This window comes from Streptomyces sp. NPDC014889 (assembly GCF_043081205.1).
Taxonomy (GTDB): domain Bacteria; phylum Actinomycetota; class Actinomycetes; order Streptomycetales; family Streptomycetaceae; genus Streptomyces.
Map to the genome: position 1 here is coordinate 1 of NZ_JBIBWH010000025.1, position 57,671 is coordinate 57,671.

The 57,671-nt window shown below is 71.5% G+C and carries 46 protein-coding genes, 3 pseudogenes and 1 riboswitch (2 of these 50 only partly in view); of the genes and pseudogenes, 32 read left to right on the forward strand and 17 right to left on the reverse strand.

Annotation, left to right across the window (positions count from 1 at the left end; genetic code table 11):
• Positions 1-230: 230 nt before the first annotated feature.
• On the reverse strand, positions 231-1,010 hold the full coding sequence (gene lexA, locus ACF09J_RS33810) for a transcriptional repressor LexA (RefSeq protein ID WP_392309293.1): 780 nt from the start codon (positions 1,008-1,010) through the stop codon (positions 231-233).
• 561 nt (positions 1,011-1,571) lie between these two features.
• Here lexA and nrdR point away from each other — a divergent pair.
• Together nrdR and ACF09J_RS33820 are read left to right on the forward strand one after the other, a co-directional pair.
• Positions 1,572-2,126, forward strand: coding sequence for a transcriptional regulator NrdR (nrdR, locus tag ACF09J_RS33815; protein WP_100570720.1), 555 nt, complete (start codon positions 1,572-1,574; stop codon positions 2,124-2,126).
• 160 nt (positions 2,127-2,286) lie between these two features.
• Entirely contained in the window at positions 2,287-5,178 is a 2,892-nt protein-coding gene (locus ACF09J_RS33820) for a vitamin B12-dependent ribonucleotide reductase (protein WP_392309294.1), read from the forward strand.
• A gap of 70 nt (positions 5,179-5,248) precedes the next feature.
• Here ACF09J_RS33820 and ACF09J_RS33825 read toward each other — a convergent pair whose 3' ends face one another.
• Positions 5,249-5,782, reverse strand: a complete 534-nt coding sequence (locus ACF09J_RS33825; RefSeq protein WP_392309295.1) for a TerD family protein — start codon at positions 5,780-5,782, stop codon at positions 5,249-5,251.
• A 156-nt stretch (positions 5,783-5,938) separates the two neighbouring features.
• Between ACF09J_RS33825 and ACF09J_RS33830 the strand changes: the two genes are divergently transcribed.
• The 5 genes from ACF09J_RS33830 (at position 5,939) to ACF09J_RS33850 (ending at position 9,968) form a co-directional block, all read left to right on the forward strand.
• Positions 5,939-6,544 (forward strand): YdbC family protein, encoded by a 606-nt coding sequence (locus tag ACF09J_RS33830; RefSeq protein ID WP_392309296.1) that lies wholly within the window; start codon positions 5,939-5,941, stop codon positions 6,542-6,544.
• A 115-nt stretch (positions 6,545-6,659) separates the two neighbouring features.
• Complete coding sequence (locus ACF09J_RS33835) at positions 6,660-7,328, forward strand: histidine phosphatase family protein (RefSeq protein ID WP_392309297.1); 669 nt, start codon at positions 6,660-6,662, stop codon at positions 7,326-7,328.
• 3 nt (positions 7,329-7,331) lie between these two features.
• Entirely contained in the window at positions 7,332-8,240 is a 909-nt protein-coding gene (locus ACF09J_RS33840; RefSeq protein ID WP_392309298.1) for an ADP-ribosylglycohydrolase family protein, read from the forward strand.
• 329 nt (positions 8,241-8,569) lie between these two features.
• Entirely contained in the window at positions 8,570-9,271 is a 702-nt protein-coding gene (locus ACF09J_RS33845; RefSeq protein ID WP_392309299.1) for a ribonuclease HII, read from the forward strand.
• A 67-nt stretch (positions 9,272-9,338) separates the two neighbouring features.
• Positions 9,339-9,968 (forward strand): hypothetical protein, encoded by a 630-nt coding sequence (locus ACF09J_RS33850; protein WP_392309300.1) that lies wholly within the window; start codon positions 9,339-9,341, stop codon positions 9,966-9,968.
• A 238-nt stretch (positions 9,969-10,206) separates the two neighbouring features.
• On the opposite strand, the gene ACF09J_RS33855 is transcribed toward ACF09J_RS33850, so the two are convergent.
• Both ACF09J_RS33855 and ACF09J_RS33860 read right to left on the reverse strand, forming a co-directional pair.
• Positions 10,207-10,821, reverse strand: a complete 615-nt coding sequence (locus ACF09J_RS33855) for a hypothetical protein (protein WP_392309301.1) — start codon at positions 10,819-10,821, stop codon at positions 10,207-10,209.
• Positions 10,822-11,082: 261 nt separating this feature from the next.
• Positions 11,083-13,248: a RecQ family ATP-dependent DNA helicase gene (locus ACF09J_RS33860; protein ID WP_392309302.1), complete on the reverse strand. Its 2,166-nt coding sequence runs from the start codon at positions 13,246-13,248 to the stop codon at positions 11,083-11,085.
• Positions 13,249-13,401: 153 nt separating this feature from the next.
• Between ACF09J_RS33860 and ACF09J_RS33865 the strand changes: the two genes are divergently transcribed.
• The 6 genes from ACF09J_RS33865 (at position 13,402) to ACF09J_RS33890 (ending at position 22,813) form a co-directional block, all read left to right on the forward strand.
• Positions 13,402-14,982 carry a DUF4192 domain-containing protein gene (locus ACF09J_RS33865; protein ID WP_392309303.1) on the forward strand — a complete coding sequence of 527 codons (1,581 nt, stop codon included), beginning with the start codon at positions 13,402-13,404 and terminating at the stop codon, positions 14,980-14,982.
• Between the two features lie 108 nt (positions 14,983-15,090).
• Positions 15,091-15,849, forward strand: a complete 759-nt coding sequence (locus ACF09J_RS33870) for an NUDIX domain-containing protein (RefSeq protein WP_392309304.1) — start codon at positions 15,091-15,093, stop codon at positions 15,847-15,849.
• A gap of 174 nt (positions 15,850-16,023) precedes the next feature.
• A complete protein-coding gene (locus tag ACF09J_RS33875) occupies positions 16,024-18,606 on the forward strand; it encodes an ATP-binding cassette domain-containing protein (RefSeq protein ID WP_392309305.1) in 2,583 nt (860 codons plus the stop codon).
• A 162-nt stretch (positions 18,607-18,768) separates the two neighbouring features.
• Positions 18,769-19,656, forward strand: a complete 888-nt coding sequence (locus ACF09J_RS33880) for a FadR/GntR family transcriptional regulator (protein ID WP_392309306.1) — start codon at positions 18,769-18,771, stop codon at positions 19,654-19,656.
• A gap of 625 nt (positions 19,657-20,281) precedes the next feature.
• Complete coding sequence (locus ACF09J_RS33885) at positions 20,282-21,820, forward strand: RNA polymerase sigma factor (RefSeq protein ID WP_392309307.1); 1,539 nt, start codon at positions 20,282-20,284, stop codon at positions 21,818-21,820.
• Between the two features lie 135 nt (positions 21,821-21,955).
• Positions 21,956-22,813 carry a serine protease gene (locus ACF09J_RS33890; protein WP_392309308.1) on the forward strand — a complete coding sequence of 286 codons (858 nt, stop codon included), beginning with the start codon at positions 21,956-21,958 and terminating at the stop codon, positions 22,811-22,813.
• A 106-nt stretch (positions 22,814-22,919) separates the two neighbouring features.
• On the opposite strand, the gene ACF09J_RS33895 is transcribed toward ACF09J_RS33890, so the two are convergent.
• Complete coding sequence (locus ACF09J_RS33895) at positions 22,920-23,141, reverse strand: hypothetical protein (RefSeq protein WP_392309309.1); 222 nt, start codon at positions 23,139-23,141, stop codon at positions 22,920-22,922.
• 442 nt (positions 23,142-23,583) lie between these two features.
• Between ACF09J_RS33895 and ACF09J_RS33900 the strand changes: the two genes are divergently transcribed.
• The 5 genes and pseudogenes from ACF09J_RS33900 (at position 23,584) to ACF09J_RS33920 (ending at position 28,557) form a co-directional block, all read left to right on the forward strand.
• The gene (locus tag ACF09J_RS33900; protein ID WP_392309310.1) at positions 23,584-25,707 is read left to right on the forward strand and encodes a type IIA DNA topoisomerase subunit B; all 2,124 of its coding nucleotides are present in this window, start codon (positions 23,584-23,586) and stop codon (positions 25,705-25,707) included.
• A 378-nt stretch (positions 25,708-26,085) separates the two neighbouring features.
• Positions 26,086-26,262 (forward strand): annotated as a pseudogene (locus tag ACF09J_RS33905) (DUF1453 domain-containing protein); the annotation flags it as partial.
• Positions 26,252-26,347 (forward strand): annotated as a pseudogene (locus tag ACF09J_RS33910) (DNA-binding response regulator); the annotation flags it as partial. The pseudogenes ACF09J_RS33905 and ACF09J_RS33910, both read left to right, overlap by 11 nt.
• A 69-nt stretch (positions 26,348-26,416) precedes the next feature.
• Complete coding sequence (locus tag ACF09J_RS33915; protein ID WP_392309311.1) at positions 26,417-26,968, forward strand: DUF485 domain-containing protein; 552 nt, start codon at positions 26,417-26,419, stop codon at positions 26,966-26,968.
• Positions 26,965-28,557, forward strand: a complete 1,593-nt coding sequence (locus ACF09J_RS33920; protein ID WP_392309312.1) for a cation acetate symporter — start codon at positions 26,965-26,967, stop codon at positions 28,555-28,557. The genes ACF09J_RS33915 and ACF09J_RS33920 overlap by 4 nt, the downstream gene beginning before the upstream one ends.
• A gap of 29 nt (positions 28,558-28,586) precedes the next feature.
• On the opposite strand, the gene ACF09J_RS33925 is transcribed toward ACF09J_RS33920, so the two are convergent.
• On the reverse strand, positions 28,587-29,276 hold the full coding sequence (locus ACF09J_RS33925) for a response regulator (protein ID WP_392309313.1): 690 nt from the start codon (positions 29,274-29,276) through the stop codon (positions 28,587-28,589).
• 160 nt (positions 29,277-29,436) lie between these two features.
• Between ACF09J_RS33925 and ACF09J_RS33930 the strand changes: the two genes are divergently transcribed.
• The 3 genes from ACF09J_RS33930 (at position 29,437) to ACF09J_RS33940 (ending at position 32,235) form a co-directional block, all read left to right on the forward strand.
• Positions 29,437-30,252, forward strand: coding sequence for an ABC transporter ATP-binding protein (locus ACF09J_RS33930; RefSeq protein ID WP_392309314.1), 816 nt, complete (start codon positions 29,437-29,439; stop codon positions 30,250-30,252).
• A complete protein-coding gene (locus ACF09J_RS33935; protein WP_392309315.1) occupies positions 30,242-31,105 on the forward strand; it encodes an ABC transporter permease in 864 nt (287 codons plus the stop codon). The genes ACF09J_RS33930 and ACF09J_RS33935 overlap by 11 nt, the downstream gene beginning before the upstream one ends.
• An 80-nt stretch (positions 31,106-31,185) precedes the next feature.
• Positions 31,186-32,235, forward strand: a complete 1,050-nt coding sequence (locus ACF09J_RS33940; RefSeq protein ID WP_392309316.1) for an ABC transporter substrate-binding protein — start codon at positions 31,186-31,188, stop codon at positions 32,233-32,235.
• Between the two features lie 50 nt (positions 32,236-32,285).
• Here ACF09J_RS33940 and ACF09J_RS33945 read toward each other — a convergent pair whose 3' ends face one another.
• The 3 genes from ACF09J_RS33945 to ACF09J_RS33955 form a co-directional block, all read right to left on the reverse strand.
• The gene (locus ACF09J_RS33945; protein ID WP_392309317.1) at positions 32,286-32,966 is read right to left on the reverse strand and encodes a response regulator; all 681 of its coding nucleotides are present in this window, start codon (positions 32,964-32,966) and stop codon (positions 32,286-32,288) included.
• Entirely contained in the window at positions 32,963-34,633 is a 1,671-nt protein-coding gene (locus ACF09J_RS33950) for an ATP-binding protein (RefSeq protein WP_392309318.1), read from the reverse strand. Before ACF09J_RS33950 ends, ACF09J_RS33945 begins: the two co-directional genes overlap by 4 nt.
• Positions 34,634-35,170: 537 nt before the next feature.
• Complete coding sequence (locus ACF09J_RS33955) at positions 35,171-36,127, reverse strand: sucrase ferredoxin (RefSeq protein WP_392309319.1); 957 nt, start codon at positions 36,125-36,127, stop codon at positions 35,171-35,173.
• 178 nt (positions 36,128-36,305) lie between these two features.
• Between ACF09J_RS33955 and ACF09J_RS33960 the strand changes: the two genes are divergently transcribed.
• On the forward strand, positions 36,306-37,466 hold the full coding sequence (locus ACF09J_RS33960) for a CobW family GTP-binding protein (RefSeq protein ID WP_392309320.1): 1,161 nt from the start codon (positions 36,306-36,308) through the stop codon (positions 37,464-37,466).
• Here ACF09J_RS33960 and ACF09J_RS33965 read toward each other — a convergent pair.
• On the reverse strand, positions 37,463-39,919 hold the full coding sequence (locus tag ACF09J_RS33965; protein ID WP_392309321.1) for a DNA topoisomerase (ATP-hydrolyzing) subunit A: 2,457 nt from the start codon (positions 39,917-39,919) through the stop codon (positions 37,463-37,465). The two genes, ACF09J_RS33960 and ACF09J_RS33965, sit on opposite strands and share 4 nt — an antisense overlap.
• A gap of 348 nt (positions 39,920-40,267) precedes the next feature.
• Between ACF09J_RS33965 and ACF09J_RS33970 the strand changes: the two genes are divergently transcribed.
• From ACF09J_RS33970 to ACF09J_RS33980, 3 genes are all read left to right on the forward strand, one after another.
• A complete protein-coding gene (locus tag ACF09J_RS33970; protein ID WP_392309322.1) occupies positions 40,268-41,641 on the forward strand; it encodes a M16 family metallopeptidase in 1,374 nt (457 codons plus the stop codon).
• Positions 41,638-43,026 (forward strand): M16 family metallopeptidase, encoded by a 1,389-nt coding sequence (locus ACF09J_RS33975; protein ID WP_392309323.1) that lies wholly within the window; start codon positions 41,638-41,640, stop codon positions 43,024-43,026. The genes ACF09J_RS33970 and ACF09J_RS33975 overlap by 4 nt, the downstream gene beginning before the upstream one ends.
• A 203-nt stretch (positions 43,027-43,229) precedes the next feature.
• A riboswitch (cyclic di-AMP (ydaO/yuaA leader) is annotated at positions 43,230-43,390 on the forward strand.
• A gap of 12 nt (positions 43,391-43,402) precedes the next feature.
• Positions 43,403-44,158, forward strand: a complete 756-nt coding sequence (locus tag ACF09J_RS33980) for a M23 family metallopeptidase (protein ID WP_392309324.1) — start codon at positions 43,403-43,405, stop codon at positions 44,156-44,158.
• Between the two features lie 159 nt (positions 44,159-44,317).
• Here the strand turns inward: ACF09J_RS33980 and ACF09J_RS33985 are convergent, their stop codons facing one another.
• Complete coding sequence (locus ACF09J_RS33985) at positions 44,318-44,599, reverse strand: HPr family phosphocarrier protein (protein WP_100570667.1); 282 nt, start codon at positions 44,597-44,599, stop codon at positions 44,318-44,320.
• 176 nt (positions 44,600-44,775) lie between these two features.
• On the opposite strand from ACF09J_RS33985, the gene ACF09J_RS33990 reads away from it, so the two are divergent.
• From ACF09J_RS33990 to ACF09J_RS34005, 4 genes are all read left to right on the forward strand, one after another.
• Positions 44,776-47,709 (forward strand): GNAT family N-acetyltransferase, encoded by a 2,934-nt coding sequence (locus ACF09J_RS33990; RefSeq protein ID WP_392309325.1) that lies wholly within the window; start codon positions 44,776-44,778, stop codon positions 47,707-47,709.
• Positions 47,710-47,761: 52 nt separating this feature from the next.
• A complete protein-coding gene (locus tag ACF09J_RS33995; RefSeq protein ID WP_100570666.1) occupies positions 47,762-48,358 on the forward strand; it encodes a DUF5998 family protein in 597 nt (198 codons plus the stop codon).
• Positions 48,358-49,566 (forward strand): alkaline phosphatase family protein, encoded by a 1,209-nt coding sequence (locus tag ACF09J_RS34000; RefSeq protein ID WP_392309326.1) that lies wholly within the window; start codon positions 48,358-48,360, stop codon positions 49,564-49,566. Before ACF09J_RS33995 ends, ACF09J_RS34000 begins: the two co-directional genes overlap by 1 nt.
• 68 nt (positions 49,567-49,634) lie before the next feature.
• A complete protein-coding gene (locus tag ACF09J_RS34005; RefSeq protein WP_392309327.1) occupies positions 49,635-50,285 on the forward strand; it encodes a thymidine kinase in 651 nt (216 codons plus the stop codon).
• A 19-nt stretch (positions 50,286-50,304) separates the two neighbouring features.
• Here ACF09J_RS34005 and ACF09J_RS34010 read toward each other — a convergent pair whose 3' ends face one another.
• Positions 50,305-50,514 (reverse strand): DUF397 domain-containing protein, encoded by a 210-nt coding sequence (locus tag ACF09J_RS34010; protein WP_392309328.1) that lies wholly within the window; start codon positions 50,512-50,514, stop codon positions 50,305-50,307.
• Positions 50,511-51,322: pseudogene (locus ACF09J_RS34015) on the reverse strand (helix-turn-helix domain-containing protein). Before ACF09J_RS34015 ends, ACF09J_RS34010 begins: the two are co-directional and overlap by 4 nt.
• A 211-nt stretch (positions 51,323-51,533) precedes the next feature.
• Here ACF09J_RS34015 and ACF09J_RS34020 point away from each other — a divergent pair.
• Positions 51,534-51,953 (forward strand): ATP-binding protein, encoded by a 420-nt coding sequence (locus ACF09J_RS34020; RefSeq protein WP_392309351.1) that lies wholly within the window; start codon positions 51,534-51,536, stop codon positions 51,951-51,953.
• A gap of 128 nt (positions 51,954-52,081) precedes the next feature.
• Here the strand turns inward: ACF09J_RS34020 and ACF09J_RS34025 are convergent, their stop codons facing one another.
• Positions 52,082-53,026: an aminoglycoside phosphotransferase family protein gene (locus tag ACF09J_RS34025; RefSeq protein WP_392309329.1), complete on the reverse strand. Its 945-nt coding sequence runs from the start codon at positions 53,024-53,026 to the stop codon at positions 52,082-52,084.
• 173 nt (positions 53,027-53,199) lie between these two features.
• Positions 53,200-54,006, reverse strand: coding sequence for a VOC family protein (locus ACF09J_RS34030; protein ID WP_392309330.1), 807 nt, complete (start codon positions 54,004-54,006; stop codon positions 53,200-53,202).
• Positions 54,007-54,305: 299 nt separating this feature from the next.
• Here ACF09J_RS34030 and ACF09J_RS34035 point away from each other — a divergent pair, with 299 nt between their 5' ends.
• The gene (locus tag ACF09J_RS34035; RefSeq protein ID WP_392309331.1) at positions 54,306-55,157 is read left to right on the forward strand and encodes a sulfurtransferase; all 852 of its coding nucleotides are present in this window, start codon (positions 54,306-54,308) and stop codon (positions 55,155-55,157) included.
• Positions 55,158-55,353: 196 nt separating this feature from the next.
• On the opposite strand, the gene sepH is transcribed toward ACF09J_RS34035, so the two are convergent.
• Positions 55,354-56,373, reverse strand: coding sequence for a septation protein SepH (gene sepH, locus ACF09J_RS34040; protein ID WP_392309332.1), 1,020 nt, complete (start codon positions 56,371-56,373; stop codon positions 55,354-55,356).
• Between the two features lie 507 nt (positions 56,374-56,880).
• Between sepH and ACF09J_RS34045 the strand changes: the two genes are divergently transcribed.
• A protein-coding gene (locus tag ACF09J_RS34045; RefSeq protein ID WP_392309333.1) for a hypothetical protein crosses the window boundary here: on the forward strand, positions 56,881-57,671 show its 5' portion. It continues 76 nt past the right edge of the window; the window shows 791 of its 867 coding nt (coding positions 1-791); it begins with the start codon at positions 56,881-56,883; its stop codon lies beyond the right edge, outside the window.
• On the reverse strand, position 57,671 holds a 1-nt sliver of the coding sequence (locus ACF09J_RS34050; RefSeq protein WP_392309334.1) for a D-arabinono-1,4-lactone oxidase. 1,319 nt of this gene lie beyond the right edge of the window; a 1-nt sliver of its 1,320-nt coding sequence is all that appears in the window; the start codon falls outside the window, past its right edge — the gene reads right to left on this strand; the stop codon is cut by the window's right edge — 1 of its three bases falls inside, at position 57,671. The two genes, ACF09J_RS34045 and ACF09J_RS34050, sit on opposite strands and share 77 nt — an antisense overlap.

The window sequence follows — 57,671 nt, forward strand, 5'->3', positions numbered from 1 at the left end:
GCCGGGGGGGGGGGGGGGGGGGGGGGGGGGGGGGGGGGCCGGGGCCCCCCCCCCCCCCCCCCCCCCCCCCCCCCCCCCCGCGATTCGAGAGTGCGGTGACGCGGGCCGAGCGTCGTGCCCGGAGTCACCTCGTACGACCGGGCGACGCACAGCACAGAGCCCCGGAACCGGCGCAGGGGTCCCGGGGCCCGATCAAGGGGGCAGGTGGGCGAGTCCGCCCGGCGCGGTTCTCACACGCGCCGCAGCACCGCCACCACCTTGCCGAGGATGGTCGCCTCGTCGCCCGGGATCGGCTCGTACGCCGCGTTGTGCGGGAGGAGCCAGACGTGGCCGTCCTCGCGCTTGAAGCGCTTGACGGTGGCCTCGCCGTCGATCATCGCGGCCACGATGTCGCCGTTCTCGGCGACCTGCTGACGGCGGACGGTGACCCAGTCGCCGTCGCAGATCGCGGCCTCGATCATCGAGTCGCCGACGACCTTCAGGACGAAGAGCTCTCCGTCACCGACCAGCTGCCGGGGGAGGGGGAAGACGTCCTCGACCGACTCCTCCGCGAGGATAGGGCCACCGGCCGCGATCCGGCCGACCAGAGGGACGTACGAGGCGGCCGGCTTGCCGACCGTGTCCGTCGGCTGCAACGCCGTGGCCTGGTCCGAGCCGCGGACCTCGTACGCGCGCGGACGGTGCGGATCACGTCGCAGGAACCCCTTGCGCTCCAGCGCCATCAGCTGGTGTGCGACCGAGGAGGTGCTGGAGAGGCCGACCGCCTGCCCGATCTCCCGCATGGACGGCGGGTAGCCGCGCCGCTGCACGGAGTCCCTGATGACCTCGATCACCCGGCGCTGACGGTCGGTGAGGCCCGAGCTGTCCGCCCGGATGCCCGGAGGTCGGCCCGGCAGGGAGCGCTTGTGCCCCTCGGGATTCATGGCTTCGTTCATCGCATGCACCGGCTCGAGTCGGCCCTGGGAGCGGTCCTGGGCAGTGATGGTGGCACTGTCTGCGGTGGTGGTCACGTCGGCCCCTCTCGATGGTCTCCCTCCGGCACAACGGTAGTTGCTTTCGAAAGGTTGCGCCAAACACACGTTCGAGTGAAAAAACGCCGAGAACCGGACTTGATCACGTATCCAGGTGTATGGGCTGTGCGGTGACCGGCAGGCAAAAGGGCTCATTGTTGTACTCTTCACCGCCGGGACGGCGACCTCGTGAGTGGCCGCCCCAGTCTGCCATCCGGTGTCCCGTCATCCGGGTGCCGCCTCCCGTCTGCCCGGGAGTCCCACGCGGCCTCCGTGCGGCGCTCACGCTATCTCCGTAAGCTCCCCGGCGGACGCGGGCGCCGTCGGTGTGTTGCCGCAGCGCCCCGAGGCGCACCGCGCGGCCGCATCCGCGCGACACGCGCACATCGCCTGCCCCGGTGGAGTCAATCCCCACATCTAGTGGTTGGATGGCTACCGCGGCCCACAGATTGTGTTCCCCCCGGTCTTCGGGCCGCCGTTCATCGCCTATGCTTGTGCCTGCTTCACGGGGCCCATGGGTCTGGTGAGGTCATTGAGTCTGCTGTGAGGAGGGTTGGAGCCATGCACTGCCCCTTCTGCAGGCACCCCGACAGCCGCGTGGTCGACAGTCGTACGACGGACGACGGCACGTCCATTCGCAGGCGCCGCCAGTGCCCTGACTGCTCCCGTCGGTTCACGACGGTGGAGACGTGCTCGCTCATCGTGGTCAAGCGGTCGGGAGTCACCGAGCCCTTCAGCCGGATCAAGGTCATCAACGGTGTGCGCAAGGCATGCCAGGGGCGTCCCGTCACCGAGGACGCGCTGGCCCAGCTCGGCCAGCGGGTCGAGGAGGCGGTGCGCGCCAGCGGCAGCGCCGAGGTGGCCGCTCACGAGGTGGGTCTCGCCATACTCGGCCCCCTGAAGGAGCTGGACCTCGTCGCCTACCTGCGGTTCGCGTCCGTCTACCGGGCGTTCGACTCGCTGGAGGACTTCGAGTCCGCCATCGCGGAACTCAGAGAAGGAACGGTGCACCCCGCCGCGCAGGACGGCGACGGCGCTTGCGCGGGGTGCCAGGAAGACGGCCGCGGGCGCGGTGGGACGGCTGAGGTCCCCCCGCCGGCAGGCGCCGCCGACTGAGCAGCGGGCGGTCCGGACGGTGGGTCCGGGTCCGGCTCGGTGGCGGTAGAGGAAAACCTGTCGCGGGTGGCAGCGAGGGTGCCCGCGACACCAGACAGAACACCGTGCCCCGGAACAACAGGGGCACTTCAGGGCGTTTACGTCCGTACAGGGAGGCGGCATGACAGAGACGGCGAGCGGTCCGGCACGAGGTTCCCGAGCCAAGGGCACCAAGGCCAACAAGGGACTGCGTATCGAGCGCATCCACACCACCCCCGGCGTGCACCCGTACGACGAGGTGGCCTGGGAGCGCCGTGACGTCGTCATGACCAACTGGCGCGACGGCTCGGTCAACTTCGAGCAGCGTGGCGTCGAGTTCCCCGACTTCTGGTCGGTGAACGCGGTCAACATCGTCACCAGCAAGTACTTCCGCGGTGCCGTCGGCACCCCGCAGCGCGAGACCAGCCTCAGGCAGCTGATCGACCGCATCGTGAAGACGTACCGGCAGGCCGGCGAGGACAACAAGTACTTCGCCTCGCCCGCCGACGCCGAGATCTTCGAGCACGAGCTGGCCTACGCCCTCCTGCACCAGATCTTCAGCTTCAACAGCCCCGTCTGGTTCAACGTCGGCACCAAGCAGCCCCAGCAGGTCTCCGCCTGCTTCATCCTGTCCGTCGACGACTCCATGGAGTCGATCCTCGACTGGTACAAGGAAGAGGGCATGATCTTCAAGGGCGGCTCCGGCGCCGGCCTGAACCTCTCCCGCATCCGCTCCTCCAAGGAGCTGCTCTCCTCCGGCGGCAACGCCTCCGGGCCCGTCTCCTTCATGCGCGGCGCCGACGCCTCCGCCGGCACGATCAAGTCCGGCGGCGCCACCCGCCGGGCGGCCAAGATGGTCATCCTCGACGTCGACCACCCCGACATCGAGGACTTCATCCAGACCAAGGTCAAGGAGGAGGAGAAGATCCGCGCCCTGCGCGACGCGGGCTTCGACATGGACCTCGGTGGTGATGACATCACCTCCGTCCAGTACCAGAACGCCAACAACTCGGTCCGCGTGAACGACACGTTCATGAAGGCGGTCGAGCAGAGCGGAACGTTCGGCCTGCGCGCGCGGATGACCGGCGAGGTCATCGAGCAGGTCGACGCCAAGGACCTGTTCCGCAAGATGGCGGAGGCCGCCTGGGCCTGCGCCGACCCGGGCATCCAGTACGACGACACGATCAACCACTGGCACACCTGCCCGGAGTCCGGCCGCATCAACGGCTCGAACCCCTGCAGCGAGTACATGCACCTGGACAACACGTCCTGCAACCTCGCCTCGCTGAACCTGATGAAGTTCCTCAAGGACGACGGCAAGGGCAACCAGTCCTTCGAGGTCGAGCGCTTCGCCCAGGTCGTCGAGCTGGTCATCACGGCGATGGACATCTCCATCTGCTTCGCGGACTTCCCGACCCAGAAGATCGGCGAGAACACGCGCGCGTACCGTCAGCTCGGCATCGGCTACGCCAACCTCGGCGCGCTGCTGATGGCGACGGGCCACGCCTACGACTCCGACGGCGGCCGTGCCCTCGCCGGTGCCATCACCTCCCTGATGACCGGTACCGCCTACCGGCGCTCGGCCGAGCTGGCCGCGGTCGTCGGCCCGTACGACGGCTACGCCCGCAACTCCCAGCCGCACCTGCGGGTGATGAAGCAGCACGCCGACGCCAACGCCACGGCCGTCCGCATGGACGACCTGGACACGCCGGTCTGGGCCGCCGCCACGGAGGCCTGGCAGGACGTGCTGCGGATCGGCGAGAAGAACGGCTTCCGCAACTCCCAGGCGTCCGTCCTCGCGCCCACCGGCACCATCGGCCTGGCCATGTCCTGCGACACCACGGGCGTCGAGCCCGACCTCGCGCTGGTCAAGTTCAAGAAGCTGGTCGGCGGCGGCTCGATGCAGATCGTCAACGGCACCGTCCCGCAGGCCCTGCGCCGCCTGGGCTACCAGGAGGAGCAGATCGAGGCGGTCGTCGCCCACATCGCCGAGCACGGCAACGTGATCGACGCCCCCGGCCTCAAGCACGAGCACTACGAGGTGTTCGACTGCGCCATGGGCGAGCGCGCCATCTCCCCGATGGGCCACGTCCGCATGATGGCCGCGATCCAGCCGTGGATCTCCGGCGCCATCTCCAAGACGGTCAACATGCCGGAGTCGGCGACCGTCGAGGAGGTCGAGGAGATCTACTTCGAGGCGTGGAAGCTGGGCGTCAAGGCACTCGCCATCTACCGCGACAACTGCAAGGTCGGCCAGCCGCTCTCCGCCAAGAAGAAGGATGACAAGGCCGAGATCGCCGAGAAGGCCGAGGACACGATCCGCAGCGCGGTCGAGAAGGTCGTCGAGTACCGCCCGGTCCGCAAGCGCCTGCCCAAGGGCCGGCCCGGCATCACCACCTCCTTCACGGTCGGCGGCGCCGAGGGCTACATGACCGCCAATTCCTACCCTGACGACGGTCTCGGCGAGGTCTTCCTGAAGATGTCCAAGCAGGGCTCCACCCTCGCGGGAATGATGGACGCCTTCTCGATCGCCGTGTCGGTGGGCCTCCAGTACGGCGTGCCGCTGGAGACGTACGTCTCGAAGTTCACCAACATGCGCTTCGAGCCGGCCGGTATGACCGACGACCCGGACGTGCGGATGGCGCAGTCGATCGTCGACTACATCTTCCGCCGCCTGGCGCTGGACTTCCTGCCCTTCGAGACGCGCTCCGCGCTCGGCATCCACTCCGCCGAGGAGCGTCAGCGCCACCTCGAGACCGGCTCCTACGAGCCGTCCGACGACGAGGTCGACGTCGAGGGCCTGGCCCAGTCGGCGCCCCGGCAGACCGACCTGAAGGCGGTCGCCACGCCCAAGGCCGAGGTCGAGTCGGCCAAGCCCGCACCCCAGCAGGCGCACACCAGCGCCGAGCTGGTGGAGATGCAGCTGGGCATCCAGGCCGACGCCCCGCTGTGCTTCTCCTGCGGCACGAAGATGCAGCGGGCCGGCTCCTGCTACATCTGCGAGGGCTGCGGCTCGACCAGCGGTTGCAGCTGATCCGACGGCAACACCGTGAAGTAAGGGGCGTCGGCCACGGCCGACGCCCCTTACGCGTTACCGCCACGCACTACGACGGACGCGCCCGGCCCATGCTGTGGACGAAGGCCTCCGGGTCGTCCTCGAAGCCCTGGACGCCGGGGCGGAACTCCCAGGCGCCCGCCTCGTTCCGTGTGAACTCCGCTACCGTGGCCGCCGTCGCGCCGGGGACGCCGCCGAAGTCGTCCTCGGCGAGGACGGTGTACCCCTCGCGGACGCGCATTCCCGGAGCGAGGACGCCGGCGAAGGTGCGGTGTGCCGGACGCTGCTGGATGACGACGCCGACCACCACGCGCGCGTACCCGTCGCCGAGCCGGTCGAGCTCCAGCGTCATGACCTCGTCCCACCCGAAGCCCTGGCCGTCCCTGCTGTCCCGGTTGAGGTAGATGGTGCCGTCAGGGGCACGGCTGTCGAAATGCACCACATAGGCCGGATCACCATGCGGGTCGCCCGCCCGGTAGGTTGCGGCGACCAGATCCAGATCAGTGGGCGGCTGCCCCGCGGGACTGGGATCCCACTTGACCGCAACCTCGACCTTGCCGATCCCCTTGCTGAGTCCGCTCATTCGACTCCCCCTTGACCGACCGCGTGCGCCTCTCTGCCTCAACTTCCGTCTTACAGGCGCTTGTTGTCCATCGTGCCACGCGCGCGGGGGCGCTTGCGCGGGCGCTGTCCCCACAGGAGTGACCGAGGCCACGTCCCAGGGCCTTACCATGGCGCGGTGCTGGTCAAGTGGATTCGCTGCACCGTCGTGGACCGCCGGGGCTTCGAGCGGGGGCAGCGGAAATGGGCGGGGCTTCTGGGGGAGCCGGGGTTTCGGGGACAGGGGGGCGGGTGGAGCCGGGTACGGCCGGGTGTCGCGCACATCTTCGCCTTCTGGGAGAGCCGCGCCTTCTACGACTCCTTCATGGCCCGCTCCCACGACCGGCTGGCGGCGGCGCAGGTCGGCACCTTCAACGACGCCCGCGTCCGGCTGTTCGACTACCGGTTCGACGTGAAGACCGGCTTCGAGCCCCGCTTCTCGGACGCCGACCTGCTGCGGGTCGCCCTCTGCCGTATCCACGAGGAGCGCACGGAGCACTTCACGCTGATGCAGGAGAAGGTCTGGAACCCCGCGATGGCCGGCTCGCCCGGCATGGTGCGCGGCCTGTTCGGCGAGGCTCCCGGCAACGAGTTCCTCGTACTGTCCATGTGGCAGTCCTCCGCCGAGCACGGCAAGTACCGCACGGAACGCATTGAGCGCCTCGCGCTGCGCGCCCAGACGGAGGCCGACGTAGCGTCGCTCACCGGCGACATCGTGGAACTCGAGAGCACCTGGACGGTGTGACGGCGAACGGTCGCCCACGCGCGCGTGTGGCGCGTGCCGCACGATTTGTGTGATGTGCGCCGTACGAGGCCCGCCGGAGTCCTCGATCGGCGCCGACCCGATCTACTGTTCTGGCATGGCACGACCACGGCGCATCATCCTTGTCCGGCACGGCGAGTCAACGGGCAACGTCGATGACTCCGTGTACGAGCGCGAACCCGACCACGCCCTGGGCCTCACCGAGCGGGGCCGGCGACAGGCCGAGGAGACCGGCAAGGAACTGCGGGAACTGTTCGGGCGCGAACGCGTGAGCGTCTACGTCTCGCCCTATCGCCGCACCCACGAGACCCTCCACGCCTTCCACCTGGACCCCGACCTCATACGCGTGCGCGAGGAGCCGCGGCTGCGCGAGCAGGACTGGGGGAACTGGCAGGACTGCGACGACGTGCGCCTCCAGAAGACCTACCGGGACGCCTACGGGCACTTCTTCTACCGCTTCGCCCAGGGTGAGTCCGGAGCCGACGTCTATGACCGGGTCGGCGGCTTCCTGGAGAGCCTCTTCCGCAGTTTCGAGGACCCCGGCCACCCGCCCAACGTCCTCCTGGTGACCCACGGCCTGGCCATGCGGCTCTTCTGCATGCGCTGGTTCCACTGGACCGTCGCGGAGTTCGAGTGCCTCTCGAACCCGGGGAACGCCGAGATGCGGATGCTCGTTCTCGGGGACGACGGCCGCTACGCGCTCGACCGCCCGTTTGAGCGGTGGCGCGAGCCGGAATCGTACGGGATCACTGGATGGAGCGGCTGAGCGATGACCCCTGACTCCTCTCCGGGCGCGCGCCTGGAACGCGCGCTGGCCAGCGCGCGCGGGCTGGCGGTGGGGGACGCGCTGGGCTCGCAGTTCTTCGCTCCGGTGAACTACCCGCTGCTCAGGCGCCGCGAGCTGCCGCCCGGCCCGTGGCAGTGGACGGACGACACCGAGATGGCCTGCTCCGTCGTCACCGTCCTGGCCGCCTACCACCGTGTCGACCAGGACGCCCTCGCGCAGTCCTTCGCCCGGCGCCACGGCCCCGAGCGCGGATACGGCGCGGGGACGGCCGGGCTGCTGCGGCGGATCAGCGAGGGCGGCGACTGGCGCACCCTGGCGCCTGCCCTGTTCAAGGGGCACGGGTCGTGGGGGAGCGGCGCCGCCATGCGGACCGCGCCCCTGGGCGCCTGGTACGCGGACGACCCGGAGCAGGCCACCCACCAGGCCGAGATCTCCGCCTACCCCACCCACCAGCATCGTGAGGCCGTCGTGGGCGCCATGGCCGTGGCCGCGGCCGCCGCGCTGGCCGCCGCACCCGGTGGACCGCCCGGCGCGGAGGCGCTGCTCGGTGGCGTCATCGACCTCGTACCGGCCCGGAGCGCGGTCGGCGCCGGTCTGCGGCGCGCCCTCGACATGCTCGACTACGGCGACGTGGCCACCGTCGCCACGGTCCTCGGCTCCGGACGGCGCACGACGGCGCACGACACGGTGCCCTTCGCGCTCTGGTCGGCCGCCCGGTGCCTGGCCGACTTCGAGGACGCGTTCTGGACGACCGTCCGGGCCGGCGGTGACGTGGACACCACCTGCGCCATCGTGGGCGGCGTGCTCGCCTCGGGGGAGGCCGGGGCCCCACCAGCCGAGTGGGTGCGGCGCACGGAGGCGCTGCCGGACTGGGTCCCGTTGTCCGCGTGACTCCGCTTAGCGCGGCGATTCAGGAATGCGACCCGGCCTGAGCGGAGGCTCCCTGGCGTTGCCTCCGAGGGGGCGGCGCGAGTCGTGGATCAAGCTTCTTTTCGGTCCTCGTCTCACCTGGAAAGCGGCCGGGAGGGGCGAGGTCCGGCGGGGCCAACACGTTGTGCGGGGCGCCGTCCGGGCCGCGATGATCTACCGCATGGGAATGTGCGTGAGCGAATGGACGGCCCTTTTGGTCGACCGCTGACAGCCCGCGAATGGCGCAGGGAGACGTCCCGGAGAAACCAGGGTGTCGCAGCGGGATCCGCGCAGCGTACGCTAAGGGCGCCATGCCGTACGAACCACCCACTCACACCGTCGAACGCTCCCTCAGGGCGACGACCGGAGCGAAGGTCATTGCCGGTGTCGACGAGGTGGGGCGCGGCGCTTGGGCCGGCCCCGTCACCGTCTGCGCGGCGGTCACCGGACTGCGCCGACCGCCCGTGGGGCTCACCGACTCCAAACTGCTGACCGTGAAGCGACGTACCGTACTCGCCGCGGAACTGCAGACGTGGGTGACCGCGTACGCCCTCGGGAACGCCTCTCCGGAGGAGATCGACAGCCTGGGGATGACGGCGGCGCTGCGGCTCGCGGCGGTGCGCGCCCTGGAGGGACTGCCCGTATCTCCGGACGCGGTCATCCTCGACGGGAAGCACGATTACCTCGGCGCTCCCTGGCGGGTCCGTACGGTCATCAAGGGCGACCAGTCGTGCGTGGCCGTCGCGGCGGCTTCGGTGATCGCCAAGGTTCACCGCGACAAAATGATGGCCGAACTGGGTATCGAGCATGCAGACTTCGGGTTTGCGGCCAATGCCGGATATCCGTCGCCCGTGCACAAGGCCGCGCTGGAGGAGCGGGGACCCACCCCGTACCACCGGCTGTCGTGGGCGTATCTTGATGCGCTGCCCCGGTGGCGGCACCTCAAGAAGGTCCGCGTCTGGGCAGACGGAGGCGTTCCGGAGGTCGAAGGCCAGCTCGGCTTCGACTTCTGATCCTCCGCTCGGCCCGAAGTGCCACCCGCCCACGCGAGCCGCACCAACGTTTGATAAAAATCAGCCCATGCCTCTCATTCCCGAGGAGCCTCAGATTCACGAGAGTGCCCAGGGTCCCCGCGTCACGCCGTCCGCCGGCCGCACCGCGCCGACCCCTCGTCCCGTTCCCGGCCCCCGTCCCGCGGCTCCGCCGCGTCCTGGTCGTCCCGGTGCCGCACGGCCCGCGCCGCCGGCGCAGCGCACGTCGCGGGAGTCGGCCCCGGCCAAGCCCGCGCCGTCGCGGCCGACCGCCCCCGTCGCCTCGGCGACCCCGCAGATCCAACTGGTTCCGGCTTCCGCCGACGGCGCGCTCGACGCCGCCGAGGAAGCGGTCGACATGCTCCTGGAGTCGGGCCGTGCCCCCGGCGACGTACTGGTGATCACCACCGGTGAGCCGCATCCGTGGGCCGCGCACGAACTGTCCTTCGGCGAGGCGTCCTACTGGGCGCAGCACGACGCGCGCGACGACGTGTTCTACGCGGACGCCGCCGTGGCCTCGCGTGCCGCGTCCCGCCCCGTGGTCGTGGTCGCGATCAACGGCGGCCCCCAGGCGGCCGGCGTCGGCGCCCTGTCACTGGCGCACACCAAGGCCAGTGCGCTGCTGGTCGTCTGCGGCGACCCGCAGCAGATCAACTCGGTGCTGGGCGCGGCTGTCTGAGCCGCGTCCGGCCCGTCCGGCGGCCCTGAGCCCGTCCGGCCTCGAGTCCATTCGGCCTTGAGCCCGGTGGTCCGGAGTTCGTCCGGCGGTCCCAGAGCCCGTACGGGGGTCCCGAGTTCGTCCGGGGGCCGAAGGAGGGCAACGTCGTGCCCGCCGCGCCGTTCGACCGGCGGTGGGGCCTTCGGCGTGCCAACTCCGGTCGGTCGTCCGGGACGAAGGCGCGACGGGGGCGTGTCCGTCAGCGGGCCGCCGCGCGGCGCAGCACCTCGGAGGCCGCGCCGCCGGTGCGCGGCAGCGGGGGCGGAGCCTCGGCGGTGCCGAAGGGCTCGGGTGCCGAGTACGCGTGCGGCCGCCGGCCCCCGCGGCCCTCGCCGAGGACCTGCCAGCCGTCCCGGGTCAGCGTGATGTATGCCCCGCAGCGCAGCCCGTGCAGCGTGCAGGCGTCACGCAGTCCCCACATCCACGCGCCGTCCTCCTCGGTCCAACGCGCGTCTCCGTCACGGCAGTAGAGCAGCACGGCGGTGCGCACCGGGGTGCGGCGCCGCAGGTCGTGCGGGATGACCTGGCGCAGTTGGGCCAGCAGTGCGTTGCGGAACATCCAGCCGTCGGCAGGGGCCTGCCGACGGGCGAAGGAGGCGCTCGCCCGCAGCCGCTCGTCCGGGTCGAGGACCGCGACCACGGCGGTCGCGGGCCGGGGGTGGTGCCGGGCGTGCAGTCCGCTGACGACCTCCCGCGGATTGCGCAGCAGAGGGATGCCCGCGGCCGCCCACTCCGCGGGTTCGAGAACCCGGTGGACGGAGGTGGCGGACGTTGACAACGATGCCGCCGAGGACGGAGCGAATCCGAAGGTCACGTTCCTCCCTTCGGCTGCGCGCCCACACTGCGGGCGGGATCGGATTCGGGGGAGCGCACACCGCAGGAGAGCCCTACCGGCCAACGGCTGAGCCGTGCGGGGAGCGGACTTCAATTCTTCCTGTCGAACTGGGATGCGGCAACGAGCAATTGAGGGCACCGGCCGTTATCGGGCGACCCACGGCTTATATCCCTACCCGGCGCTCGCCCCGCGACTCCTGGCACCGCCCGCGTCGTTCCTGCGGGCCGCAGACGTGTCCCCTCAGCCCTGCACCGCCAGGACCAGTGGCATCACCGCCTCTGTGCCGACCCTTCTGAGCAGGCGTGCGGCGACCGCGAGGGTCCAGCCGGTCTCGGTGAAGTCGTCCACGAGCAGCACCGGGCCGGGGCCGGCGGCAAGGGCTGAGACCAGGGCGGGGGGTGCGGTCAGCGCTCCGTCCAGGGCCTTCAGACGCTGGGCGCTGTTGCTTCGCGGCACCAGGCGTGCGTCCGGCGTGTACTCCACACCGCCCAGCAGCGGCAGGCGGCCGACCTCCGCGATGTGCGCGCCCAGGGAGTGGATCAGCCGGGGCCGGGTGCGCGAGGGCATGGTGACGACGCCGACCGGGCGCGGCCGCGCGTCCACCACGCCCGGGGCCCAGCCGCCGGGGCCCTTCGCCCAGTCGGCCAGCACACCCACCACGGCACGCGCCACGTCCTCCGGCAGGGGAGCGTCGGAGGCGTGGGCCGCGAACATCGGCCGCAGCCGGTTGCCCCAGCCGATGTCCGAGAGCCGTCCCAAAGCCCGTCCCTCAGCGGCCTGTTCACCGGCCGGGATCCGCCCCTTGAGATCGACGCCGACCGCCGGCAGGCCCGTCGGCCACATACGCCGGGGCTGCACCTCCACACCGGCCCGGCCGAGGTCCACGCGCGCGGCGTCCAGCGCCGCCGTGGAGGTGTCCGCCGTGAAACGGGCGCCCGCGCAGTTGTCGCAGCGGCCGCAGGGCCTGGCGCTGTCGTCGTCGAGCCGGCGTTGCAGGAACTCCATGCGGCAGCCCGTCGTCGCCGCGTACTCGCGCATAGCCTGCTGCTCGGCCTCCCGCTGCCGCGCCACCCACTCGTAGCGCTGCGCGTCGTACGTCCATGGCCGGCCGGTCGCGGTCCAGCCGCCCTTGACCCGCTTGACCGCGCCGTCCACGTCGAGCACCTTGAGCATCGCCTCCAGCCGGGAACGGCGCAGCTCGACCAGGGGTTCCAGAGCGGGCAGCGACAGCGGTCGCTCGGCGCCGGCGAGCACGTCGAGGGTGCGGCGCACCAGATCCTCGGAGGGGAAGGCGAGCGACGCGAAGTACTCCCAGATCGCCTCGTCCTCCTTTCCGGGCAGAAGGAGCACCTCGGCGTGCTCCACGCCGCGGCCCGCGCGTCCCACCTGCTGGTAGTAGGCGATGGGGGAGGACGGCGACCCCAGGTGCACGACGAAGCCGAGGTCGGGCTTGTCGAAGCCCATGCCCAGCGCCGAGGTGGCGACCAGGGCCTTGACCTTGTTCGCGAGCAGGTCCTCCTCGGCCTGCTGCCGGTCGGCGTTCTCCGTCTTGCCCGTGTAGGACGCGACCGTGTGACCGCGCTGTCGCAGGAAGGCGGTGACCTCCTCGGCCGCTGCCACCGTGAGCGTGTAGACGATTCCGGAACCCGGCAGCTCGCCGAGGTGGTCGGCGAGCCAGGCCATCCGGTGCGCGGCGTCCGTCAGCCGCAGCACGCCCAGACTGAGGCTCTCCCGGTCCAGCGGGCCACGCAGCACCAGGGTGTCGAAGGCGTCGCCGGTCCCCAGTTGTTCCGCGACGTCCGCGGTCACGCGCGCGTTGGCCGTGGCGGTGGTGGCGAGGACGGGGACGCCGGGCGGGAGTTCGGCGAGCATGGTGCGCAGCCGCCGGTAGTCCGGGCGGAAGTCGTGGCCCCAGTCGGAGATGCAGTGCGCCTCGTCCACCACGAGGAGGCCCGTCGTCGCGGCTAGCTTGGGCAGGACCTGGTCGCGGAAGTCCGGGTTGTTGAGCCGCTCGGGGCTGACCAGCAGGACGTCGACCGCCCCTTCGGCGATCTCGTCCTGAACGGTGTCCCACTCCTCGGTGTTAGCCGAGTTGATCGTCCGGGCGTGGATGCCGGCGCGGGCCGCGGCCTCGACCTGGTTGCGCATGAGGGCGAGCAGCGGGGAGACGATCACGGTGGGGCCGCTTCCGCGCGCCCGGAGCAGGGAGGTGGCCACGAAATAGACCGCGGACTTGCCCCAGCCGGTGCGCTGCACCACCAGGGCCCGGCGCCGGTCGGCGACGAGGGCCTCGATCGCCTTCCACTGGTCCTCGCGCAGTCGGGCCGTGCCCGTGCCGTCGCCGACCAGGCGGGCGAGGACCGCGTCGGCCGCCTTCCGGAGGTCGGCGTTGCTCGTGTGCTCCATGGGTTCCATACAACAGGACGGCACTGACAACCGGGAAAGGCCGGAGCCGGGCGGGCGGGTCGAAGGGGGTCCGCGGACCACGGATGACGTGTCCTCATCCAGAGTTGTCCACAGGCCCAAGCGGACTTTTGCATTCCGCGAGATCGTCGGCACATGACGAATCACAGCGAAACGACCGGATCCTTCGAAAACGGTGACATCGCATACGACGGCTCCGCCCCAGAACACCAGGTCACCCTCCGCACCCCCGCCGAGCTCGCCGACGCCCTGCCGTATCTGCTCGGCTACCGCCCCGAGGACAGCATCGTCCTGGTCGCGCTGAAGGACCGGGGCGGCCGCGGCCGGTTCGGCGGCCGTGCCCGGGTCGGCATTCCCGCCAGCAGGGACGACTGGCCCTTCGCCGCCCGCCAGCTGGCCCACGGCCTGATCACGGGCAGCGAGCGCAGAGGCGCCAAGCCCGAGCAGATGGTGGCCTTCCTCTGTCAGGAGCCGGCGGCGGGCGAGTCGGGCCGGGACGTCGTGCGGCGGCTGGAGCCGCTGGCCCAGAAACTGCGCACGGAGTGCGGCCACCTCGACGTCCCCGTGATCGAGGCACTGTGCATCTCCGGCGGACGCTTCTGGTCGTACTGCTGCCCGACCGAAGGATGCTGTCCCGACGAGGGGCTTCCCATGGGACTGCCCGGCACCTCCGTGCTGGCCGCCGCGGCGGCGTACGCGGGCGTCCAGGTCAGGGGCAGCCTGAAGGAGCTGCGGGCCAGGCTGCACCCCTGGGAGACCTCCGCGGCCCTGGAACAGGAGATCGCCCTGGACACCGCGGGCCTGTCCCTGGTGCCCAGGATCCTCGACGAGACCGAGCGCGCGTCGGTGGCCGAGGAAACCCTGAAGCTCGCCGAGCGGGTCATGAACCGTCTCGCGGAAGCGCCCTTCGTGCCCGGTGCTGCCCGCGCGGACCTCCATGACGACCAGCTGCTCGATCACGAGGAAGCGGCATCGCTGATCCTGGGCCTCCAGGACCGCACGACACGGGACCGCGCGGCGGAGTGGATGGAGGGAGACGAAGCCGGACCGGCCCTGCGGCTGTGGCGAGCGCTCGCCCGCCGCTGTGTCGGTCCCTATGGAGAGCACGCCGCGGCGCCCCTGACCCTCGCCGGCTGGGTGGCCTGGTCGGCCGGGGACCAACTGGAAGCCCGGGAGGCACTGGCCATGGCGCTGGGCGCGGATCCCGACTACCTCTTCGCCCGCCTGCTCCACCAGGCCTGCAACGAGGGGCTGGACCCCGAGTCGGTCCGGCGCTGCCTGCGCGCGGAGCGCCGGGGACGGGCGGGGTCGGCAGCGGCAGACGCCGGCGCCGGCACGGAAGCGGCCGGAGCGGAAGTGGTCGGAGCCGAGGTCTCGCGGAGCGAACCGGCCGCCAGGACCGACGCGCCCCCCGCGGTCACTGCGGGCGCCGGGGACGTCGTGTTGCCGCACGGGGCGAGCGAAACCGGGGGCGGCGCTGCTGCCCCAAAGGCCCCGGACCCGGTCTCCCGTCGCGGTCGTCGAACGCGCGGGGACGGGCCCGTCCAGGCCGGATCGCGCCCCGCGACCTCGCGGACCGACGGAGTGTGCCCGGGTCCCTCCAGGGCGCCGGGTCGTCCGGGTACGCGCAGTTCAGGACGGGGCGGTCCGCGTCGCCGAGGCGCCGACAGGCCTGCTGCCGACCGGGGGAGCGGCGCCACCGAGAAGCACCCGTGAGGGAACGCCCACGGGGCTCGCGAAGGAGGGCAGGGCCGATGCGGATCGGCCGTCGACGGGACCGGCGAAGGGAGTGTTTATCGTCAGGCAGACGACTATGATCGCGGCATGCCCTACGACCCGTCAGCCTTTCCGCCTTTCGCCGTCACCGTGGACCTGGTCGTGCTGACCGTGCGCCGCCATTCCCTGTGCGCGCTGGCGGTGCGCAGGGGTGAGCCGCCGTTCCAGGGCCGGTGGGCGCTTCCCGGAGGGTTCGTACGGGAGGACGAGGATCTGGCGCAGGCGGCGGCGCGTGAGCTGGCCGAGGAGACCGGACTGCGCGCACACGACCCGTTCGCTTCGGTCCAGGACAACGGCGCGCACCTGGAGCAGCTCGCGACCTACGGCGACCCCAAGCGTGACCCGCGGATGAGGGTCGTCAGCGTCGCTCATCTCGCCCTGGCTCCGGATCTGCCCGCACCCAGGGCGGGTGGCGACGCCGACCACGCCCGTTGGGCGCCCGTGGAGGAGCTGCTGCACCAGGGCGGCTACGGCCGTGACGGAGAGCCGGTGGCGCCACTGGCCTTCGACCACGCGCAGATCCTCGCGGACGGAGTGGAGCGGGCCCGCTCGAAGATCGAGTACTCCTCGCTGGCGACCGCGTTCTGTCCACCGGAGTTCACCGTCGGTGAACTGCGCCGTGTCTACGAGGGGGTGTGGGGCGTGGCCCTCGACCCGCGCAACTTCCACCGCAAGGTGACGGGCACCCCGGGCTTCCTCGTGCCGACCGGAGGGACGACCACCCGCCAGGGCGGCCGGCCGGCCCAGCTCTTCCGGGCCGGGGGAGCCACCCTGCTCAACCCGCCCATGCTGCGCCCGGAGGTCTGACTCCGTCCGCCCGTTGCCGCCCCGAGTCCGTGTGTTCACCAAGTCGGAACGCCGGGCCCGAAGAAGCGATCCAGTCGTCCAAGCGGAAAGGGGGAGGCGAGTAAGGCCGAACGGTTGCCGAATGCGAGGCGTGATGCCCGGAAAAAGCGGACATGACGCGCTATCTTGCTGCGGGTGATCCAGGCCTTCGGACTGACCAGCGACTCCCGCAAGGACCTTCCGCCCTCCATCGACGACGTCTCCTTCGAAGCGCACGGGGGCCGTGTCACCGCGCTCCTCGGAACGGCGGGCTCGGGCAAGACGACGACGCTCAGACTCATGCTCGAACTCCAACGGGGCTGCGGCATCACCTACTTCAAGGGTCGCCCCCTGCACCGCATCGCCCATCCCTCGCGTGAGGTCGGCGTTCTTCTGGGCGACGTTCCGGGGCACCCCGCGCGCACGGTCCGCGGCCATCTGCGCATGCTGTGCGCCGCGGCGGGGCTTCCGGCGCGGCGCGCCGACGAAGTCCTCGAGGCCGTCGGGCTCGTCAGCTTCCGGGACGAGCGCCTCGGCACTCTGTCCCGGGGGTTGGACCGCCGGCTGGGCCTGGCCTGCGTTCTGCTGGCCGACCCGCACACGCTGGTGCTCGACGCCCCCTCCGACGGACTGTCCGCGCGGGAAGGCCGTTGGCTGCACGGTGTGCTGCGGGCCCACGCGGCCCAGGGCGGTACGGTCCTGTTCACCACGGGGGACCCCAAGGAGGCGGCCGGCACCGCCGACCGCGTCGTGACGCTCGAACGCGGCAGGCTCGTCGCCGATCAGGAGGCCGCGGACTTCGCCCGGCACCGGCTGCGACCCCGAGTGACCGTGCGCAGCCCGCACGCCGCCCGGCTCGGGACCCTCCTGGCCAAGGAGGCCCGTACGGGCCGCCGCTCCGTCGAAGTCGTACGCGAGAGCGGCAACCGTCTGTCGGTCTACGGCAGTACGTGTGCCGATGTCGGGGAGACCGCGTTTCGCCACGGCATCCTCATCCACCAACTCGCCCACGAAGTCGGTGACATGGGTGCCGGTGCCGGTTCGGCGCCTTCGGCGGTGGCCATGGCCTCGGTCGAAGAGCCCCGGACCGAGGCCGTGGTGACGGCCGCTCCCGACGGGGAGCAGCCGGTCACGGTCGTACCGGCCACCGTCGTACCGGCCGCCGGGAAGAGGCAGCCGCCGCCCGCGACCGCCGCTCTCGCGGCGAGCGCCGCCGCTGCGCCGCGCTCCGAGGGGGCGCGGCTCGCCGGGGGCGAAGAGGGCGGCGCATTCGCCTCTTCGCCAGCGGACGGCAGTTCCGCCGACCCCGCCCCGGGGGAGCCGCCTGTCCCCACGCGTCCGGAGGCGGCATCTCTCACTCCTCCTCCTGACGAGGCGTCCGGCGCCGCGCACGGACTCGGCTCGCCGCTGGAGCTACGGGCGAAGGTGGCTTCTCCCGTGGTGCGCAAGGGAAACCAACTCCCTGTGCTCGGCGCCGGTGAAGGGACGCCCGCCACTCGTGGCGCCGACGGCGCGGATCTCAAGAACGGTTCCGAGGGCCCGGGCACCATCGCCCACCCCGATGATCCGGTTGCCCGCGGCGCAGGCGTTTCGGGGCCCACAACCACCAGCGTCGGCGGTCCGGTCCGGACCCGTGATTCCCAGACTTCGGGAACGGCCGCCGGACCCGATGACCGGGCTCCTGCCCCCGCTACTGTGCCGCTCGGTCCCACCGACGGCTCCGAAGCTCTCGGCCTCACCGCCGTCGTCGAAACCCGCGTAGCGGCCTACGCCCCTGAAGCCGACGACTCGACCACCAGCTCCGAGCCCGAGCCCGAGCCCGAGCCCGAGGCCGCCGTCGCCACCGCCGCACCCGCTGCCACCCCTCACGTCGTCACATCCGCCCACCCCTCCATCCCCACCCCCCGCCCCGCCGAGTCCGCCGGTCTTGACGGCTCGTCCAACCTCCCGCCCCCCATCTCCGTCCGTCCCGGCCCCGGCCCCCTGCGCCCCCTGCGTTACGAGTTGCGTCGGGCCACCGGCGTCGGCACCGGATTTCTCGTCGGTGCCGCCGTTCTTGTCTGTTCCGCCCTCACGGCCCTGGTCATGGGGCGGATGGGACATGCCCCGCAGCCGCGGGTGCTGGCGGCGTGGCCGCGGCAACTGCCACTGCCGCCGGCGGCGCTCGGGGCCGGGCTGCTCGGGGCGTTCGCCTTCGGCGACGAGTTCCGCCATCCCGCGCTGGCGGCGGACCGGGGCACCGTCCCCCGCAGACTCGGACTGCTCGCCGCGAAGCTGACCGTGGCCGGCGCGACCGCGCTGCTGCTCGCCCTCCTCACGGTCGGCTGCGACGCCGAGGTGCTCTATGCCGTGTACGGGCAGGAACTCGCCCAGGTTCCCGGCGACTGGCTCTCGCTGGGGGCGAGTTGGCTGAGCCTCGTGGTGGGGTGTGCCTGGGCCGGGGTGCTGGCCGCGGGGGTGTTCCGGTCCACCACGGCAGGGCTCGCGGCCGTGCTCTCCGTACCGGTGCTCGTCGTACCCCTGGTGCAGAAGGCGATGGGAGGCAAGGCGTGGAACGCCGCCGGTCTGCCCGCTCGGCTGCGCCGGGCCCACCTGCTGCAGTGGCCTTTCGGCGGTGACCGTCAGGTGGCCGCCGCGGCGCGGTTGATCGCCCAACCCCTGGGCGGTGCTCTGGCGTTGACGCTCGTCGCGCTGCTGTGCGCGTACCTGCTGACGCTGCTGCGGAGCCGGGCCCGATGACAGGGGTTCGCTCCCTTTCGGTCGGGCTCCGTAAGCAACTTCCCAGGGAGAGCCCATTTCTTTCTGATAAAGCGTCAATTGAGGCGAAGTGAGCGATCACCCTTTCGTGTGCTTTTCACCAAAGACCTCAAGGGAGTTGGAGACGACGCCGACAAAAGATCCGTGAGTACCCTTGCGCACACCATGATGACCGCCGCCCGCTCCACAGACTCCGGTCTCGCCGGCCCGGGCGAACTCGACCGTTACCCCTACGCCGATGCACCCGTCCCCGACCGCGTCGCGAGCCCCGTCTGGGAGGGCGCCGACCCGGAGCTGGGACGCGTGGGCCGGCGCGCCGCGGGCAGCCGGGGCCGCGGACTGCACGGCCAACTCGTCCAGCAGCTGGGTCAGATGATCGTCTCCGGGGACCTGGGCGCCGACCGTCCGCTGGTGCCCGAGGAGATCGGCCAGCGCTTCGAGGTCTCCCGCACCGTCGTCCGCGAGTCGCTCCGCGTCCTGGAGGCCAAGGGCCTGGTCAGCGCCCGCCCGAACGTCGGGACGCGGGTGCGCCCGGTCAGCGACTGGAATCTCCTCGACCCCGACATCATCGAGTGGCGGGCCTTCGGGCCGCAGCGCGACGACCAGCGCCGTGAGCTCAGCGAACTGCGCTGGACGATCGAGCCGCTCGCCGCGCGTCTGGCCGCCGGGCACGGACGCGAGGACATCCAGCAGCGCCTGTCCGACATGGTCGAGATCATGGGCCACGCCCTGGGGCAGGGCGACGCGCTCACCTTCTCCCGCGCGGACGCCGAGTTCCACTCGTTGCTCATCCAGATCGCGGGCAACCGGATGCTGGAGCACCTCTCCGGGATCGTCTCGGCCGCCCTCCAGGTGTCCGGCGGTCCCGTCACGGGCTGCGACCGGCCGAACGAGGCCTCCCTCGCCCAGCACGCCCGGATCGTCGACGCGGTCGCGAGCGGCGACGGCACCGCGGCGGAAGGCGCCATGCGTCAACTGCTCACGGTGCACCCCGAGGTCGAACGGGTGGTCCCCGCGCCGCGCGAGCACTGAACCCGCGAGCATCGGTCCCTGCGTGGGCGGCACGGCCCGGGCCCTGCCGTCCTCCGGCGGGCTCCTGCGAAAGGCGGGCCCCCCGCAGACCGGCCGGCCGCGGGCATCGCCACCGTCGGGGACCGGCTGACCCCGCGCCACCCCCGTCGGGGACCGGCTGACCGCGCGCGCCACCCCCGTCGGGGACTGGCTGACGGCGGACGCCGCCCCGTTGCGACCCGGCCGACTCGGACGCGGGCCGCGCCGCCCTCCGGTCGACCGCCGGCGCCGCCCCCGCCGCGAACCCGCGGGGCCGTACGTGACCGGGGCGAGCCGCCGGTGGGATCGTCTCCGTGGTGAGCTTGGCAAGCATGGTGAGCGCCCGAGTCCATCTGCCCGCATCTGGCCGTTTTTACGCACTTACGGGGTGTGACTGGGGCCACGCAGATTGGGCGTAACACTCCTGGGTACAACGCGATGACCTAAGAGGTGACAGCCGCGGAGGGAATACGGACGCCGGTATACGGCGCTGTGCAACTTCCCGGCCCCCGCCCGCGCCGTCGGCCCAATCCCCAGGCCGGTGGTCGGCTCCTGTCCATGACGGACGGGGCCGGAAGCCGTTTTCCAACGTTCCGAGAGGTTGTTCGTGTCGGCCAGCACATCCCGTACGCTCCCGCCGGAGATCGCCGAGTCCGTCTCTGTCATGGCGCTCATTGAGCGGGGAAAGGCTGAGGGGCAGATCGCCGGCGACGATGTGCGTCGGGCCTTCGAAGCTGACCAGATTCCGGCCACTCAGTGGAAGAACGTACTGCGCAGCCTCAACCAGATCCTCGAGGAAGAGGGTGTGACGCTGATGGTCAGTGCCGCGGAGCCCAACAAGCGCACCCGAAAGAGCGTCGCAGCGAAGAGTCCGGCCAAGCGCACCGCCACCAAGACGGTCGCGGCGAAGACGGTGACCACCAGGAAGGCCACCGCCACCGCTGCTCCGGCGGCGCCCGCCGCCGACGCGCCCGTCGAGGAAGAGGCCCCCGCGAAGAAGGCCGCTGCCAAGAAGACGACCGCCGCCAAGAAGACGGCGGCCAAGAAGACGACGGCCGCCAAGAAGACGGCTGCCAAGAAGACCGCCGCCAAGAAGGACGACGCCGAGCTCATCGAGGAAGAGGTGCTCGAGGAGACCAAGGGCGGCGAGGAGCCCGAGGGCACCGAGAGCGCCGGCTTCGTACTCTCCGACGAGGACGAGGACGACGCGCCCGCCCAGCAGGTCGCCGCGGCCGGCGCCACCGCCGACCCGGTGAAGGACTACCTCAAGCAGATCGGCAAGGTCCCCCTGCTCAACGCCGAGCAGGAAGTGGAACTGGCCAAGCGCATCGAGGCGGGCCTCTTCGCCGAGGACAAGCTGGCCAACTCCGACAAGCTCGCCCCCAAGCTCAAGCGCGAGCTGGAGATCATCGCCGAGGACGGGCGCCGCGCCAAGAACCACCTCCTGGAGGCCAACCTCCGTCTGGTGGTCTCCCTGGCCAAGCGCTACACCGGCCGCGGCATGCTCTTCCTGGACCTGATCCAGGAGGGCAACCTCGGTCTGATCCGCGCGGTGGAGAAGTTCGACTACACCAAGGGCTACAAGTTCTCCACGTACGCCACCTGGTGGATCCGTCAGGCGATCACCCGCGCGATGGCCGACCAGGCCCGCACGATCCGTATCCCGGTGCACATGGTCGAGGTCATCAACAAGCTCGCGCGCGTGCAGCGCCAGATGCTCCAGGACCTGGGCCGTGAGCCCACCCCGGAGGAGCTGGCCAAGGAGCTCGACATGACCCCGGAGAAGGTCATCGAGGTCCAGAAGTACGGCCGCGAGCCCATCTCGCTGCACACCCCGCTGGGCGAGGACGGCGACAGCGAGTTCGGTGACCTCATCGAGGACTCCGAGGCGGTCGTCCCGGCCGACGCGGTCAGCTTCACCCTGCTCCAGGAGCAGCTGCACTCCGTCCTCGACACCCTGTCCGAGCGTGAGGCCGGCGTCGTCTCCATGCGCTTCGGCCTCACCGACGGTCAGCCGAAGACCCTGGACGAGATCGGCAAGGTCTACGGCGTCACGCGTGAGCGGATCCGTCAGATCGAGTCCAAGACCATGTCGAAGCTGCGCCACCCGTCGCGCTCGCAGGTGCTGCGCGACTACCTCGACTAGTCCGGTACTTCGACTGCTCCGGTCGTATGACACCGAGGGCCCGGTTCCCCCAGGGGGCCGGGTCCTCGTGCTGCGCGTCGCGTCACTGTGCATGACTCTGGGTGTTCCGTGATCGTCCGAGAGTGAGGAGCACCCATGCGACGCAGTATTGCCCGTGCCCTGATCGGGCCGCTGGTCCTGGCGGCCGCGGGAGCCGCGATACCGCTGGCAGGGGCCGCGCCAGTGGCCGCTGACAGCGTTGTCATCGGCGGATTCCCCGTCGATGTCTCGCAGAGCCCGTGGACCGTGGCGCTCTCCAGCCGTGCCCGGTTCGGAGGCACCCGAGCGGGGCAGTTCTGCGGGGGCGTGGCCATCGGCCGCACCGCGGTGCTCACCGCGGCCCACTGTCTTTCCAAGGAGGCCGTGGGCGTGCCGCCGGCGCCGGATCTGAAGGTGATCACGGGTCGCACTGATCTGCTCTCCGATCAGGGCAAGGAGGTCCCCGTGCGTTCCATCTGGGTCAATCCGCACTACGACCGCACCACCAATGCCGGTGACTTCGCCGTGGTCACTCTTGCCGAGCCCTTGCCGGAGAACGCCGTCATCCCCATGGCTGCCGCAGGCGACCCGGCCTATACGCCGGGCACGAGCGCCACGGTTTACGGATGGGGGGACACCACGGGTGCCGCCGCCTATGCGCACAGCCTGTACGGGGCGCCTGTGCATGTCCTGAAGGACGCTGAGTGCCAGCAGGCCTATCCGGGCGGCGGTGAGGGCACGTACCAGCCCCAGAGCATGCTGTGCGCGGGAGAGACCACTGGGGGCCATGACGCGTGCCAGGGGGACAGCGGAGGCCCGCTGGTCGCGCAGGGGCGGCTGATCGGGCTTGTGTCCTGGGGCAGCGGCTGCGGTCGCGCCGGGAGCCCCGGTGTGTACACGCGGGTGTCCGAGGTGGTCCGGGCGCTGGGCCGGACCGGCAGAAAGGCGCCGCATCCGTCGCCCGGCGAGTCCTGACCTGCGTGGCGGGTCACGAGGACGGGCGGTCGCTCCTGGGTGCCAGGGGCGACCGCCCGTTCGCCGGCCTGCGCCGGCTCGCTCGTCGGGCGGGAGGTCAGCGCTCTTATTCGGAGGCGTTCGCCGGAACGGAGGTCAGGCGCTCGGTCTCGTCCTGTATCTCAGCGGCGATCTTCTTGAGTTCTGGCTCGAACTTGCGACCGTGGTGGGCGCAGAAGAGCAGTTCTCCGCCGCTCAGCAGGACGACGCGCAGGTATGCCTGGGCGCCGCAGCGGTCGCAGCGATCAGCGGCCGTCAGTGGGCTCGCGGGGGTCAGAACAGTAGTCACGTCGCCTCTTCTCTAGCTCGACGAGCTGTCGTACCAGGGTCAACATCCAACCAGCCCCAAACGTTCCCGATCGTGGCTTTTCCTCGAAAAATCTTCTTCGGGGCGGCAGGCTGCTGCCGGTTTGGCGGCGAATGTGCCGTATTGCGTGTCTATGTGTCGTACGGGTTCGCGCTATCGGTCATGGTCGGTCCTCCCCGGCCGGGTTGCCGGTTGTTCATGAGGACGTGCCCGGAGCCTAAATGGTTCATGCCTCGAAGGGAACGTGATATGTGCTTCACTCGGATGAAGGATCGAACGTGTATGCGACCCTCTACTAGTCTGTGTTCCTGCCGAGGGTTGCGTTACAAGGGCTCTACCAGGCCTCGGTACCCTCTGAGCGGCTACCCAAGCCGTGCCCTTACCCAACGGGGCCCCATCTGAAATTCAGCGAGGAGCGAACCGCGTGACCGCCGAGACGTCCGTGCCGTCCACAGCGCTGCTGGCAGGAGCAGACCGTGACGGTTCCAACTACACCGCTCGGCATCTGCTCGTCCTCGAGGGGCTCGAAGCCGTGCGCAAGCGCCCGGGCATGTACATCGGGTCGACCGACAGCCGCGGCCTGATGCACTGCCTGTGGGAGATCATCGACAACTCCGTCGACGAGGCCCTGGGCGGTTACTGCGACCACATCGACGTCGTCCTGCACGACGACGGCTCGGTGGAGGTGCGGGACAACGGCCGCGGCATCCCGGTCGACGTCGAGCCCAAGACGGGTCTGTCCGGTGTCGAGGTCGTGATGACCAAGCTGCACGCCGGCGGAAAGTTCGGCGGCGGCTCGTACGCCGCCTCCGGCGGTCTGCACGGCGTCGGCGCCTCCGTGGTCAACGCCCTGTCCGCCCGGCTCGACGTGGAGGTGGACCGCGGGGGCCACACCCACGCCATCAGCTTCCGGCGCGGCGTGCCCGGCGCGTTCACGGCGGGCGGACCCGAGGCGAAGTTCGAGCCCGGGAGCGGTCTGCGCAAGGCCAGGAAGATCCCCAAGTCCCGCAGCGGCACCCGCGTGCGCTACTGGGCCGACCGCCAGATCTTCCTCAAGGACGCCAAGCTCGCCCTGGAGACCCTGCACCAGCGCGCCCGCCAGACGGCGTTCCTGGTGCCCGGGCTGACCATCGTCGTCCGCGACGAGTACGGCCTCGGCGAGGGCGGCAGCAAGGGCGAGGAGTCCTTCCGCTACGACGGAGGCATCAGCGAGTTCTGCGAGTACCTGGCGAGCGACAGGGCCGTCTGCGACGTCCTCCGCTTCACCGGACACGGGACCTTCAAGGAGACGGTCCCGGTCCTCGACGACCACGGCCAGATGACGCCCACCGAGGTCACCCGCGAGCTCGGCGTGGACGTCGCCCTGCGCTGGGGGACCGGCTACGACACCACCCTGCGGTCCTTCGTCAACATCATCGCCACCCCCAAGGGCGGCACGCACATGGCCGGCTTCGAGCAGGCCGTCGCCAGGACCATGAACGAGGTGCTGCGCGCCAAGAAGATGCTGCGCGTCGCCGAGGACGACATCGTCAAGGACGACGCCCTGGAGGGCCTCACCGCGGTCGTCACGGTCCGCCTGGCCGAGCCCCAGTTCGAGGGGCAGACCAAGGAGGTCCTCGGCACCTCGGCGGCCCGCCGCATCGTGAACAACGTCGTCACCAAGGAGCTCAAGGACTTCCTGACATCCACCAAGCGCGACGCCGCGCAGCAGGCGCGCGTGGTGCTGGAGAAGGCCGTCGCCGCGGCCCGCACACGTATCGCCGCCCGTCAGCACAAGGACGCGCAGCGCCGCAAGACGGCCCTGGAGTCCTCCTCACTGCCCGCGAAGCTGGCCGACTGCCGCAGCGACGACGTCGACCGCAGCGAGCTGTTCATCGTCGAGGGCGACTCCGCGCTCGGTACCGCGAAGCTGGCGCGGAACTCAGAGTTCCAGGCGCTGCTGCCGATCCGCGGCAAGATCCTCAACGTGCAGAAGTCGTCCGTCACCGACATGCTCAAGAACGCCGAGTGCGGCGCGATCATCCAGGTCATAGGAGCCGGATCCGGCCGGACCTTCGACATCGACGCGGCCCGCTACGGCAAGATCATCATGATGACCGACGCCGATGTGGACGGCTCCCACATCCGCACCCTGCTCCTGACGCTGTTCCACCGCTACATGCGCCCCATGGTCGAGGCGGGCCGGGTGTTCGCCGCGGTGCCGCCGCTGCACCGCATCGAGCTGATCCAGCCGAAGAGGGGCCAGGACAAGTACGTCTACACCTACTCGGACCGCGAGCTGCGCGACAAGCTGCTCGAGTTCCAGAGCAAGGGCGTGCGGTACAAGGACTCGATCCAGCGGTACAAGGGCCTCGGTGAGATGGACGCCGACCAGCTCGCCGAGACCACCATGGACCCGCGCCACCGCACCCTGCGCCGGATCAACCTCTCCGACCTGGAGGCCGCCGAGCAGGTCTTCGACCTCCTGATGGGCAACGACGTGGCCCCCCGCAAGGAGTTCATCGCGAGCTCCGCCGCGACCCTGGACCGCTCGCGCATCGACGCCTAGCGTCTTTCGTTCGGATCAGGCCGGATCAGGGAGCGGGGTCCGGTGATGGGGGTACCTCCCACGCCGTTCAGGCAGTGGGGGAGCATCGCAAGGCCGAGGAGGGCGGCAGGGCGGAGCCCTGCCGCCGGACGACAACGCGGCTGGGGTGCCCCCTGCTCGAAGCAGCTCGGGGGAGCGGTGCCGGATCCCGCGCACCCGGCATGATCCAAACGGCCCGTGCCGAGCGGGTTCTCCACCCTCGGGTGGAGATCGGCAGCGCGCGGTTTCCACCCGGGGTCCACCGCGGCTCCGATCAGCCGGACCGTGGATTTCCGTAGCGTCGAAGGCGTCGGCGGCACCAGGCTGCCGGCTTCCCCTTCCCGCTCACGGAGGCTCCTGATGTCCGGGCTCGTCAACGCGCTGTTGATCGGCGCCGTAGCCGCCCTGGTGATCAGCCGGCAGTTCCGCGCACGCCGGATCGACGCCGATCGCCGCTGGTGGGTCCTGCCCGCGATCCTGGCGTTCGTCGCCCTGCGGGAACCCGGCATGGTCGATGCCCACCACCGCGCCGAATCTCTTCGCCAAGACGGGCCTCAAGGGCCGGGCGCAGGCGGTGCGTTACGCCTATGCGAACGGACTGGCGCGCCCACCGGCGGGGTGAGTCACCTGATGGGGTGAAGACCGGGGGGAAGAGAAGTCAGGGTACTTCCGGTTCTGTCCATCCTTGGGCATGCAGTCAAGCAACGACCGCCTCCGCATCGGCGGGAGCGGTCCCGGGAACGCTCCCGGGACCGACGAAGGCCAGGCCCCGGCCGAGGACATCAGGTACCGCGACCCCTGGTACGACGCGCTGGCCTCCGGCTGGGGCGACGGCAACGGCACGGGAGCTCCCGCCGCACCGGCACCGGCGGCCCGCCGGGAGGGGCCGACCGGGCCGGGGGACGGAGCGGCGGCCGCGGCGTACCTCGAGGTGCAGCGCAGCGCGGCGTTCCAGGAAGTGCGCAGCCGGTACCGGAGGTTCGTGATGCCGGCGGTCGCCCTCTTCCTCGCCTGGTACGTGGGCTACGTCGTGACCGCGACGACCGCGCCGGGGTTCATGGCGCGGCCGGTGGCGGGCGCGGTGAACGTGGGGATGCTGGCGGGCCTCGGGCAGTTCCTCAGCACCTTCCTCCTCGCCTGGGCCTACGCCCGGCACGCACGGCTGCGCAGGGACCGTGCGGCGCTCGAACTGCGCTGGGACACCCAGGAACTGACGCGCGGCGTGCGCGGCGGTGCGTCGTGACCGGCGACCACCAGACCCTGGCGCTGGTGCTGTTCAGCGTGTTCGTGGCGGTCACCCTGGGGATCACCACCTGGGTGAGCCGCAACCGGCACGGATCGGCGGAGGAGTTCTACGCGGGCGGGCGGCTGTTCTCACCCATGGAGAACGGTTTCGCCGTCGCGGGCGACTACGCGTCGGCCGCCTCCTTCCTGGGCGTCCCCGGACTGATCGCCCTGTTCGGCTACGACGGCGTGCTGTACGTGGTGGGCTTCTTCGTGGCCTGGCTGGTCGTGCTCTTCCTCGTCGCCGAACTCGTGCGCAACTGCGGGCGGTTCACGCTCGCCGACGTGGTCGCGGCGCGGATGAGCGAGCGGCCGGCGCGGATCGCGGCGGGAACCTCCTCGGTCACCGTGTCCGTGCTGTATCTGGTGGCGCAGATGGTGGGCGCGGGCAGCCTGGTGGCGCTGCTCCTGGGCCGGACCGGTGCGGGGGTGCAGGCCTGGACCGTGATCGGCGTCGGCGCGCTGATGGTGATCTACGTGTCGTTGGGAGGGATGCGGGCCACCACCTGGATCCAGATCGTCAAGGCGGCCCTGATGCTGGGCGGCACCGTCGTGCTGACCGTGCTGGTCCTGGTCAGGTTCCACGGCGACATCGACCGGCTGCTGCTCACCGCGGCCGAGCGCAGCGGCCACGGGGACGCCTTCCTGGTGCCCGGACTGAAGTACGGCGGCGACCTGACCTCGCGCCTGGACTTCATCAGCCTCGGACTGGCGCTGGTGCTCGGCACGGCGGGCCTGCCGCACATCCTGTCCCGCTTCTACACCGTGCCGACCGCGCGGGCCGCCCGGCGCTCGGTGATCTGGTCCATCGGGCTGATCGGCGGCTTCTACCTGATGGCGATCGTCCTCGGCTTCGGCGCGGCCGCGATCGTCGGTCCTGACGCCCTGCGCGGGTCCAACGCGGCCGGGAACACGGCGGTTCCGCTGCTGGCCCTCGACCTCGGCGGCGGCGCCGACTCCACGGCGGGGACGGTCCTGTTCGCGGTGGTGGCCGCGGTCGCCTTCGCCACGATCCTCGCGGTGGTCGCCGGGATCACGCTCGCCTCCTCCGCGTCGGTGGCCCACGACCTGTACGCGTCGCTGCGGCGCCGCGGTACCCGGCAGCGCAGCGAGGTGGCCGTGGCGCGCGTCGCCGCGGTCGGCATCGGCGTGGTCGCGATCGCCCTCGGCCTGCTCGCCCGCAACCTCAACGTGGCCTTCCTGGTGGGTCTCGCGTTCGCCGTCGCCGCCTCGGCGAACCTTCCGGTGCTGCTCTACTCCCTGTTCTGGCGCGGCTTCACGACCCGCGGCGCGGTGTGGTCCGTGTACGGCGGGCTGGTTCCCGCGCTCGGGCTCGTCGTGCTCTCCCCGGTGGTCTCCGGCAGCCCCGACGCGCTGTTCCCCGGCGTCGACTTCCAGTTCTTCCCGCTGGAGAACCCCGGCATCGTCTCCGTCCCGCTGGGATTCCTCGCCGGCTGGCTGGGCACCGTCACCTCCCGTGAGGCCCCGGACGAGGCCAAGCACGCCGAGACGGAGGTGCGGTCGCTGACGGGGGCTGGGGCCGTGTAGCGGCGCCCGGGTAACGCCGTGGGTGCGGCCTAGGGTGCCACCCAGGCGTAGCGGTGCTCGGGCCGTCCCGTGTCGCCGTACTTCAGGGACAGGCGCAGGCGTCCGGCCTGTTCCAGGTGGCGCAGATAGCGCTGGGCGGTGGAGCGGCTCAGGCCGGTGCGGGTGGCCACCTCGTGGGCGGACAGGGGCTGGTCGGCGCGGTGCAGGACACCGCAGATGAGGTCCGTCGTCGGCTCCGAGTGCCCGCCGGGTGGGCCCGGGGACGCGGGCGCGGGCGCGGTGCGCAGGGCGCCGAAGATCCGGTCCACCTGCTCCTGCCCGGTGACGCCGCGCCCGACACGGTCGACGGTGCGGCGCAGGGCGGCGTAGGACTCCAGGCGGGTGCGCAGCGCGGCGAAGGTGAACGGTTTGACCAGGTAGTGCAGCGCGCCCAGGCGCATCGCCTGCTGGACGGTCGCCACGTCGCCGGCTGCCGTGATCATGATGACGTCGGTGCCGATGCCCTGTTCCCGCATGCGGTGGACGAGTTCCAGACCCGTGCGGTCGGGTAGGTAGTGGTCGAGCAGGACCAGGTCGATGCCCCCGCGCTGCACGGTGGACAGGGCCTGCGCGGCACTGTGCGCGCGGGCGGCCACCCGGAAACCGGGAACCTTTTCCACGTACTTGGCGTTGATCTCGGCGACACGGAAGTCGTCGTCGACCACCAGGACGTCAATCATCGGGCCTCTTTCCCTCAAGGCCAGGCGGGCATTGAGCTGTTGTTCGGCTCCGTTGTTGTAGCGTGAGCAAAACGAGCACAACAGGTGGTTGCGAGCAAAAGAACGGCTTGCGCTCAGAAGACTGCTGCTGTGGCCGGGGCCACGTCTACCGTCCCGGGCCATGAGCGCAGACACCAGCCCCGTCATCGAACTACGGGGCGCGAGCAAAACGTTCAGGACCCCGTCCGGGGGCCTGCACACGGCCGTCAGGGACCTCGACCTCACCGTGCGGCGCGGCGAGTTCGTGGCCGTGGTCGGCCCCACCGGCTGCGGCAAGTCGACCACCCTGACCCTGGTCAGCGGGCTGGAGGAGCCCACCGAGGGTGATGTGCTGGTGGCCGGCGAGCCGGTGCAGGGCGTCGGCGGCAAGGTCGGCTTCGTCTTCCAGCAGGACGCCACCTTCCCCTGGCGCTCGGTGCTGTCCAACGTGATGGCCGGGCCGCGGTTCCGCGGTGTGCCGAAGGCCGAGGCGAAGGAGAAGGCCCGCGCCTGGCTGGCCAGGGTCGGACTCGCCGCCTTCGAGGACCGCTACCCGCACCAGCTCTCCGGTGGTCAGCGCAAGCGCGTCGCTCTCGCCGCCACCTTCGTCAACGACCCCGAGATCCTGCTGATGGACGAGCCGTTCTCGGCGCTCGACGTGCAGACCCGGGCGCTGATGTCGGACGAGCTCCTGGAGCTGTGGGAGGGCACGGGCGCCTCGGTCGTCTTCGTCACCCACGACCTCGAGGAGGCCATCTCCCTGGCCGACAAGGTCGTCGTCATGACCGCCGGCCCCGCCACGGTGAAGCAGGTCTTCGACATCGGCCTGCCGCGGCCGCGCAAGGTCGAGCAGGTGCGCCTGCAGCCGGAGTTCATCGAGATCTACCGCGAGATCTGGGAGTCGCTCGGCGAAGAGGTCCGCATCACCCGTGAAAGAGGTGCCGCCCATGTCGCCTGAGGTTCTCAGCACCCCGGTCGTCGACACGGCCAAGACGGGCGTCCGCGCCCACTCCCGGGCCCGCGCCGCCCGCAAGCGCAGGGCACTCGTCATGTCCGGCCGCGTCCTGCTGCTGGTGGGCGTGCTCGGCCTGTGGGAGGTGCTCTCCCGGGCCAAGGTCATCGACCCGTTCAACTTCTCCATGCCCTCGAAGATCTGGGACCAGATCTGGACCTGGACCATGCACGGCACCGCGCAGGGCTCACTGGGCGAGCAGATCTGGTACACGCTCTACGAGGCCCTGATCGGCTGGGTGTTCGGCGTGGTGGTCGGTGTCGTCCTCGGTATCGCGCTCGGACGCATCACGTTCCTCGCCGATGTCCTCGGCCCCTACATCAAGGTGCTCAACTCCCTCCCGAGGATCGTCCTGGCCCCGATCTTCGTGATCTGGTTCGGGCTCGGACCGCTCTCCAAGATCGCCTCGGCCGTGGTCCTCGTGTTCTTCCCGGTGTTCTTCAACGCCTTCCAGGGGGCCCGCGAGGTCGACCGCAACCTGGTCGCCAACGCGCGGATCCTGGGCGCCAGCGACCGCCGGGTGACCCTCCAGGTGGTCATCCCCTCCGCCACCTCCTGGATCTTCACCAGCCTGCACGTCAGCTTCGGTTTCGCCCTCATCGGCGCCATCGTCGGCGAGTACATCGGCGCCACCAAGGGCATCGGCCTGCTCGTCGCGACGTCCCAGGGCACCTTCAACGCGGCCGGTGTGTACGCCGCGATGGTCATCCTCGCCGCGGTCGCGCTCGTCGCCGAGGGACTGCTCACCTTCGCCGAGCGCCGCATCTTCCGCTGGAAGCCGGCGGGCTCCGGGGACTGACGCCCGCCGCCGCACCGGCTCCCCTCCCAGAACCCCCCGCTCCCCGTACCGCCTTCTTTTCTCACAAGGACGTGACCCTCATGCGCAAGAGCACCAGATTCACCGCCTCGGCCGCCGCCGGCCTGCTCGCCCTGTCCTCCCTCACGGCCTGCGCCAACGAGGCGGCGAGCGACACCGGCAGCAGCGGGGGCGGCAAGGGAGAGAAAGTCAAGATCATGGTGGGCGGCCTGGACAAGGTCATCTACCTGCCCGCGATGCTCACCCAGCGACTCGGCTACTTCACCGAGGAGGGCCTCAACGTCGAGCTGCTGAGCGAGCCCGCCGGTGTCCAGGCCGAGACCGCGCTCATCTCCGGCCAGGTCCAGGGCGCCGTCGGCTTCTACGACCACACCCTGGACCTCCAGACCAAGGAGAAGTACGTCGAGTCCGTGGTGCAGTTCTCGCACGCGCCCGGCGAGGTGGAGGTCGTCTCCAACAAGGCGGCGGACAAGATCACTTCCCCGAAGGACTTCAAGGGCAAGAAGCTCGGCGTCACCGGCCTCGGCTCCTCGACCGACTTCCTCACCAAGTACCTGGCGGTCAAGAACGGTGTGAAGGTCAGCGAGTTCAGCCCGGTCGCCGTCGGCGCGGGACCGACCTTCATCTCCGCGCTCGAGCAGGGCGCCATCGACGGCGGTATGACGACGGACCCGACCGTCGCCACGATCCTGGACAAGAAGGCGGGCAAGGTCCTCATCGACATGCGGACGCCCGAGGGGTCGCAGGAGGCGCTCGGCGGCCCGTACCCGTCGTCCAGCCTGTACATGCAGACGGACTGGGTCAACAGCCACAAGGAGACCGTCCAGAAGCTGGCCAACGCGTTCGTCAGGACGCTCAAGTGGATGTCCACCCACAGCGCCGACGAGATCGCCGCCAAGATGCCCGCCGACTACTCCCAGGGCAACAAGACGTTGTACGCGGAGGCGATCAAGAGCACGCTGCCGATGTTCACCAACGACGGCGTGATGCCTCAGAACGGCCCCGAGACCGTCGAGAAGGTGCTCAAGGCGTTCAACCCCAATATCCAGAAGCACGACGTGGACCTGAGCAAGACCTACACCACCGAGTTCGTTGAGAAGGCCAAGGGCTGACATCCGTATGCAAGGGGGCCACGGCCTTCCCCTCCCCCCGAGCCGTGGCCTCAGGCGCGGGCCGCCCACACGTAACGGTGTTCAGGGCGGCCCGCGCCGCCGTACTTCAGCGTCAGCCGGACCCGTCCGGTGCGCTCGAGGAACTTGAGGCAGCGCTGGGCGGTCTGCCGGCTCACCCCGGTCCGCTCGGCGACCTCGTGGGCCGACAGCGGCCCGGCGGCCCCCATCAGGGTCCGGCGGACGAGTTCGACGGTCGCGGGGGAGTGGCCCTTGGGAAGCGTGGGCTCCGGCGGCGCCGACAGCGCCCCGAAGAGCCGGTCGACCTCGGCCTGTTCTGCCTCCCCGCCGCCGTCCAGGGTGCGGCGCAGCGTGGCGTACGCCTCCAGTCTGGACCGCAGCCCGGCGAAGGTGAACGGCTTGATCAGGTACTGCAGCGCACCGTGCCGCATCGCCGCCTGCACCGTCGACACGTCACGGGCCGCCGTCACCATGATCACGTCGGTCCGCAGGCCGCGGCTGCGCATCTCCCGCACGACCGAAAGACCTGTGTCGTCGGGCAGGCAGTGGTCCATGAGCACCAGGTCGAGCCGCGGCAGCGCCTCCAGCCGGTGCAGGGCGTCGGCGGCGGTGTGCGCCGCACCGGCGACGCGGAAGCCCGGCACCTTCTCCACGTAGGCGGCGTTGACCTGCGCCACCCGGACGTCGTCGTCCACGACCAGGACCTCGATCACCGCTCCTCCTCGCCCGTCCCGGCGGCGGCGCCGAGCGCGGCCGCCGGCACCGGCTCCGCCTCGGCGAGCGCCTCGGGCAGTACGACCGTGAACTCCGCGCCGCCGCCGGGCGCCTCGCCCACCGTGACGGTTCCGCCCTGCCGCTCGGCGAGCCTGCGCACCAGGGACAGACCTATACCGCGCCTGCCGTGCGCCGGCGGCTGCTTGGTGGACCACCCCTCCGTGAAGATCAGGTCGCGCCGGCCCGCCGGGACTCCGGGTCCGCTGTCGCGCACCCGGAGCACGGCGGTGCGTCCCGCCGCGCGCAGTTCGACCTCCACACGCGCGTGCGGTGTCGCCGCGACCGCGTCCAGCGCGTTGTCGACCAGGTTGCCGACGATCGTCACCAGGCCCCTGGGGTCGACGAGCCGGTCCGGCAGGTGCGTGCGATCCGACAGCCACAGGGCGACCCCGCGCTCGGTGGCGACGGTCGCCTTGCCGACCAGCAGGGCGGCGAGCAGTGGGTCCTGGATCTTCTCGGTGACCTGCTCGGCGGTGGCCCGGTGGTCGCCGACCACCTCTCCGACGAACTCCACGGCGTCGTCATACATCTCCAGTTCGAGCAGCCCGAGCAGGGTGTGCATGCGGTTGGCGTGCTCGTGGTCCTGGGCGCGCAGGGCGTCGATCAGGCCGCGCGTCGAGTCCAGTTCCCGGCCCAGCTCCTCCAGTTCGGTGCGGTCGCGCAGGGTGGCGACGGCGCCCCCGTCGTCGGTCGGCATCCGGTTGGCGACCAGGACGCGCTGCCCGCGCACGGTGAGCAGGTCCGTGCCGGTCACCCGCCCGGCCAGGACGTCGGTCGTACGGCCGTCCCCGAGCGCCTCGTCGAGCGACCGGCCCACCGCCTCCTCGCCAAGGTCGAGCAGCCGCTGCGCCTCGTCGTTGAGCAGCCGGATCCGCCCGCCGCGGTCCAGCGCCACGACGCCCTCCCGGATGCCGTGCAGCATGGCCTCGCGTTCGGCGAGCAGGGCCGCGATGTCCGAGAAGGCCAGGTCCCTCGTCTGCCGCTGGACCCGCCGGGAGACCAGCCACGCGGCCAGCGCGCCCACGGCCAGGGCGCCGCCGGCGTAGGCGAACAGGCCCGGGATGGCGTCGATCAGCTTGCCCCGCACGCTGTCGTAGGCGATGCCGACCGAGACCGCGCCCACGATGCGGTGGCCGGCGTCGTACAGGGGCACCTTGCCGCGTGCCGAGCGCCCCAGCGTGCCGGTGTCGATCTCCATGACTTTCCGGCCGGCCAGGACCGACGTCGCACTCGTCGACACATGCCGACCGATCTCCTTCGGATCCGTGTGCGACCAGCGCGTGCCCCGCCGGTCCATCACGACGATGTACTCGGCGCCGGTCGCCTTCCGGATCCGCTCCGCCTCCTGCTGCACGGGGCCGTCGACGGTCGGGACGGTGTGCTGGAGGTCCTGTGCGATCTGCCGGTTCTCGGCCGTGGTCTCGGCGATGGCGAGGGCGCGGCGCATCGCCTGCTCGTCCAGTTGGTGGCTCAGCGGCGCGAGGAACAGGCCCGTCGCGAGCACGGCGACACCGGCGGCGATCGCCAACTGCATCAGCAGCACCTGTGAGAAGACACGTCGCGGCAGACCCAGCCGCCGACGGCGGGCGGGAGGAGTGGCGCTCATGGCCATGACAGTACGTCGGGACACGGGTGCTGTTCCCGGGCTCTTCCCCTGGTGTGGCACGGATCTCTCACCCCACCGCACTGCCCTGCGACCCCGCAGCACGGTTGCCCTGCCGCCCCACCGAGCCGACGCGCCGCCGAGCGGCTGGCTCGCTCCGCCGTCCCGCCGCCCTGCCTCGCCCCCCTGGTGCCGTGCCGTCGGGCCCCCGTTGTTCGCCGTGGTGCCGCGCCGCTGCCTCGCTGCTCCACCGCCGCGCCGTTGTATCGCTCCGTCGGCTGCCGCCACCCGGGCTTGCCGTGGCGCCGCCGTGCGGCTGCCTCGCTGTCCCGCCGTGTCGACGGCGTGCTCGCCGTGCCGCCGTCCCGACGCGCCGTGGTGCCGCCCCCCCCCGCCGTGGCGCCCCGTCGAGCTGCCGTGCAGTCGCCTCGCGGTGCCGCCGCCGTCCAGACGCCCGCCGCCCCGTTGAGCCCTCGCGTCGCCCCCGTGACGTGCCGCCGGTCCGTGGGTAGTCAGGGGTCGGCCGCCGGGCGGTGAGCGTCAGACGACCGGCCTCGTGGTCGCCAGTTCGTGGACGGCGGTCACCTCCATGCGGGTCGGTCCGCCCAGCACCGACGCTCCACAGCTTTCCGGGCGGGGTGGCAGGGCGGCCCCCTGGGTCGCGGTCACGTGCCAGCGGCGTCCGTCGGTGTGGGCGACGGTGACCTCCCAGCGCGGCGCCGATCCGTCGGCGGGCACCTCATCGGTGCGTAGGACGCTCAGCGCGTCCGCGCGGTACTCGCGCGCCGTCTCCCGCACCGCGAGTTCCGCGGCCTGTCCGGGCCGTTCCCAGGCCGTACGGCCCCGGCAGCCGTCGAGAACCATCCGGCCCTCGCTGACACGGTGCAGGATCTCCTTGACGGCGTGGGCCTCGGCCCGGCCGTAGGCGTATCCGAACGGCAGCACGAGCAGGGTCGGCGAGAAGCGGTGGCCGCCGAGGTGCGTGACCTCCCAGACGTCCTGCACCCCGGAGGCGGCGAGCTCGGCCGCGAGCGGGCGGCCGAGCAGGGCGCAGCACTGGTCCCGCTTTCCGTTGGTGCACACCAGCGCGAGCGGATCACCTGTGTGCGGCCCGCCCTGGAGCGCGGCGTCGAAGGTGTGGTGGTCACCCTTGCCCAGCGCGGCGAAGTCGAGGGCCAGCAGGCGCTCCGGGTCGGCGGTCATGGCGCTGTGCAGCCATACGTTTCCCGGGACCGTATGGGCCGCGTACACATGCCGTACGGACTGGGTGCGACGGTCGGCGTGCCGCCCCGGACGGCGGATGAGCGCGATCCGAACGCCGGTGTCCCGCGCCGCGCGCTCCAGCGCACGTCCGAGCGCGGGGTCCAGGTGACTCGAAGTGAGTGCCTTGGCACCCCAGGGGCCGGGCTGTTCCAGCAATAGCCATGTCGTCGCCATGGCCGCGGTGGCGGCCATCGGCTCGTCGAGCTGCCGGGAGGCGGTCGAGCACGTACTCACACAGGTGAGCCTAACCTGACTCGGGCCCGATCTACTTCCAGCCGACGGGTGATCTTTCTCCGGGCGCTCGCGCAGCGCCCCGACGCGTGTACGGCTCGTATCCTTGGTCGGCATTCCATCCTCGTACGTGCGCAGGGCCCCGAGCCGGTGCACGCGTCGGCATGAGAGAGGTCGCGCGGTGAGTCAGCCGAGCCGGTACCCGAGTCAGAGCCGCAGCGCGGCGCAGATCCCGGTCGTGGTGCTCGCCGGTTTTCTCGGCTCGGGCAAGACCACCCTCCTCAACCATCTGCTGCACCGCAGCGGAGGCAGCCGCATCGGCGCGATCGTCAACGACTTCGGGGCCGTCGAGATCGACGCCATGGCGGTCGCGGGAGCCCTCGGCGACTCCACCATCTCCCTCGGTAACGGGTGCCTGTGCTGCGCGGTCGACGCCGGTGAACTCGACGTGTACCTGGACCGGTTGACGAGCCCGGCCGCCGGTGTCGACGTCGTCGTCATCGAGGCCAGCGGGCTCGCCGAACCCCAGGAACTGGTCCGCATGGTCCTGGCGAGCGAGAACCCCCGGGTCGTCTACGGCGGGCTCGTCGAGGTCGTGGACGCCGCCGAGTTCGGCGACACCCGGGCGAGGCACCCCGAGATCGACCGGCATCTGGCGCTCGCCGACCTGGTCGTCGTCAACAAGACCGACCGGGCCGCCGGCGGCGAGAAGGTGATCGCACTCGTCCGGTCCCTGGTCGACGGGGCCGCCGTCGTCCCGGCCTCGTACGGCAGGGTGGACCCCGAGTTCCTCTTCGACTGCCGGCCGAGCGAGCAGCGGGTCGGGCAGCTCTCCTTCGACGACCTGCACACGTCCGACGCGGACGAGGACCACGACCTCCACGCCGGGCATCTGCACGCCGGCTACGACAGCCTCTCCTTCGTCTCCGACGTGCCGCTCGATCCCCGCCGGCTGATGCGGTTCCTGGACAGCCGCCCCGACGGGCTCTACCGGATCAAGGGGTACGTCGGCTTCGGCCGGCACGATGTGCGCAACCGCTACGCCGTGCACGCCGTCGGGCGCTTCCTGCGCTTCTACCCCGAGCCCTGGCCCAACGGCGACCCCCGCCTCACCCAGCTCGTGCTCATCGGCTCCGGCATCGACGCGGACGCCCTCGGCAAGGAACTGGAGGCGTGCAAGCAGGACACCCCACACGTCGACGAACACGGCATGTGGGGCGTCCTGCGCTACGTACGGGATCCCGACGGACAAGACCCCGACGCCACGGGCTCGCCGCACCCGGACACGGTCATGGACCCGTACCCGGACACGGACCCGGACCCGGTCGAACCCCCGGCCTAAGCCGGCCCGGCGGCCACCGCCACCGTCTTCGGCAACGACACGCCCGAGCCGTCGCGGCGCGGGTCGAGCTCCGGGAGTGAGGCCGGGGTGCCGTTCTTCTGCGCGGCCAGGGCCGGGGTGGGGCCCGCCCAGGCGAAGGCCAGGCAGTCCTCGCCCTTCAGGAACCGCTGGCAGCGCACGCCGCCGGTGGCGCGGCCCTTGCGCGGATACTGGTCGAACGGTGTGACCTTGCCCGTCGTCTGCACGGAATCGTCCAGCGTGCCCCGCGAGCCGGCCACGGTGAGGACGATCGCGTCCGCGGCCGGGTCGACGGCCGTGAACGAGATGACCTTGGCGCCCTCGGTGAGCTTGATGCCGGCCACGCCGCCGGCCGGGCGGCCCTGCGGGCGGACCTGGGAGGCCTGGTAGCGCAGGAGCTGGGCGTCGTCCGTGATGAAGACCAGGTCCTCCTCACCGGTGCGCAGCTCGACCGCGCCGACGATCCGGTCACCCTCCTTGAGCGTGATGACTTCCAACTCCTCCTTGCTGGAGGGGTAGTCGGGCACGACCCGCTTGACGACACCCTGTTCCGTGCCGAGCGCCAGGCCCGGCGACGACTCGTCCAGCGTGGTCAGGCAGACCACGGTCTCGTCGTCCTCCAGGGAGACGAACTCCGCCAGCGGCGCCCCGCCGGCGAGGTTCGGCGCCGACGTCGTCTCCGGAAGCTGGGGCAGGTCGACGACGTTCACACGGAGCAGACGGCCCGCCGACGTCACCACGCCCACCTCGCCCCGGGCGGTCGCCGGGACCGCCGAGACGATCACGTCGTGCTTCTGGCGCTTGCCGTCCGCGCCCCGCGCGAACGGCTCGCCGTTCGCCGTGCGGGCCATCAGACCCGTCGAGGACAGCAGGACGCGGCACGGGTCGTCCGCCACCTGCAACGGCACCACGGCGGCCGGGGAGTCGCTCGCCTCCAGCAGCATCGTGCGCCGGGGAGTGCCGAACTTCTTGGCGACCGCGGCCAGTTCGGCCGAGACCAGCTTGCGCAGCTCCGCGTCGGACTCCAGGATCCGGGTCAGCTCCTCGATCTCCGCGATGAGCCTGTCCTTCTCCGCCTCCAGCTCGATGCGGTCGTACTTGGTCAGCCGGCGCAGCGGGGTGTCGAGGATGTACTGGGTCTGGACATCGCTCAGCGAGAAGCGCCGCATCAGGCGCTCCTTGGCCTGCGCGGAGTTCTCACTGGAGCGGATCAGACGGATGACCTCGTCGATGTCCACCAGTGCGGTGAGCAGGCCCTCCACCAGGTGCAGCCGGTCGCGCCGCTTGCTCCGGCGGTACTCGCTGCGGCGCCGTACGACGTTGAAGCGGTGGTCGAGGTAGACCTCCAGCAGCTCCTTAAGACCGAGCGTGAGGGGCTGGCCGTCGACCAGGGCGACGTTGTTGATGCCGAAGGACTCCTCCATAGGCGTCAGCTTGTAGAGCTGCTCCAGGACGGCCTCCGGCACGAAGCCGTTCTTGATCTCGATGACCAGGCGCAGTCCGTGCTCGCGGTCGGTGAGGTCCTTGACGTCGGCGATGCCCTGGACCTTCTTCGAACCGACCAGATCCTTGATCTTGGCGATCACCTTCTCCGGGCCCACGGAGAAGGGCAGCTCGGTGACGACCAGCCCCTTGCGGCGCGCCGTCACGGTCTCCACCGAGACCGTCGCGCGGATCTTGAAGGTGCCGCGGCCGCTCTCGTAGGCGTCCCTGATTCCGGACAGGCCGACGATCCGGCCGCCGGTGGGCAGGTCGGGGCCCGGAACGTGCCGCATCAGGGCGTCCAGGTCCGCGTTCGGGTGGCGGATCAGGTGGCGGGCGGCCGCGATGACCTCGTTGAGGTTGTGCGGGGGCATGTTCGTGGCCATGCCGACGGCGATGCCGGACGCGCCGTTCACCAGCAGGTTCGGGAAGGCGGCCGGCAGGGCCACCGGCTCCTGCTCCTGGCCGTCGTAGTTGGGAGCGAAGTCGACGGTGTCCTCGTCGATGGACTCCGTCATCAGGCCGGTGGCCTCGGCCATCCGGCACTCGGTGTACCGCATGGCGGCCGGCGGGTCGTCGTTGCCCAGCGAGCCGAAGTTGCCGTGGCCGTCGACCAAGGGGACACGCATCGAGAAGGGCTGGGTCAGGCGCACCAGGGCGTCGTAGATCGACGCGTCGCCGTGCGGGTGCAGCTTGCCCATGACCTCGCCGACGACGCGGGCGCACTTCACGTAGCCGCGGTCGGGACGCAGCCCCATCTCGTTCATCTGGTAGACGATGCGGCGGTGCACCGGCTTGAGCCCGTCCCGGGCGTCCGGCAGCGCCCGGGAGTAGATGACCGAATACGCGTACTCGAGGAAGGAGCCCTGCATCTCGTCGACGACGTCGATGTCGAGGATCCTCTCCTCGTACGAGTCGTCGGGCGGCGGGGTCTTCGTGCTGCGGCGGGCCATCGCTGCCGGCTCCTTGCTGAAGCGTGGACGGGATCTGACGCCGACCATTGTGGACCGCGCGACTGACAACCCGGACCACGCCCCGTCCCCACAGGGCACGTTCCGCCCTCCCGCCCCGGCCCGGGACCCTCCGGCCGTCCCGTGGCCCCTGGTGGCAGTGGCGCCTGTGATGCCGCTGCGAACTGCGGGGACGCCCCGTTCCGCGGTGCCGCCGCGCGTCGCCTTCCGTCTCGCTCTCGGCGTACGGACCGTGGGAACTTCGCCACGGGTCGTCACGCTTGCATACAGTGGCAGGACCGGCAGGAAAAGGGCGGTTCGCAGACCGCCAACGCGATCGAAGGGACGTACATGCCCAAGGGTCACACGGCCGCAGCCGAGGCAGGCTCCGGCGGCCTGACAGCGACCGAGCACCGCCTGGCCAACGGCCTGCGCGTGGTGCTCTCCGAGGACCACCTGACCCCGGTCGCGGCGGTGTGCCTCTGGTACGACGTCGGCTCGCGCCACGAGGTCAAGGGACGCACCGGCCTGGCTCACCTTTTCGAGCACCTGATGTTCCAGGGCTCCGCCCAGGTCAAGGGCAACGGCCACTTCGAACTGGTGCAGGGCGCGGGCGGCTCGCTCAACGGCACCACCAGCTTCGAGCGCACCAACTACTTCGAGACCATGCCCGCCCATCAGCTGGAGCTCGCCCTCTGGCTGGAGGCCGACCGCATGGGCTCGCTGCTCGCGGCGCTGGACGACGAGTCCATGGAGAACCAGCGGGACGTCGTCAAGAACGAGCGCCGCCAGCGCTACGACAACGTCCCCTACGGCACCGCGTTCGAGCGGCTGACCGCCCTCGCCTACCCGGAGGGCCACCCGTACCACCACACGCCGATCGGGTCCATGGCGGACCTGGACGCGGCCACCCTGGAGGACGCGCGCGCGTTCTTCCGCACGTACTACGCGCCGAACAACGCCGTCCTGTCCGTCGTCGGCGACATCGACCCGGAGCAGACGCTCGCCTGGGTCGAGAAGTACTTCGGCTCCATCGCGTCCCACGACGGCAAGCCCGAGCCCCGCGACGGCGCCCTGCCCGAGGTCATCGGAGAGCAGCTGCGCGAGGTCGTCGAGGAGGAGGTCCCGGCGCGCGCCCTGATGGCCGCCTACCGGCTCCCGCACGACGGCACGCGCGCGTGCGACGCGGCCGACCTGGCGCTCACCATCCTCGGCGGCGGCGAGTCCTCGCGGCTCTACAACCGGCTGGTGCGCCGCGACCGTACGGCCGTCGCGGCCGGTTTCGGCCTGCTGCGGCTGGCCGGTGCGCCCTCCCTGGGCTGGCTGGACGTGAAGACCTCCGGCGACGTCGAGGTGCCCGTCATCGAGTCGGCCATCGACGAGGAGCTGGCCCGGTTCGCGGAACAGGGCCCGACCGCCGAGGAGATGGAGCGCGCCCAGGCCCAGCTGGAGCGCGAGTGGCTGGACCGCCTCGGCACGGTCGCCGGCCGCGCCGACGAACTGTGCCGCTACGCCGTCCTGTTCGGCGACCCGCAGCTCGCCCTGACCGCCGTCGGACGTGTCCTGGAGGTGACGCCCGAGGAGGTGCAGGAGGTCGCCAAGTCCCGCCTGCGTCCCGACAACCGCGCGGTGCTCGTCTACGAGCCGACCGCCGCCGACGCGCAGGACGACGCCCAGGACGCGGACGCCGCGGCCACCGACGAGACCGAGGAGGCGGCGAAGTGACCGAGCTCGCCACGATGGAGTTCCACCCGCAGCCGCAGGCAGGCGCGGCCAGGCCGTGGGCGTTCCCCGCCCCCGAGCGCGGGACGCTGGACAACGGCCTGACGGTGCTGCGCTGCCACCGCCCCGGCCAGCAGGTCGTCGCCGTCGAGGTGCTGCTGGACGCGCCCCTGGAGGCGGAGCCGGCCGGCCTGGACGGCGTCGCCACGATCATGGCGCGGGCCTTCTCCGAGGGCACCGACAAGCACTCCGCCGAGGAGTTCGCCGCCGAGCTGGAGCGCGCGGGCGCCACCCTCGACGCGCACGCCGACCACCCCGGCGTACGGCTGAGCCTGGAGGTCCCCGCCTCCCGACTGGCCAAGGGGCTCGGCCTGCTGTCCGACGCCCTCAGGGCGCCCGCGTTCGCCGACTCCGAGGTGGAGCGGCTGGTGCGCAACCGGCTCGACGAGATCCCGCACGAGCTGGCCAACCCGGCCCGCCGCGCCGCCAAGGAGCTGTCCAAGGAGCTCTTCCCGGCGGACGCGCGCATGTCGCGTCCGCGCCAGGGCACCGAGGAGACGGTCGGCGCCATCGACTCGGCGGCCGTCCGTGCCTTCTACGACCGGCACGTGCGCCCGGCCACGGCCACCGCCGTGGTCGTCGGCGACCTCACCGGCGTCGACCTCGACGAGCTGCTGGGCCGGACCCTGGGCGCCTGGACCGGCGCGCCCGCCAAGCCGCGGCCCGTGCCGCCGGTGACCGCCGACGACACCGGCCGTGTGGTCATCGTGGACCGGCCCGGCGCCGTCCAGACTCAGTTGCTCATCGGCCGGATCGGTTCCGACCGGCACGCCCGCGTGTGGCCCGCCCAGGTGCTCGGCACCTACTGCCTCGGCGGCACCCTCACCTCCCGCCTGGACCGCGTCCTGCGCGAGGAGAAGGGCTACACCTACGGGGTGCGGGCGTTCGGCCAGGTGATGCGCTCGGCCCCCGACGGCTCGGGCGCCGCGATGCTCGCCATCAGCGGCTCGGTCGACACCCCGAACACCGGCCCGGCCCTGGACGACCTGTTCACGGTGCTGCGCAAGCTCGCCGCGGAGGGTCTCACCGACCCCGAGCGCGACGTCGCCGTGCAGAACCTCGTCGGCGTGGCGCCGCTGAAGTACGAGACGGCCGCCGCCGTCGCGGGCACGCTGGCCGACCAGGTCGAGCAGCACCTGCCGGACGACTACCAGGCGACGCTCTATCAGCAGCTCGCCGCCACCGGCACGGTGGAGGCCACCGCGGCCGTCGTCAACGCCTTCCCGGTGGACCGTCTGGTGACGGTCCTCGTCGGCGACGCGGCGCAGATCAAGGAGCCCGTCGAGGCCCTGGGCGTCGGCCGGGTCACGGTCGTCGAGGCCGAGTAGCGGCACACACGAACGCGGGGCCCTGGTGACCGAAGCGTCACCAGGGCCCTGTGTTGTCCTGATCTTGTCCGAATTGAGGGGGAGACCGCCTGTCTGCCCTGTGGTATGCGCTACAAAACATCTGATCCGTTTGGGAATTGAAAGCGGCCCCGTTTAGCGTCGGTCCGGCTGTTCGTCGGGCAGTGCGCCGCGTCCGCGGCACCGGACAGTCATCGCCGAGTCCCCGTACGGCGCGAGCCAGGGGAGCCGGGGACCCATCGTCCCTGGGGTGAATCGGACGCCCGCGCGCCACGCGAGGGGGCCGTAGGAGACCTTCCTGCTCCGAACCCGTCAGCTAACCCGGTAGGCGACAGGGAAGGAAAGGACCCACGTCTCCATGGCGTTCACCCGCGCCGCCGGGAAGCACCGACGGCCGAGCCGGATGCACCGCACCACCGCCCGCGCGGCGGGCGTCGCGGCCCTGGCCACCACCGGTGTCATCGGCACCCTCGCCGCCCCGGCCCTCGCGGCGGAGGCCCCCGCCCTCGAGGACACCGGCCTCACCCCGGTCGTCACCATCGGCGACAGCGTCGCCGAGAAGATCGACGCCCAGTCCGTCGCCCAGCACCGTGCCGCCGCGCGCAAGGAGGCCGAGAAGGCCGCGCGCGAGAAGGCCGCCGAGCAGGCGGCGAAGGAGCGCGAGGCCAAGGCGCGCGCCGCCCGCGCGGCCGAGCGCAAGCGCCTCAACGCCTTCGTGACGCCGATCTTCAACTCGTACATCTCGACCGGCTACCTGACCGGCGGCTACCTGTGGTCGTCCGGCGCCCACACCGGCGTCGACTTCCACGCCGCGAGCGGCACCAGCGTCCACGCGGTCGGCAGCGGCACCGTCGTCGACGCCGGCTGGGGCGGGGCGTACGGGAACCAGATCGTGATCAGGATGGCCGACGGCATGTACACCCAGTACGCGCATCTGTCGTCCGTCCAGGTCTCGGTGGGCCAGCACGTCACCCCGGGCCGGCAGATCGGCCTGTCCGGCGCGACCGGCAACGTCACCGGACCGCACCTGCACTTCGAGGCCCGTACGACCCCGGACTACGGCTCCGACGTCGACCCCGTGGCCTACCTGCGCAAGCACGGCCTCAACGTCTGACCCGCCGCCGGGCGTACCGTCCGGCATCCCCGAAGCCCCGGCTCCCGAGCCGGGGCTTCCGGTTTCCCCGCGGGCTTCCGGAGGCCCCCCGCCGGGCACGCCGAAGCCGTGCCGGCCCGTCCGGGCGGCACGGCTTCGGCGCAGGACCGTTCCTGCTGGTCAGACCGTCTCGGGCAGCTCCTCGAGCCCCTCGGCGACCAGCTTGGCCAGCCGGTCGAGCGCGGCGTCCGCGCCGTCGGCGTCGGAGGCCAGGACGACCTCCTCGCCGCCCTCGGCGCCGAGGCCGAGCACGGCCAGCATGGAGGCCGCGTTGACGGGCGTCCCGTCGGCCTTGGCGATCGTCACCGGGATGCCTGCGGCCGTGGCGGCCCGGACGAAGATGGAGGCGGGGCGGGCGTGGAGACCCTCGGCCCAGCCGACGTTGACGCGGCGCTCAGCCATGTGTTGCTGCCCTTCAGGTGATCAGGGTTGTCTAGACCAGTTTTCCACACGTGGAACAAGTCCGGAGCGGGGGTGTGCGCCGCCCCGGACGGCGTCGGACCGCGGCCTCGGTCCGACGTGTGTCCTCCACAGACTGCCTCGCGCCGCTGTCGGACGCGAGCCGTACGCTGGGGCCCATGCAGACCTCGCCGGACCGGCACGAGTACCCCGCCCACTGGGAGGCCGACGTGGTGCTGCGTGACGGAGGTACCGCACGGATCCGCCCCATCACCGCCGATGACGCCGGCCGTCTGGTCAGCTTCTACGAACAGGTGTCGGACGAGTCCAAGTATTACCGCTTCTTCGCGCCCTACCCGCGGCTGTCCGCGAAGGACGTCCACCGCTTCACGCACCACGACTTCGTGGACCGGGTGGGACTCGCGGCCACCGTCGGCGGCGAGTTCATCGCCACCGTGCGCTACGACCGCATCGGCGCGGACGGCATGCCGGCCTCGGCGCCCTCCGACGAGGCCGAGGTCGCCTTCCTGGTGCAGGACGCCCACCAGGGCCGCGGCGTCGCCTCCGCGCTCCTCGAACACATCGCGGCCGTCGCCCGCGAGCGCGGCATCCGCCGCTTCACCGCCGAGGTGCTGCCGGCCAACACCAAGATGATCAAGGTGTTCACGGACGCCGGGTACACCCAGAAGCGCAGCTTCGAGGACGGCGTCGTGCACCTGGAGTTCGGCATCGAGCCGACCGACCGCTCGCTGGCCGTGCAGCAGGCACGGGAGCAGCGGGCCGAGGCGCGGTCGGTACGGCGGCTGCTCGTGCCGGGCTCGGTCGCCGTCATCGGGGTGGGCCGCACGCGCGGCGGCGTCGGCCGCGGCATCCTCGACAACATCCGCGACGCCGGGTTCACGGGCCGGCTCCACGCCGTGAACCGGGCCTTCGGCGAGGACTGCCGGGAGATCGACGGGGTGCCCGCCCACCGCTCGGTGCGGGACATCGACGGGCCCGTGGACCTGGCCGTCGTCGCCGTACCGGCCGAGCACGTCCCGGACGCCGTCGCCGAGTGCGGCGAGCACGGGGTGCAGGGACTCGTCGTGATCTCCGCGGGCTACGCGGAGAGCGGCCCCGAGGGACGCGAGCGGCAGCGCGCGCTCGTCCGGCAGGCGCGCTCGTACGGCATGCGGATCATCGGGCCCAACACCTTCGGGATCATCAACACCTCGCCGGACGTCCGGCTCAACGCCTCCCTCGCCCCCGAGCTGCCCCGGCCCGGCCGTATCGGTCTCTTCGCCCAGTCCGGGGCCATCGGCATCGCGCTGCTGTCCCGGCTGCACCGGCGCGGCGGCGGTGTCACCGGGGTCACGGGCGTGTCGACCTTCGTGTCGGCCGGCAACAGGGCGGACGTCTCGGGCAACGACGTCATGCAGTTCTGGTACGACGACCCCGACACCGACGTCGCCCTGATGTACCTGGAGTCCATCGGCAACCCGCGCAAGTTCACCCGCCTGGCCCGGCGTACGGCGGCGGTGAAGCCGCTGGTCGTGGTGCAGAGCGCGGGCTCCGCCCCGCAGGGGCACGCGGTACGGGCGACCCGGCTGCCGCACGCGACGGTGTCCGCGCTGCTGCGGCAGGCCGGAGTGATCCGGGTCGACACCATCACCGAACTGGTCGACACCGGCCTGCTGCTCGCCCGGCAGCCGCTGCCGCCGGGGCCGCGGGTGGCGATCCTCGGCAACTCCGAGTCGCTGGGAGTGCTGACCTACGACCGCTGTCTCGCGGAGGGGCTGCGCCCCCAGCCGCCGCGCGACCTGACGACGGCGGCCTCGGCGGAGGACTTCCGGGTCGCGCTGTCCGGGGCGCTCGCCGACGAGACCGCCGACGCGGTGGTCGTCACGCTGATACCGGCGGTGGGGGAGGACGCCGCCGAGGACACGGCCCTGGCCGAGGCCCTGCGCTCGGCCGCACAGGAGGTCCCCGGCAAGCCGGTCCTGGTGGTCCACGTCGAGTTCGGCGACCTGGCAGAAGCCCTGTCCGCCGCCACGAGCACCGCCCCGCCCCCCGGCCCGGGCCCCCAACCACCGGCGACCCCGCTGCTGCCCCCGCCCACGACTCCCGCAGCGGCCCCGGCTTCGCCGGGTCGCCGGGCGGGCGCGGCTTCCGCCGGCGACCCGAACCCCGAGACCGGCACCGGACCCAAGGCAGGCACAGGACCTCAGCGAGGTGCGGGCGCCGCGGCGGCCGAGCCGGTTCCCGCCGGGTCGCGGCTGATCACCGCCTACCCCGCTGCCGAGCGTGCCGTCCGGGCGCTCGCCGAAGCGGTGCGGTACGGGCAGTGGCGGCGTGAGGCCGCGGACCCCGGCAGGGTGCCGGAGTACGAGGACATCGACGAGAAGGGCGCCGCCGCGTTCATCGGCGGACTGCTGGAGCGCGGGCAGGGCCTCACGCTCGGCACGGAGGAGACCTGCGAGCTGCTCGGCCGGTACGGCGTCCATGTGCGCCGGGCCCTGCCCGCCCCCACCCCTGACGCCGCCGCGGAAGCCGCCCGTGCCCTCGGCTACCCCGTCGCCCTGAAGGCCACCGCCCCGCACCTGCGGCACCGGGCCGACCTGGGGGGCGTACGCCTCGACCTCACCGACGAGGAACAACTCCGCTGGGCCTACGCCGAGTTGACCGACCTCTTCGGCAAGCCCGAGGAGGTGCGGCCGGTGGTGCAGGCGATGGCACCCAGAGGGGTCGACACCGTCGTGCGCGCGGTCATCGACCCGGCGGCCGGCGCGGTGCTCTCCTTCGGGCTCGCCGGGGTCGCCTCACAACTGCTCGGCGACATGGCGCACCGGCTGGTCCCGGTCACCGACCGCGAGGCCACCTCCCTGATCCGCTCCATCCGCACGGCCCCCCTGCTCTTCGGCTGGCGCGGCTCGGCCCCGGTCGACACCCCCGCCCTTCAGGAGCTGCTGCTGCGCGTGTCACGGCTGGTCCACGACCACCCGGAGGTCGTCGCCGTCACCCTGGAGCCGGTCGTCGTCGCCCCGCGCGGGCTGACCGTCCTCGACGCCTCCGTGCGCCTGGCACCCCCGCCCGCCCGCGACGACCTCGGCCCGCGCACGCTCCCGGTGTACTGACCGGGGCTCGTCGCTCCGCGGCGGTGCCTCGCAGTCAGTGCGCCCCCGTAGGATGGACGGCATGGCCAAGACCAGTACGACGACCCAGGGGCTGCGTTCGGCGATCGAACGCAGCGGCTACTACCCGGCTCTCGTGGCCGAGGCGGTGGAGGCCGCCGTGGGCGGGGAGCCCATCCGGTCGTATCTGGTCCACCAGGAGACCACGTTCGACCAGAACGAGGTGCGGCGGCACGTGACGGTGCTCGTCCTCACCGGCAACCGCTTCATCGTCAGCCACACCGACGAGCAGGCCGCCGACAGCACCTCCCCGACGCCGTACGCCACCACGTCCACCGAGTCGGTCAAGCTCGACCGGATCTCGTCGGTCGTGGTCAGCCGCGTGGTCGCCAACCCGGAGCAGTACACGCCGGGCACACTGCCGCGCGAGGTCGTGCTGACCATCGGCTGGGGCGCCGTGTCCCGTATCGACCTGGAGCCCGCCGCCTGCGGCGACCCCAACTGCGAGGCCGACCACGGCTACACGGGCAACTCGACGGCGGACGACCTCAGCCTGCGCGTCAGCGAGGCCGGCGACGGTCCCGAGACGGTCCGGCAGGCCCTCGCCTTCGCCCAGGCCATCTCCGAGGCCACAGCGGACCCGACCCGCTGATGACCCGCCCCTATTCCCCCGACGACGCCACCGCCTGGGGCCACCCGGAGCCGCTGGCCGTCGCGTCCGCACCCGTCCCGGCGTACGGAACCGGCTCGCTCGCCGACCTGCTGCCCACGCTGGCCGCCGGCATGGGCGTCCCGCGGATGACGGCCACGATCGACGAGCTGGCCCCCGTCGACCGCGCCTGCGTCTTCCTGATCGACGGCCTCGGCTGGGAGCAGCTGAAGGCCCACCCGGTGGACGCCCCGTACCTGACCTCCCTGCTCGGCAGCTCCCGCGGCGGCACCGGCCGCCCGATCACCGCCGGATACCCGGCGACCACGGCGACCTCGCTCGCCTCCGTCGGCACCGGCCTGCCCCCGGGCGCGCACGGCCTGCCCGGCTACACCGTGCGCAACCCGGCGACCGGCGGGCTGATGAACCAGTTGCGCTGGCAGCCGTACACCGATCCGCGCGCCTGGCAGCCCCACCCCACGGTCTTCCAGCTCGCCCAGCAGGCGGGCGTGCACGCCGCCCAGGTGTCCTCCCCGGCCTTCCAGAACACCCCGCTGACCAAGGTCGCGCTCAGCGGCGGCACCTTCCTGGGACGGCTGACCGGCGAGGAGCGCATGGACCTCGCGGCCGAGCAGCTCGCCGCCGCCGACCGGGCCCTGGTCTACACGTACTACTCCGAACTGGACGGCGCCGGCCACCGCTACGGCGTCGACTCCGACACCTGGCGCGGACAGCTCATGCACGTCGACCGGCTGGTCCAGCGCCTGGCCGAGCAGCTCCCGCCGCACAGCGCGCTCTACGTCACCGCCGACCACGGCATGGTCGACATCCCGTTCGACGAGCAGCACCGCATCGACTTCGACGAGGACTGGGAGCTGCGCGCGGGCGTCGCCCTGCTCGGCGGCGAGGGACGCGCGCGGCACGTGTACGCGGTGCCGGGCGCCGAGGACGACGTCCTCACCTGCTGGCGCGAGGTGCTCGGCGAGCAGTTCTGGGTCGCCTCCCGGGACGAGGCGGTCGCGGCGGGCTGGTTCGGGCCGCGCGTCGACGAGCGGGTGCACGCCCGGATCGGCGACGTGATCGCCGCAGCCCGCGACGAGGTCCTGCTCATCGCCTCCGAGCAGGAGCCGAAGGAGTCGCTGATGGTCGGCAACCACGGTTCGATGACCCCTGCCGAGCAACTGGTCCCCCTGCTGGAAGTACGCTCCTGACGCCCCTTCCCGCCCCACTGGCTCACCCCCACCGCCCTCCACACTCGCCGAAAGGTTCCCAACTGCTCATGCCCGAGCTGGTGTTCTTCTCCGGAACCATGGACTGCGGGAAGTCGACACTGGCTCTCCAGATCGAGCACAACCGCTCCGCGCGCGGACTGGTGGGCATGATCTTCACCCGTGACGACCGGGCCGGCGAGGGCAAGCTGTCCTCACGCCTCGGCCTGGTGACGGACGCGGTGGAGGTCGAGGACGGCGTGGACCTGTACGGCTACATCGTCGAGCACCTCTCGCAGGGCCGGCGCGCGGACTACGTGATCGCGGACGAGGCGCAGTTCCTCGCGCCCGAGCAGATCGACCAGCTCGCGCGTGTGGTCGACGACCTGGAGATGGACGTCTACGCGTTCGGCATCACCACGGACTTCCGCTCCAAGCTGTTCCCCGGCTCCCAGCGCCTGGTCGAACTGGCCGACCGCGTCGAGGTCCTCCAGGTCGAGGCCCTGTGCTGGTGCGGCGCCCGCGCCACCCACAACGCCCGCACCGTGGGCGGCGTCATGGTCGTCGAGGGCGCCCAGGTCTTCGTCGGCGACGTGACCCGCTCCATGGACGAGATCGGCTACGAGGTCCTGTGCCGCCGCCACCACCGCCGCCGCATGACAGCCGCCTCGGCCCGCGCGGCGGCACTGTCCCCGGACGTCCTGCCCGTGACCGCGGACTGACCGAGCGCCTGCACCTGCCTCAGAGCGGCAGACGCGCAGCTCCGACGAAGCCGGCCCACGCTTCACGTGAGACGGTGAGGACGGGTCCGGCGGTGGCCTTGGAGTCGCGGACGTGCACAACTGCCGTAGCGGATGCGACCTCTACGCATTCGCCGCCTTCGGCTCCGCTGTAGCTGCTCTTGAACCAGGTGAGGCCGGAGACAACAGTCGAGGACTCAGCGTTGTTCATAGCTCTCCCAGCAACCCTTCGATGAACGCCAGTGACTCTCGGGAAGTGAGAGCCTGTGATCGGATGATCCCATGCCGTCCTTGCGCGTGACCACGGTGAACGGTCCGTCTACACCTGCGTTTTCCTCGCAACCGAGTGGCATGACCTGGATGGCGACGTTCCGCTTCTGTCCGATCAGGAGCAGATGCTCCAACTGCCCTCGCAAGACATCTTTTCCACCGTACGGGTGCCGCAGTACCGCCTCCCCGATCACGAAGCTGAGGAGCGGGGCGGGCCAGCCATCGAGGATGACCTGGCGGCCCAGCCGTGCTGCGACCCGTTGCTCGATGGTCTCGTCGTCCAGGATCGGGCAGCGCATGGCCAACACGGCTCGCATGTACTCCTCGGTCTGCACCAGTCCGTTGAACACGAGCGTGCTGTACGAGACCAGTTCCATGGCCTCCTTCTCCAGGGTCGCCATCCCCTGAAAGAACACCGGATACTGAGCCCGCTCCACCTGCTCCCTCCACAGGCACAGCACCCCACCCGCGCCCAGCACCTCATCGGCTCGATCGATCGTCTGGGGTGTCGGAATCCGCCGCCCCTGCTCGAACGCCGCGATCGTGGAAGCCGAGTACCCTAGCCGCCTCCCGAACTCCTCGCGATCCAGGCCTTCCCGCACTCGCAGCGTCTTCATGGTCTGCCCGAACGCGAGGAGGACACCGCGTCCGACCTCGTCCTCCGGTCGCCGTCCGGCGCCGTCGTCGTTCTCCCAGCCGTCCCCGAGACTCACGACCGCCCCCGCCTCCGCGCCCTCGTGCCCCGTCATGTGCATCACCGCCTCTTTGGCCCAACGCCCTCGCAGGGGAGCCGTTACGGTGTGTGGCTCCTACTGGGGCGGACAACGCGCGTACAACGGTGCCCTGTCGTCGCGTCACCTCTGGTCACGCTGTGGGACCGACGGAAGCGTGGCCAGCGTGACGAAAGAACCCACCACCCCCTGCGTTGCGTTGCAGGCCGCTCCGGGCCAAGCCTTCGAGATGCGCTTCACCTCCACGTCCCGCGGAGCCCGTCTCGCCCGGCGCCTGGCAGCCGTCCGCCTTGACGCATGGGGAATTCCGTACGGAACCGAGGCGCACGATGCGATCGTGCTGATCGTCGCCGAGCTCACCGCGAACGCGGTGCGGCACGGTCACGTCCCCGGCAGGGACTTCCACCTCGGCCTCCACGCCACGTCCGACGGCGGTACCGTCCGCGTCGAGGTCACCGACACCCGCACCGAACGCCTTCCTCGCGGCCTCAGCGTCCCGGAGGGTGCGGCCAGGGCCGAGGAGGAGACCGGCCGCGGACTGCTCCTCGTATCGCAACTGGCGACCCGCTGGGACTGGCATGCGCGCCCGGACGGCCCGGGCAAGACCGTGTGGGCGGAGTACGCGTTCCCCTCACGGCGCCGGCTGTGAGCCTGTCCGGCCCGCTCGGCGCGGAGTGCACGGTTCGCGCCGAGCAGGCGCGCGCCGTCCTGCGGGCATGGAACGGCTGCAACCTGGGCGCGGGCGAAGAGACTGCTCCAGAGCTTCGATGCCCTTTGTCAATTGGGCCGTGACCGCACCGGTGAGTATGGCTGGGGCATCCTCATTGCGTCAGCGAGGATTGCCTGAAGGCGTGCCTGGCATTCGGCGACGAAGGTGGGGAAGGTGCGCCAGTAATAGGAGATTCCACTGACGCCCACCGCGATGGCCCACGCGCGGGCGCGGGTCCAGGTCACATTGTCGAGATTCAAGGTGTCCCAGTAGGACTGTCGTGCTTGTGGCGGCAGGTCCCAGACCGTGGAGTGCTCGGCGTCGGGAAAGCCGACTGAGAGTCCGCCGAAGTCAATCACTGCGTGGAGCTTGCCTTCTCGGACCAAGAGGTTGGTCGGCTTGAGGTCGCCGTGGAGCCACGCGTGCGGCCCGGAGGGCTCGGGCAGTGCGAGCGCGGCTCGCCACATTTGTTCCAGGGCGTCAACGTCAAGTTCAGAAGCCACGGTGGCTCGGCAGTCCTCGAAGCACCTGCTGATCCACTGGTCGCATGGCGCCAGGCCGCCTCCGCGGTACCAGCTGAGGCCGTCTGTGCGGGTCGCTCCCATGAGGTCGATGCGGTGAAGCTCTCTTACGACCGCCGCCAGATCCGCTCCGAAAGCGGGCCAGTCCCGGACGGTGTCCGGGCCGGCTTCGTCACCGTCGATCCAGCGGTAGACCGACCAGACCAGTGGGAACGCATCAGTGGGTGTCCCGGCGTGGACGGGCTCGGGAATCGGACAGGAAAGGAGGGGTGCCAGGCGAGGAAGCCATTCCTGTTCCTTCCGTACGGACTGTCCGTTGTCGGCGGTCCGTGGAAGTCGCACGAGCAGGTCATCGCCCAGTCGATACATGGTGTTGTCCGTACCTGCGCCCGCGGGCCACAACGGTAGGGCGGCCCACTCCGGGCGCTGCGCCTTCAGCAGTGACCGGACCAGTTCCTCGTCGACTGGGATCTCGTTCTCGTGAAGCGTCACCTCGGAAGTTTCCCCGCTGGATTGAGCAGAACGCCAGTGACTTCTCACTTGGAGGCGGCCGTCGCGGCCCTTGCCCTCTACGAGGTTCTCCGGGCAGGCCGGGGTCACCGTTGAAGAGACCGGTAGGTTTCACCCTCCCGAGTGATCTCCGCGGTCAACACGGGCTGCCGTGCTCACCGTGCGCTCCGAATCAGGGCGAACCGTGCACCCTCGGGATCCGTCACGGTGGCCACGCGGCCTCGGGGGGTGTCCCGGGCGGGGGTGAGGACCCGGCCGCCCAGGTCGAGCACGCGGGCGGTCGCCTCGTCGGTGTCGGTGACCTCGAAGTACGTCATCCAGTGCGGGCCCCGGTCATGGGGCAGGGCCCGGCCCACCCCGTGGACTCCGGCCACCGGGCGGCCGTCGAGGTGCAGGGTCACGCGGTCGACGCCGGCGGAGCCGTCCGGTTTCCGTTCGTAGCCGAACAGCCTGGAGTAGAACGTGGCGACGCCCGCGGTCTCGTAGGTCAGCAGCTCGTGCCACACCGGGGTGCCGGGCAGCGGCCCGGCGGTCTGCGTGCCCGGGCACGTGCGGGCCTGCAACAGGCCGAAAACCGCTCCCCACGGGTCCGAACCGATTGTCAGCCGTCCGACGCCGCCCGCCTCCAGCGGACCCACTCCGACCGTGCCGCCGCACAGCCGTACCGTTTCCGCCGTCAGGTCCACGTCGTCCGAGGCGAGATACGGCGTCCACGCCACGGGCAGGCGCCGGCCGGGCGGCAGTTGTCCGATGCCGCCCACCTCGTGGCCGTTCAGCAGGGCCCGCACGCAGGGGCCCAACCGGCTCGGACCGGGCTGGAACTCCCAGCCGAAGAGGTCCCCGTAGAAGGCCTGCGCGGCGGCCATTCCGTGCACCATCAGGCTCACCCGGCACGGTGTACCGGGCCTGTTCCGGGCAGGTGCCCGGCCGTTCGGGACGCCCGGCTCCGGTGCCTCGGTCATCGTCACCTTCTCCTCGGCCTCCAGGGCCTCTCGACGGCCGCCTCGATTCCGTTCTCCGGACCCCGAGCCGATGCGCCGCCCCCGATGCCGGCCGCGCTTCCCGAGCGCCGGCGGAGCAGGGTCCCGTCCGGAGGGTGCCCGGTGTGCGGTGTCCTGCCCGTTTCCATGCGTTTACCGAAGGATGTCGATCGGCTGTACAGCATGTGGCCGATCACGTACGCCACGTGATCGGAAGTGTCCGGCCGAGCAGACTAGCCCGACCTCGACGATGCGGCCACCCCGTAGGCGAGGATGGAGCCATGAACGCCATCATTTCCGCATCCGATCTCGCGGACGCCCTCGCGGGGCCACGGCCGCCCGTGGTGCTCGACGTCCGCTGGCAGCTCAGCCTGGCCGCGGCTGCGGGCGCGGCGCCCTTCGACGGGCGCGCCGCCCACGCGGCCGGGCACATTCCCGGCGCCGTCTTCGTCGACCTGGACCGCGAACTGGCCTCGGCGCCGGGCGGAAACGGCCGCCACCCGCTGCCCGACCTGGAGGTGTTCGGCGCCGCGATGCGCCGTGCCGGGGTGTCCGAGGCCCGGCCGGTCGTCGTTCACGACGGCGGTCAGGGCTGGGCTGCGGCGCGCGCGTGGTGGCTGCTGCGCTGGACCGGACACCCCGACGTGCGGGTCCTGGACGGCGGCCTCGCGGCCTGGGAGGGCCCGCTGGAGACCGCCGTGCCCGAGCCGGCCGAGGGCGACTTCGTGCCGAAGCCCGGCGCGCTGCCGCTCCTCGACGCCGACGGGGCCGCGGCGCTGGCCCGGTCCGGAGTGCTGTTCGACGCGCGCGCGGGGGAGCGGTACCGGGGCGAGGTGGAGCCGATCGACCCGGTGGGCGGCCACATCCCGGGCGCCGTGTCCGCGCCGACCACCGAGAACGCCGGCCCGGACGGGAAGCTCCTGCCGGCCGAGGAACTACGGGCACGGTTCGCGAAGTTGGGCGCGACCGACGGGCGCGACGTCGGTGTCTACTGCGGCTCCGGCGTCTCCGCGGCGCACGAGGCGCTGGCGCTGGCCGTCGCCGGAATCCCGGCGGCGCTGTATGTCGGCTCGTGGTCGGAGTGGTCCTCGGATCCGTCCCGGCCGGTCGCGGTGGGCCCGGACCCGCAGTGACGGGACCGGCAGTGACGGGACGTCAGGTGCCAGTCGGGGAAAGATACTCCTAACGAGTGACGGTCGTCAGCCGGAACGAACGGCCACCACCGGGCCGCCGGACCACCAGGACCCCGGCGGTGACGCCACGCACAAGGAAGGGCCGCACCCGACGGGGCGCGGCCCTTCCCTTGTACGGCCTTGCTGCCGCTGCCCGCTACTCCTGCTTCTTGCGGCGCGTGCCGAACACGATCTCGTCCCAGCTCGGCACGGCGGCCCGGCGGCCGGGCCGGACCCCGTCGGCCTCGGCCTGGCGGTCGGTGGCGCCGGTGAGGCGGTCGCGGTGGCTGGTGACGGAGCGCGGCATGAGGACGTCCGCGTAGGCGGAGCCGGCCGAGGCCGCGGGGGCCGGGGGCTCCTCGGCCACCAGGTCCTCCTCGGGCTCCTCGACGGGTTCCGGCGCGCGCTCGGGCACCACCAGGTCGCCGCGGAAGCTCGGCACCGCCTCCAGCAGGCTGGTCAGTGTGTCCCGCTCGCCGACGCTCTCCTCGGGGGGCTCGGGCGCCTGTCCCGGCAGCGCCGGACGGTCCCGGTCGAAGGGGCGCTCGCGCGGCAGACGCGCGATACGCGGCACGAACGGAAAGCTGGGTTCCGGGGAACCGAGGTCGTCGGACTCCCCGATCAGGGCGCGGGCCTCGTCGTCGACGGCCTGCACCAGGCGCCGCGGCGGGTCGTACGTCCAGCTCGCCGAGTGGGGTTCGCCCGCGACCCGGTAGACCAGCAGGACCTCCCAGGTGCCGTCGTCGCGGCGCCAGGAGTCCCACTGGACGGTGTCCTTCTCGGCGCCGCGCAGCAGCAGCCGCTCCTGGACGGCCTCGCCGAGCAGCGGACCGGAGTTCTCACCGGGGCGGCGGACCGGGGTCTTGCGGGCGCGCTCGGCCATGAAGGCGCGCTCGGCGAGCACGGGGCCCTCGAAGCGCCGGACCCGGTCGACGGGGATGCCGGCGAGCTGGGCGACCTCTTCCGCGGTCGCGCCCGCTCGTATCCGGGCCTGGATGTCGCGGGGGCGGAGATGGCTCTCCACCTCGATCTCGATCTGGCCGAGGCGGGGACGGTCGCCGCGCACGGCGGCGCGGAGCCGTTCGTCGATCGGAAGCGTGTACTCCGTACTGTCCGCAGCCTTCAGCACCAGCCGTGTGCCGTCATTGGAGACGGCCACGACACGCAGTTCGGGCATGGGGACCTCCCGGGTGGTGCCTGCCGACGTCACGTGCGTCGCTGCTTCCGCTAGTCGAGTGTGGCCTGCCCGGGTGCAGCCTGCCACAACCTTGCCGAGTTGCCCGGCGTGTCGGGCGCGGGCCCTGGAACGCCGTTATGGCACGGTTACCTGTTTGCAACGCTAAGTGACCAACGCCGTCACCCTGTGCAACCAGCCCCCTCCCGGCGGTCCAGCATGGTCCCGGACACCCCGAAGGGAGGCCGGGCCCAGGGCTCATAACGGTACTCCATTCGGGCCACGTGCGTGGATGGGCACGCCGCCCGACTTCTCGCCAGAGGCGGTACTCGGCCGCCCCGTCCGGCTTTTTCGATCATGCCCGTGGGGAACTTCACTTAATCACCGCAATCGGAACTAACGGTTTCGTCCGTACGTCCCTTTCTCATGCACTCGGCCGATCACCTGTGAAAGATCCGGCCATGTACGGAAGATGCGGCTGTGTACGGAAGAGGCGGGCAAGGTCCGGTCATGCGTGAAAGGTCCGACGGTGAGTCCGGCGGTGAGGATGTGCCGAGCATCGGCGAGGAGGTGCGGAGGATGCGGTTCGACCTGAGCGTCGCCCAGGTGGCGGGCAGCGCCCTGGCGGCGGTGGTGGCCGCGAAGCTGGCCTCGTACTTCGGCGTCTACGGCACGATCCTCGGGGCCGGTGTCGTCAGCGTCCTGGCCACCTGCGGCGGCTCGGTCCTCCAGCACTTCTTCCGGCGTACCGGCGAGCAGCTCCGCGCGGTGGGCGCCTCCCCGGGTGCTTCCCCGGCCGCCGCTCCCGGGCCGGTCCCGGCGGCCGCTCCCGCCGGGCGGACCCCACCGCCGGCGGGTGAGTTCGGCGAGGGGACCGTCTACCGGGCCCGGATCAAGAGCTGGAAGCGGCCCGTGGTCGCCGCCGCCCTCGTCTTCGGGGTGACCATGGCCGGAATCACCGCCTACGAGTTGGTGTCGGGCGACACCTTCAGCGGCGGCAGGGGCACGACGGTCGGCTACGCCGTCACCGGCCACCACGCGCCCTCCGTGACCCGCGACGGGCACGCTCCCACCTCCTCGCCCTCCGGCACACCCGGGACCGGGGACGGAACGTCGCCGGACGGCGCCGCTTCCGGTCGCCCCGACCGGGGGACCGGGGCGAGCCCGACGCCCACCCCCGAGGCCACGGGAAACAGTGGCAGCGGCGGAAGCGGCGCCACGGGGACCACCGGCACCGGCGGTCCGGAGGAAGGCAGGCCCTCCGACACCGGCACCACGGCCCCGGCGCCCGGCGCGAGCGC

Excerpts from the sequence above, each read along its gene's own strand:
- nrdR (WP_100570720.1), top strand. The coding sequence starts at position 1,572 with ATGCACTGCCCCTTCTGCAGGCACCCCGACAGCCGCGTGGTCGACAGT.
- ACF09J_RS33820 (WP_392309294.1), top strand. The coding sequence starts at position 2,287 with ATGACAGAGACGGCGAGCGGTCCGGCACGAGGTTCCCGAGCCAAGGGC.
- ACF09J_RS33825 (WP_392309295.1), bottom strand. The coding sequence starts at position 5,782 with ATGAGCGGACTCAGCAAGGGGATCGGCAAGGTCGAGGTTGCGGTCAAG.
- ACF09J_RS33835 (WP_392309297.1), top strand. The coding sequence starts at position 6,660 with ATGGCACGACCACGGCGCATCATCCTTGTCCGGCACGGCGAGTCAACG.
- ACF09J_RS33840 (WP_392309298.1), top strand. The coding sequence starts at position 7,332 with ATGACCCCTGACTCCTCTCCGGGCGCGCGCCTGGAACGCGCGCTGGCC.
- ACF09J_RS33845 (WP_392309299.1), top strand. The coding sequence starts at position 8,570 with ATGCCGTACGAACCACCCACTCACACCGTCGAACGCTCCCTCAGGGCG.
- ACF09J_RS33850 (WP_392309300.1), top strand. The coding sequence starts at position 9,339 with ATGCCTCTCATTCCCGAGGAGCCTCAGATTCACGAGAGTGCCCAGGGT.
- ACF09J_RS33860 (WP_392309302.1), bottom strand. The coding sequence starts at position 13,248 with ATGGAGCACACGAGCAACGCCGACCTCCGGAAGGCGGCCGACGCGGTC.
- ACF09J_RS33865 (WP_392309303.1), top strand. The coding sequence starts at position 13,402 with ATGACGAATCACAGCGAAACGACCGGATCCTTCGAAAACGGTGACATC.
- ACF09J_RS33870 (WP_392309304.1), top strand. The coding sequence starts at position 15,091 with ATGCCCTACGACCCGTCAGCCTTTCCGCCTTTCGCCGTCACCGTGGAC.
- ACF09J_RS33890 (WP_392309308.1), top strand. The coding sequence starts at position 21,956 with ATGCGACGCAGTATTGCCCGTGCCCTGATCGGGCCGCTGGTCCTGGCG.
- ACF09J_RS33915 (WP_392309311.1), top strand. The coding sequence starts at position 26,417 with ATGCAGTCAAGCAACGACCGCCTCCGCATCGGCGGGAGCGGTCCCGGG.
- ACF09J_RS33925 (WP_392309313.1), bottom strand. The coding sequence starts at position 29,276 with ATGATTGACGTCCTGGTGGTCGACGACGACTTCCGTGTCGCCGAGATC.
- ACF09J_RS33930 (WP_392309314.1), top strand. The coding sequence starts at position 29,437 with ATGAGCGCAGACACCAGCCCCGTCATCGAACTACGGGGCGCGAGCAAA.
- ACF09J_RS33935 (WP_392309315.1), top strand. The coding sequence starts at position 30,242 with ATGTCGCCTGAGGTTCTCAGCACCCCGGTCGTCGACACGGCCAAGACG.
- ACF09J_RS33940 (WP_392309316.1), top strand. The coding sequence starts at position 31,186 with ATGCGCAAGAGCACCAGATTCACCGCCTCGGCCGCCGCCGGCCTGCTC.
- ACF09J_RS33950 (WP_392309318.1), bottom strand. The coding sequence starts at position 34,633 with ATGAGCGCCACTCCTCCCGCCCGCCGTCGGCGGCTGGGTCTGCCGCGA.
- ACF09J_RS33965 (WP_392309321.1), bottom strand. The coding sequence starts at position 39,919 with ATGGCCCGCCGCAGCACGAAGACCCCGCCGCCCGACGACTCGTACGAG.
- ACF09J_RS33970 (WP_392309322.1), top strand. The coding sequence starts at position 40,268 with ATGCCCAAGGGTCACACGGCCGCAGCCGAGGCAGGCTCCGGCGGCCTG.
- ACF09J_RS33980 (WP_392309324.1), top strand. The coding sequence starts at position 43,403 with ATGGCGTTCACCCGCGCCGCCGGGAAGCACCGACGGCCGAGCCGGATG.
- ACF09J_RS33985 (WP_100570667.1), bottom strand. The coding sequence starts at position 44,599 with ATGGCTGAGCGCCGCGTCAACGTCGGCTGGGCCGAGGGTCTCCACGCC.
- ACF09J_RS33990 (WP_392309325.1), top strand. The coding sequence starts at position 44,776 with ATGCAGACCTCGCCGGACCGGCACGAGTACCCCGCCCACTGGGAGGCC.
- ACF09J_RS33995 (WP_100570666.1), top strand. The coding sequence starts at position 47,762 with ATGGACGGCATGGCCAAGACCAGTACGACGACCCAGGGGCTGCGTTCG.
- ACF09J_RS34000 (WP_392309326.1), top strand. The coding sequence starts at position 48,358 with ATGACCCGCCCCTATTCCCCCGACGACGCCACCGCCTGGGGCCACCCG.
- ACF09J_RS34005 (WP_392309327.1), top strand. The coding sequence starts at position 49,635 with ATGCCCGAGCTGGTGTTCTTCTCCGGAACCATGGACTGCGGGAAGTCG.
- ACF09J_RS34010 (WP_392309328.1), bottom strand. The coding sequence starts at position 50,514 with ATGAACAACGCTGAGTCCTCGACTGTTGTCTCCGGCCTCACCTGGTTC.
- ACF09J_RS34020 (WP_392309351.1), top strand. The coding sequence starts at position 51,534 with ATGCGCTTCACCTCCACGTCCCGCGGAGCCCGTCTCGCCCGGCGCCTG.
- ACF09J_RS34030 (WP_392309330.1), bottom strand. The coding sequence starts at position 54,006 with ATGACCGAGGCACCGGAGCCGGGCGTCCCGAACGGCCGGGCACCTGCC.
- ACF09J_RS34035 (WP_392309331.1), top strand. The coding sequence starts at position 54,306 with ATGAACGCCATCATTTCCGCATCCGATCTCGCGGACGCCCTCGCGGGG.
- sepH (WP_392309332.1), bottom strand. The coding sequence starts at position 56,373 with ATGCCCGAACTGCGTGTCGTGGCCGTCTCCAATGACGGCACACGGCTG.